This is a genomic window from Geobacillus thermodenitrificans subsp. thermodenitrificans DSM 465 (genome assembly GCF_000496575.1).
In the GTDB taxonomy this organism is placed as follows: Bacteria; Bacillota; Bacilli; order Bacillales; family Anoxybacillaceae; genus Geobacillus; species Geobacillus thermodenitrificans.
In genome coordinates this window covers 1-57,671 of record NZ_AYKT01000015.1, presented here as the reverse complement: position 1 = coordinate 57,671, position 57,671 = coordinate 1, and the positions used below count along the sequence as shown (strand labels likewise).

At 47.7% G+C, this 57,671-nt stretch carries 49 protein-coding genes, 1 CRISPR repeat array and 1 riboswitch (1 of these 51 running past the window's edge); of the genes, 16 read left to right on the top strand and 33 right to left on the bottom strand.

All coding sequences use genetic code 11. The features are described from left to right. The 4 genes from DSM465_RS0114115 to DSM465_RS0114100 all read left to right on the top strand — a co-directional run. On the top strand, positions 1-514 hold the 3' end of the coding sequence (locus tag DSM465_RS0114115) for a sensor histidine kinase (RefSeq protein WP_029761614.1). The gene continues 860 nt to the left of window position 1, outside the view; the window shows 514 of its 1,374 coding nt (coding positions 861-1,374); the start codon falls outside the window, past its left edge; its stop codon occupies positions 512-514. A 169-nt stretch (positions 515-683) separates the two neighbouring features. Further along, entirely contained in the window at positions 684-1,205 is a 522-nt protein-coding gene (locus DSM465_RS0114110; RefSeq protein ID WP_029761613.1) for a hypothetical protein, read from the top strand. Continuing rightward, entirely contained in the window at positions 1,165-1,818 is a 654-nt protein-coding gene (locus DSM465_RS0114105) for a PspA/IM30 family protein (protein ID WP_029761612.1), read from the top strand. Before DSM465_RS0114110 ends, DSM465_RS0114105 begins: the two co-directional genes overlap by 41 nt. 173 nt (positions 1,819-1,991) lie before the next feature. Continuing rightward, positions 1,992-3,230 carry an MFS transporter gene (locus tag DSM465_RS0114100; protein WP_029761611.1) on the top strand — a complete coding sequence of 413 codons (1,239 nt, stop codon included), beginning with the start codon at positions 1,992-1,994 and terminating at the stop codon, positions 3,228-3,230. Between the two features lie 365 nt (positions 3,231-3,595). Here the strand turns inward: DSM465_RS0114100 and DSM465_RS0114095 are convergent, their stop codons facing one another. The 3 genes from DSM465_RS0114095 to DSM465_RS19320 all read right to left on the bottom strand — a co-directional run bounded on the left by DSM465_RS0114095 (position 3,596) and on the right by DSM465_RS19320 (position 6,284). Further along, positions 3,596-4,039, bottom strand: coding sequence for an ASCH domain-containing protein (locus DSM465_RS0114095; RefSeq protein WP_011886707.1), 444 nt, complete (start codon positions 4,037-4,039; stop codon positions 3,596-3,598). A gap of 148 nt (positions 4,040-4,187) precedes the next feature. Then, positions 4,188-4,616: a CRISPR direct-repeat array (repeat unit 30 nt; unit sequence GTTTCAATCCCTCATAGGTACGATACAAAC). A 181-nt stretch (positions 4,617-4,797) separates the two neighbouring features. Next, entirely contained in the window at positions 4,798-5,544 is a 747-nt protein-coding gene (gene cas6 / locus DSM465_RS0114090; protein ID WP_011886706.1) for a CRISPR-associated endoribonuclease Cas6, read from the bottom strand. 560 nt (positions 5,545-6,104) lie between these two features. After that, positions 6,105-6,284 carry a hypothetical protein gene (locus tag DSM465_RS19320; protein WP_148206523.1) on the bottom strand — a complete coding sequence of 60 codons (180 nt, stop codon included), beginning with the start codon at positions 6,282-6,284 and terminating at the stop codon, positions 6,105-6,107. 252 nt (positions 6,285-6,536) lie between these two features. Here DSM465_RS19320 and DSM465_RS0114080 point away from each other — a divergent pair, with 252 nt between their 5' ends. The 7 genes from DSM465_RS0114080 (at position 6,537) to DSM465_RS0114050 (ending at position 12,994) form a co-directional block, all read left to right on the top strand. Next, a complete protein-coding gene (locus DSM465_RS0114080; protein ID WP_008881427.1) occupies positions 6,537-7,439 on the top strand; it encodes a glycine betaine ABC transporter substrate-binding protein in 903 nt (300 codons plus the stop codon). Positions 7,440-7,455: 16 nt separating this feature from the next. Then, the gene (locus tag DSM465_RS0114075; RefSeq protein WP_011886704.1) at positions 7,456-8,589 is read left to right on the top strand and encodes a betaine/proline/choline family ABC transporter ATP-binding protein; all 1,134 of its coding nucleotides are present in this window, start codon (positions 7,456-7,458) and stop codon (positions 8,587-8,589) included. Between the two features lie 389 nt (positions 8,590-8,978). After that, a complete protein-coding gene (locus tag DSM465_RS0114070) occupies positions 8,979-9,608 on the top strand; it encodes an ABC transporter permease (protein WP_011886703.1) in 630 nt (209 codons plus the stop codon). A 652-nt stretch (positions 9,609-10,260) separates the two neighbouring features. Continuing rightward, positions 10,261-10,950, top strand: coding sequence for a lantibiotic protection ABC transporter ATP-binding protein (locus DSM465_RS0114065; RefSeq protein WP_011886702.1), 690 nt, complete (start codon positions 10,261-10,263; stop codon positions 10,948-10,950). A gap of 18 nt (positions 10,951-10,968) precedes the next feature. Continuing rightward, positions 10,969-11,715, top strand: a complete 747-nt coding sequence (locus tag DSM465_RS0114060) for a lantibiotic immunity ABC transporter MutE/EpiE family permease subunit (protein WP_011886701.1) — start codon at positions 10,969-10,971, stop codon at positions 11,713-11,715. A gap of 1 nt (position 11,716) precedes the next feature. After that, positions 11,717-12,505: a lantibiotic immunity ABC transporter MutG family permease subunit gene (locus tag DSM465_RS0114055; RefSeq protein WP_029761610.1), complete on the top strand. Its 789-nt coding sequence runs from the start codon at positions 11,717-11,719 to the stop codon at positions 12,503-12,505. 54 nt (positions 12,506-12,559) lie between these two features. Then, complete coding sequence (locus DSM465_RS0114050) at positions 12,560-12,994, top strand: NisI/SpaI family lantibiotic immunity lipoprotein (RefSeq protein ID WP_011886699.1); 435 nt, start codon at positions 12,560-12,562, stop codon at positions 12,992-12,994. 93 nt (positions 12,995-13,087) lie between these two features. Here DSM465_RS0114050 and DSM465_RS0114045 read toward each other — a convergent pair whose 3' ends face one another. From DSM465_RS0114045 to gatC, 10 genes are all read right to left on the bottom strand, one after another. After that, a complete protein-coding gene (locus tag DSM465_RS0114045) occupies positions 13,088-14,506 on the bottom strand; it encodes a HAMP domain-containing sensor histidine kinase (protein ID WP_011886698.1) in 1,419 nt (472 codons plus the stop codon). Next, the gene (locus DSM465_RS0114040; protein WP_008881436.1) at positions 14,493-15,191 is read right to left on the bottom strand and encodes a response regulator transcription factor; all 699 of its coding nucleotides are present in this window, start codon (positions 15,189-15,191) and stop codon (positions 14,493-14,495) included. Before DSM465_RS0114040 ends, DSM465_RS0114045 begins: the two co-directional genes overlap by 14 nt. Before the next feature lie 341 nt (positions 15,192-15,532). Further along, entirely contained in the window at positions 15,533-16,840 is a 1,308-nt protein-coding gene (locus tag DSM465_RS0114030) for a lanthionine synthetase C family protein (protein ID WP_011886697.1), read from the bottom strand. Beyond that, entirely contained in the window at positions 16,809-18,638 is a 1,830-nt protein-coding gene (locus DSM465_RS0114025) for an ABC transporter ATP-binding protein (protein ID WP_008881438.1), read from the bottom strand. Before DSM465_RS0114025 ends, DSM465_RS0114030 begins: the two co-directional genes overlap by 32 nt. A 166-nt stretch (positions 18,639-18,804) precedes the next feature. Further along, positions 18,805-21,945, bottom strand: coding sequence for a lantibiotic dehydratase (locus DSM465_RS0114020; protein ID WP_029761609.1), 3,141 nt, complete (start codon positions 21,943-21,945; stop codon positions 18,805-18,807). 774 nt (positions 21,946-22,719) lie between these two features. Next, positions 22,720-22,890, bottom strand: a complete 171-nt coding sequence (locus DSM465_RS19055; RefSeq protein WP_008881441.1) for a gallidermin/nisin family lantibiotic — start codon at positions 22,888-22,890, stop codon at positions 22,720-22,722. Positions 22,891-23,561: 671 nt separating this feature from the next. After that, positions 23,562-24,866 carry a homocysteine synthase gene (locus tag DSM465_RS0114015; RefSeq protein ID WP_008881442.1) on the bottom strand — a complete coding sequence of 435 codons (1,305 nt, stop codon included), beginning with the start codon at positions 24,864-24,866 and terminating at the stop codon, positions 23,562-23,564. Positions 24,867-25,052: 186 nt separating this feature from the next. Continuing rightward, positions 25,053-26,483, bottom strand: a complete 1,431-nt coding sequence (gene gatB / locus DSM465_RS0114010; RefSeq protein WP_008881443.1) for an Asp-tRNA(Asn)/Glu-tRNA(Gln) amidotransferase subunit GatB — start codon at positions 26,481-26,483, stop codon at positions 25,053-25,055. 13 nt (positions 26,484-26,496) lie between these two features. After that, a complete protein-coding gene (gatA, locus tag DSM465_RS0114005; protein ID WP_008881444.1) occupies positions 26,497-27,954 on the bottom strand; it encodes an Asp-tRNA(Asn)/Glu-tRNA(Gln) amidotransferase subunit GatA in 1,458 nt (485 codons plus the stop codon). Positions 27,955-27,966: 12 nt separating this feature from the next. Further along, positions 27,967-28,257, bottom strand: a complete 291-nt coding sequence (gatC, locus tag DSM465_RS0114000) for an Asp-tRNA(Asn)/Glu-tRNA(Gln) amidotransferase subunit GatC (RefSeq protein ID WP_008881445.1) — start codon at positions 28,255-28,257, stop codon at positions 27,967-27,969. Positions 28,258-29,060: 803 nt separating this feature from the next. Here gatC and DSM465_RS0113995 point away from each other — a divergent pair. Further along, a complete protein-coding gene (locus tag DSM465_RS0113995; RefSeq protein ID WP_029761608.1) occupies positions 29,061-29,834 on the top strand; it encodes a VOC family protein in 774 nt (257 codons plus the stop codon). A 96-nt stretch (positions 29,835-29,930) separates the two neighbouring features. Continuing rightward, a complete protein-coding gene (locus tag DSM465_RS0113990) occupies positions 29,931-31,406 on the top strand; it encodes a flavin monoamine oxidase family protein (protein WP_080320019.1) in 1,476 nt (491 codons plus the stop codon). Positions 31,407-31,432: 26 nt separating this feature from the next. Here DSM465_RS0113990 and DSM465_RS0113985 read toward each other — a convergent pair whose 3' ends face one another. From DSM465_RS0113985 to DSM465_RS0113945, 8 genes are all read right to left on the bottom strand, one after another. Beyond that, positions 31,433-31,993, bottom strand: a complete 561-nt coding sequence (locus DSM465_RS0113985; RefSeq protein WP_029761606.1) for an LOG family protein — start codon at positions 31,991-31,993, stop codon at positions 31,433-31,435. Between the two features lie 399 nt (positions 31,994-32,392). Next, complete coding sequence (locus DSM465_RS0113980) at positions 32,393-33,616, bottom strand: CamS family sex pheromone protein (RefSeq protein ID WP_029761605.1); 1,224 nt, start codon at positions 33,614-33,616, stop codon at positions 32,393-32,395. After that, complete coding sequence (gene ligA / locus DSM465_RS0113975; RefSeq protein ID WP_029761604.1) at positions 33,613-35,625, bottom strand: NAD-dependent DNA ligase LigA; 2,013 nt, start codon at positions 35,623-35,625, stop codon at positions 33,613-33,615. Before ligA ends, DSM465_RS0113980 begins: the two co-directional genes overlap by 4 nt. Before the next feature lie 21 nt (positions 35,626-35,646). Next, the gene (gene pcrA, locus DSM465_RS0113970; RefSeq protein ID WP_029761603.1) at positions 35,647-37,821 is read right to left on the bottom strand and encodes a DNA helicase PcrA; all 2,175 of its coding nucleotides are present in this window, start codon (positions 37,819-37,821) and stop codon (positions 35,647-35,649) included. Positions 37,822-37,849: 28 nt separating this feature from the next. After that, positions 37,850-38,569 carry a heptaprenylglyceryl phosphate synthase gene (locus tag DSM465_RS0113965; protein WP_029761601.1) on the bottom strand — a complete coding sequence of 240 codons (720 nt, stop codon included), beginning with the start codon at positions 38,567-38,569 and terminating at the stop codon, positions 37,850-37,852. 105 nt (positions 38,570-38,674) lie between these two features. Next, complete coding sequence (locus DSM465_RS0113960) at positions 38,675-38,992, bottom strand: YerC/YecD family TrpR-related protein (protein WP_008881453.1); 318 nt, start codon at positions 38,990-38,992, stop codon at positions 38,675-38,677. A 1,410-nt stretch (positions 38,993-40,402) separates the two neighbouring features. Next, positions 40,403-41,413 (bottom strand): DUF3048 domain-containing protein, encoded by a 1,011-nt coding sequence (locus DSM465_RS0113950; protein ID WP_029761600.1) that lies wholly within the window; start codon positions 41,411-41,413, stop codon positions 40,403-40,405. A 28-nt stretch (positions 41,414-41,441) separates the two neighbouring features. Further along, entirely contained in the window at positions 41,442-43,187 is a 1,746-nt protein-coding gene (locus tag DSM465_RS0113945; protein WP_029761599.1) for an adenine deaminase C-terminal domain-containing protein, read from the bottom strand. A gap of 94 nt (positions 43,188-43,281) precedes the next feature. Between DSM465_RS0113945 and DSM465_RS0113940 the strand changes: the two genes are divergently transcribed. Continuing rightward, a complete protein-coding gene (locus DSM465_RS0113940) occupies positions 43,282-43,527 on the top strand; it encodes a YgaP family membrane protein (protein WP_008881456.1) in 246 nt (81 codons plus the stop codon). A 152-nt stretch (positions 43,528-43,679) separates the two neighbouring features. Continuing rightward, the gene (locus tag DSM465_RS20300; RefSeq protein ID WP_327997266.1) at positions 43,680-43,790 is read left to right on the top strand and encodes an EYxxD motif small membrane protein; all 111 of its coding nucleotides are present in this window, start codon (positions 43,680-43,682) and stop codon (positions 43,788-43,790) included. Here the strand turns inward: DSM465_RS20300 and purD are convergent. The 12 genes from purD to purE all read right to left on the bottom strand — a co-directional run bounded on the left by purD (position 43,744) and on the right by purE (position 56,575). Next, positions 43,744-45,036: a phosphoribosylamine--glycine ligase gene (purD, locus tag DSM465_RS0113935; protein ID WP_029761598.1), complete on the bottom strand. Its 1,293-nt coding sequence runs from the start codon at positions 45,034-45,036 to the stop codon at positions 43,744-43,746. The genes DSM465_RS20300 and purD overlap by 47 nt on opposite strands. A gap of 26 nt (positions 45,037-45,062) precedes the next feature. Then, positions 45,063-46,601: a bifunctional phosphoribosylaminoimidazolecarboxamide formyltransferase/IMP cyclohydrolase gene (gene purH, locus DSM465_RS0113930; RefSeq protein WP_029761597.1), complete on the bottom strand. Its 1,539-nt coding sequence runs from the start codon at positions 46,599-46,601 to the stop codon at positions 45,063-45,065. Continuing rightward, positions 46,567-47,196 (bottom strand): phosphoribosylglycinamide formyltransferase, encoded by a 630-nt coding sequence (gene purN / locus DSM465_RS0113925; protein ID WP_029761596.1) that lies wholly within the window; start codon positions 47,194-47,196, stop codon positions 46,567-46,569. The genes purH and purN overlap by 35 nt, the downstream gene beginning before the upstream one ends. Beyond that, the gene (purM, locus tag DSM465_RS0113920) at positions 47,193-48,233 is read right to left on the bottom strand and encodes a phosphoribosylformylglycinamidine cyclo-ligase (RefSeq protein ID WP_029761595.1); all 1,041 of its coding nucleotides are present in this window, start codon (positions 48,231-48,233) and stop codon (positions 47,193-47,195) included. Before purM ends, purN begins: the two co-directional genes overlap by 4 nt. Before the next feature lie 90 nt (positions 48,234-48,323). Further along, positions 48,324-49,736 carry an amidophosphoribosyltransferase gene (gene purF / locus DSM465_RS0113915; RefSeq protein ID WP_008881462.1) on the bottom strand — a complete coding sequence of 471 codons (1,413 nt, stop codon included), beginning with the start codon at positions 49,734-49,736 and terminating at the stop codon, positions 48,324-48,326. After that, on the bottom strand, positions 49,712-51,940 hold the full coding sequence (gene purL / locus DSM465_RS0113910; RefSeq protein WP_008881463.1) for a phosphoribosylformylglycinamidine synthase subunit PurL: 2,229 nt from the start codon (positions 51,938-51,940) through the stop codon (positions 49,712-49,714). The genes purF and purL overlap by 25 nt, the downstream gene beginning before the upstream one ends. Continuing rightward, positions 51,924-52,610 carry a phosphoribosylformylglycinamidine synthase subunit PurQ gene (purQ, locus tag DSM465_RS0113905; RefSeq protein ID WP_008881464.1) on the bottom strand — a complete coding sequence of 229 codons (687 nt, stop codon included), beginning with the start codon at positions 52,608-52,610 and terminating at the stop codon, positions 51,924-51,926. Before purQ ends, purL begins: the two co-directional genes overlap by 17 nt. Then, positions 52,607-52,861, bottom strand: coding sequence for a phosphoribosylformylglycinamidine synthase subunit PurS (gene purS / locus DSM465_RS0113900; RefSeq protein WP_008881465.1), 255 nt, complete (start codon positions 52,859-52,861; stop codon positions 52,607-52,609). The genes purQ and purS overlap by 4 nt, the downstream gene beginning before the upstream one ends. Further along, positions 52,849-53,577 (bottom strand): phosphoribosylaminoimidazolesuccinocarboxamide synthase, encoded by a 729-nt coding sequence (gene purC, locus DSM465_RS0113895; RefSeq protein ID WP_029761594.1) that lies wholly within the window; start codon positions 53,575-53,577, stop codon positions 52,849-52,851. Before purC ends, purS begins: the two co-directional genes overlap by 13 nt. 76 nt (positions 53,578-53,653) lie before the next feature. Continuing rightward, positions 53,654-54,949 carry an adenylosuccinate lyase gene (gene purB / locus DSM465_RS0113890; protein WP_008881467.1) on the bottom strand — a complete coding sequence of 432 codons (1,296 nt, stop codon included), beginning with the start codon at positions 54,947-54,949 and terminating at the stop codon, positions 53,654-53,656. Further along, entirely contained in the window at positions 54,946-56,094 is a 1,149-nt protein-coding gene (purK, locus tag DSM465_RS0113885) for a 5-(carboxyamino)imidazole ribonucleotide synthase (RefSeq protein ID WP_035498550.1), read from the bottom strand. Before purK ends, purB begins: the two co-directional genes overlap by 4 nt. Then, on the bottom strand, positions 56,087-56,575 hold the full coding sequence (gene purE / locus DSM465_RS0113880) for a 5-(carboxyamino)imidazole ribonucleotide mutase (protein ID WP_008881469.1): 489 nt from the start codon (positions 56,573-56,575) through the stop codon (positions 56,087-56,089). Before purE ends, purK begins: the two co-directional genes overlap by 8 nt. A 116-nt stretch (positions 56,576-56,691) precedes the next feature. Beyond that, a riboswitch (purine riboswitch) is annotated at positions 56,692-56,793 on the bottom strand. Positions 56,794-56,940: 147 nt separating this feature from the next. On the opposite strand from purE, the gene DSM465_RS0113875 reads away from it, so the two are divergent. Then, positions 56,941-57,384 (top strand): Hsp20/alpha crystallin family protein, encoded by a 444-nt coding sequence (locus tag DSM465_RS0113875; RefSeq protein ID WP_008881470.1) that lies wholly within the window; start codon positions 56,941-56,943, stop codon positions 57,382-57,384. The last annotated feature ends 287 nt before the right edge of the window (positions 57,385-57,671 follow it).

Sequence of the window (57,671 nt, the reverse complement as noted above, 5' to 3'; positions counted from 1 at the left end):
GATGAACGACCTCTTGACGCTCGCCCGCGCGGATGCAAAACATGCCGCGTTGGAGCTGGCGAAACAAACGTTTGACTTCCGCCCGCACGCTGAGCGAACATTCCAGCTCATCTCGGAGCTGGCAGCGAAAAAACAGATCACAATGAATTTTCACGCCCCGGAGCAGGCGATGGTGACAGCCGATCCGGACAAGTTGACGCAACTGCTATACATTTTGCTTGATAACGCCATCAAATACACCCCAGAAGGCGGGAATGTGACGCTGTCGATCCGCACCGAACCGAAACAATTCGTCCTTTCTGTCAAAGACACCGGCATCGGCATTCCGCCGGAAGATATGGGCCGGATTTTCGACCGCTTCTACCGTGTCGACAAAGCGCGCTCCCGCCAACAAGGTGGCCACGGTCTGGGACTATCGATCGCCAAATGGATCGTCGACGCCCATGGTGGTACGATCCACGTTCAAAGCCAACTCGGCCAAGGGACAGAATTTCTTGTCCTCCTGCCCGCTTAACCCACAGCTTTTTTTATCACAACGAAAGGTGTCCCCTATAGAACGGGACACCTTTCATTCTCTATCCACAATCAGTTTAAAAAGATTTCGCTTTTCACCTAATTTTCTCCTTCGCCTACTACAATGCAAACTGTAAGCTAGTCCACCACCGAAAAAGGAGGTGTCGATATTGAAGAAACTTCGAGCGCTCGCTCTGCTCGCCCTTATTGTGCTCGCCGGGGTCAGCCTATTTCATGTGCTCACGCCACATGAAGTGATCGTGTACAGGCGCCTAAGTGTTCTGTTTGACGGCATGCACGGCGGCTTTGGGCATCACCACCTGATCTTTCGTGTAGAGCCGCGCGCAGGCTGGTTGATTCCCGGCTTGCTCATGTGGTTCATCCCACTGCTGCTTGTCGGCGTTGGCGCGATATGGCTTGTGGCGAAGCGATCGAAGCGCTGGATTGGCTGGGCGCTTATCACCTTAGGGATCGCCGCCCTGTTGCCGAAATGGGTGTTACTCGGATTGGCGCTGGCCGCCGTATATGCCTTCGGACGCCATCAAACGCGAAAATCAGTAGCCGCGGAAACATGGAAACCAACAACCGCACCCATTTCCACCGACTGGCTCGATGAATGGGAAAAAATTGTACAAAAGGAGGGCAAAACAAATGGGTGTGTTCCGCCGGATCAAAACAATCGTTCTCGCTGAAGTGAACGAACAAATCGATCAATGGGAAGATCCGATCGCCATGACGAAACAATATTTACGCGAACTCGAACAACAACTCGAACAAGGGCGCCAAGCGCTCGCCCAACAATGGGTCACCGAACAGCGTTATGCAACGCTCATCGCGCAAGCGGAAGAAACGGTGGAAAAGCGGAATCGTCAAGCCAAGTTGGCGCTCGAACGCAACGAAGAAGCCGTCGCCAAGTTGGCATTGGGCGACAAACTGCTGTATGAGAAGAAACTAGAAACCTACAAGCAACAATATGAAACGATCAAAGCAAAAACAGCCGAAATCGTCCGCCGCCTCAATCAGCTGCGCGAACGATATGACGAGCTTGCCGCCAAACAGCTAGAGCTCACCGCACGCGTCAATGCTGCCAAAGCGTTAAAACAAATCGACACGACACTCGCTTCGTTTTCTGCCGATGAGGCGCTGCGCGGCTTCGCCCGCATGGAAGAACGCGTCATCGCGTTAGAAGCCGAAGCGTCCGCTGCTCGATTCGGAACGAACGCTGTGTTGTCCCCTGTGCCGTTTGAGGAAGAAGTGGAACGTGAATTAGCGAAATGGAAGGAAGCCCAATCGACGAACGCCTAATCTCCCCCTCCCCCCCTTTTCACATAGATGACCCCCTTGCCCCACCTGGCAAGGGGGATTGGTTTGTTCCGCTCTAGTTGATTTCCCGCCATGGATGAGCAAAATCATTTCCTCTATTTTTCCATTGTAGTAGAATGATTAGAGAAACGAAATAATTCAGGAGATGACCTCCCATGGACTGGAAGCGAAGCGTCCGCATTTTATGGCTGTGCAATTTTATGGTTTCGGCTGGAATGACCATGGTCATTCCCTTTTTATCGCTCTTCCTATGGCAAATGGGTGTCACTGAACATCATGCCTTAAGCATGTGGACAGGGCTCGTCTTTTCCGCCACCTTTTTATCGGCTGCGATTATGGCACCGATTTGGGGCATGTTTGCCGATAAATACGGCCAGCGCGCCAATTTGATTCGCGCTGGAATCGGCATGGGCCTCCTCACCGCCTGCATGGCGTTTGCCGCATCGCCGATGGTACTGCTTGTGCTCCGATTTCTTGTTGGCTTTTTCTCGGGATTCATCACCGTCTCGTTTTCCTATTTGGCCCGCATCGTTCCAAAAGACCATAGCGGCGAGGCACTCGGAACACTGCAAACCGGAAGTATCGCCGGCAACATTATCGGACCGCTCATCGGCGGCGCTTTATCCGACCTATTTGGCTTCCGTCCGGTGTTTTTGGTGACCGGGCTTTGCATCTTGCTTACGCTCTTGCCTGTAATGTTTTGGCTCGAAAAAGATCCGGTCGTGCCGCAGACGAAAAAGAACAAAGCGAGCTTCAAGGAAGTGTTCGAACATCGGCCGCTCATCATCTTGTTTATCGCTACGTTTCTTGTACAAATCGCCGTTCTTGGCGTCAATTCGATGATGACCATTTTTGTCCAATCGTTAGTCGGCAACACAAGCAATCTTGCATTTCTGTCCGGCCTCGCCTCATCCATCACCGGCATTGCGACGATCATCGGCGCGCCGTACTTAGGAAAACTCGGCGACCGGATCGGGCAGGAGAAAACATTACCGATACTGCTTGTGCTGTCCGGTTTGTTCGCCTTGCCGCAAGTATGGACAGACAATATTTACGCCCTGTACGTGTGGCGCTTCTTGCAAGGGCTGGTAGTCGGCGGCGTATGGCCAGCCATTCAGGCACTCATCAATGTGCAAAGCCCAAGCCGCATTCAAGGGCGGGTGTTCGGCGTCACCGCCAGCAGCCGTTTTCTCGGCAACTTGACCGGTCCTACCGCTGCAGGTGCCATCGCCAGTCTATTTTCCATCGCCTACATTTTTGCCTTCTCCAGCCTCTTGCTCATTGTCACCGGCGCCTTAGTCGGCTATGCCCATCGTCGTTCATCAAGCGTGTGGCGCAAAGAGATGAAAGAAAAACTCACCACTTGGACACATCGCCTTCATAGTCGGCACTAAGCGTCTTGTCGGAATCGAACGCAAAGAAGGTGTCCGTAAAGAAATGAGATGATCCCCTTATAGTAGACAGAAAAAGAAAGCCCGCGGATCTGTTTACTATGGAGGGGATTTTTCTATGAAAAAATAAAAAAACCCATGAGCAAGGTTTGCTCCTTACCTAGGCATGGAAATGAGGAACTAAGGGGCACACACTTTCACAGAAAACACATGGTGCAGAGTTTAAAAAGTTTGCAAAAAGCGAAACAACCTGAGTCCTTATGAATACAGAACCCAGGCTGTTTACATCCGCTTTTTTATTCCTGACTCCTTGACAGGGGTCACCTCATTATTCAGATGCTCTAAATCATTTCTTTAAATTAACCGCCTTATTTCGGATATACTTTTTTAAATCGTTCACATACAACTAACATATCTGGTGAAAATTCCATGTCGTATTCTTTTAATGATTCGGTAAAAAATTTTTCGTGTGCATCCCACCAAGAACGATAATCTCCTTCGCCTTCCGCTAAAGCAAATTCCTCTGTCACCTCATTCATCGGAACAATTTCAACGGATTGAATTTGAATGACTGCGACTGGCTCTCCCTGACCATCCAAAACAATATAATATTCACCAGCTTTAGGGATAGGTTCTTTTTCTAACTCATAAAACACGTAGCCTGAAGTTGTCGCTGTTTTCTTTCCTTTAACAACTAAATCAGCCAACCGATCAGGAAAAGCTCCAAACTGAAAGGCATCTTTATATTCAATCCCCTCCTGACCAGTTGCCTTACAAAAATCATTCCAGAATTGTTGTATTCTATTATTCATACATCATCATCCTTTAACATAAAATTCTTTCTTTCATTCCACTCTCCACGAAAGTTTCATTTGATGTTTTCGCAAAATAAAAAACCACAACAAGAGTGTTTTATAAATTGATGATGACATGATATGCTCCATCTCCAAAATCGATAAAGTTTCCATTCCTCATAGGTACGATACAAACGGGGTTTAGGAGAAAAAATGCGCGGACTCGGTGAGGGGTTTCCATTCCTCATAGGTACGATACAAACCCCCGGCGTTCGGGTCATATGTGTACTCGTCGTAAGTTTCAATCCCTCATAGGTACGATACAAACTCTGCTAACCGCTTCGTTCTTCCAGTTAATAAATTTTGTTTCAATCCCTCATAGGTACGATACAAACGACAATGAAGAGAAAAAAGCATGGTTTGTTTGGTAGTTTCAATCCCTCATAGGTACGATACAAACCCTAGCTCCATCAAGTGGTTTCGCAATTCCTCGAAATCCAGTTTCAATCCCTCATAGGTACGATACAAACTTTTGTTCTGTTCAACGAATATGCAAGATAGCTGAGTTTCAATCCCTCATAGGTACGATACAAACCCAAAAAGTACTGTTATATCAAGCTTTTTCATCCCATGTTACCTTCAGAATAACACGGTCAAAAAATTCTGTCAATCACACTCACCCGTGATAGCTGTAGGAGCCAAGTGACAAAAACAAATGTCGTCGACCCCCTGGGGTTTTTGCACGATTGGAGGTCGACGACAATAGAGGAATCGAATTATTTACCCGTTAGGCAGAACATGCCGAACCCTTGGGAATTTCGGCTGCCCAGGCCAACGTGGTATAAAAACGTCAACTGCTCGGGAGAAGAGGAGAGACGGTAATGCCCCAACCACCCTGTAATATACATATCTTTGAATAGTGTCACAACGCGATGGCGTTGGTGGACATGAACGGGTTGAATTGACAATCTCTCCACCGGCGGGACACCATAGTACGCTTGATATTTATGGCGAAAATTCAGCTCAATGAGATGGGGAAATACCTCATCATCCGGCCCGAAAAAATGAGTTTTCTTTCTTCTATCGATCGTCTCATATGTGCTGTATACAGTTAGCGGAGAAAGCATAGCCACCTCGATTGTGCTTTGACGGATCTCAACCTTGTCCATTTTCACACTTTTGACTTCAACCGGCTGATCGTAAAGCCAAATCTCCCGCCGCAGCAACAACTGCTGCCCGAGTTGCTCGGTCAACTCTGGAAGGATCGTATCGATATGCCATTGGAATTCGTCCAAAAACCGTATCGTTTTCTTCACCCGGTCCACTTCATGTCGTCCAAAAAGGCGGCTAAACGTAAACAGTTTGAAAGACCGCTTCTCATGGCGGAATCCAATCTCATGTAAAAACGTCGCGAGTTGTTTACTTTCTAGTGATCGATACAATAGCCCTTGCAACAAATGCTGATAATGAAGCGGCAGCGACACAGGACCCTGCCGCCCATTCATGGTAATGGTCAGTCTCATGAGAATACCCTGCTTTCTATAATTCCTTCTTTCTTTATTTATAAGCAGAGGCGTTTCGATCCCTCATAGGTACGATAAAAACCGCAGGCGAAATAAAAATTCAGTTCATCGACAGAGTTTCAATCCCTCATAGGTACGATACAAACCCAAAAAGTGCTGTTATATCAAGTTTTTTCATCCCTTGTTGCCTTCAGAATAACACAGTAAAAAAATTCCGTCAATAACGCTCGCCTGCGATAGCTGTAGGAACCCAGTGACAAACACAAATGTCGTCGACCCCCTGGGGTTTTTGCACGATTGGAGGTCGACGACAAACGAATCTTGCTTCTTAGTGTCCTCACATGGATCTTCTACTTTTTCAGTTTTCCCACCACTGCCACCGACAATCGGGTCAGTTCACTAATCGCCTTCACGTTATATCTCTTGCGTCAGCATTCGCTTCGCAATATGTATCTTTTCTTTCACGATTCCCCACTGTTCGTACGAGGCCATCCATTCTATTCATTATTTCGCTCACCTCATTTCGCAATTGGAGCTCCTCTTCTTCACACAATCGCAAACTATGTCTCGAAACATCCGAACAACAGCCGCCCGAGGGCCACCTCTTGGCCGCCTGCTGTTTGGCGCTGCTTCATCTTCTTGGCCATGGGCTGCAAGCTTTCGGCGATGACGAAGGCGAGCTTGGCGAGCCCGCTCGGGAGACCGGTAAACTGACGGGGCGGCGGTAACATTGGGGTCAACCAGAATATCTTGAGTTCGGAGTATTCGAGAGGATCTGAGAGCATTCCCGAGCATTTATAAGCATCAAGGAGGAGAGAACACTGATCACTACAAGAGCAAGCGACAGACGGACAGATCGGCCGATACCAAATTTGCCAGCTACCCCCATATTACGTTACCCTTTTATTATGACGCTTTTCACCCCTCCGCGTCATTTTGCCGCTTTTTTTATTCTCTTCTCCCCTATGATACTAGCAGAAAAAGGAGGAATTATGTTGCGAAAATGGTTCATGTCTTTGCTCGCTGTCGGGCTTGTTTTAGGATTGGCCGCCTGCAGCGGAAAAAGTGATGCGAAAGGGAAAATCGTGATTACCGGAAAGAAGTTTACCGAACAGATGATTTTGACGCATGTACTAGCTGAATATGTGAAAGCCAACACCGATTTGGATGTCGAGGTGAAGGAAAGTTTAGGCGGTGCCTTTATGTTGCAGCAAGCCATTGAAAACGGGGACATCGACATGTATGTTGAATATACAGGGACAGGGTATTTAAACATTTTAAAACAGCCGTACGATCCAACGAAAACGCCCGAACAAATCTACAATGAAACGAAGAAATTATATAAGGAAAAATACAACATCGCTTGGCTCAAATCACTCGGATTTAACAATACGTATGCATTAGCGATGCGGAGAGACCTTGCTGAAAAGCTCGGAGTTAAAACGTACTCCGATTTAGTGAACCATTCATCTTCCCTCACATTTGGGTCAGACGCCGAGTTTTTTGAGCGAAGCGACGGCTATGATGGGCTTGTCGATACGTACGGATTCCACTTCAAGAAAACGGTCAACATCGATCCAGACTTGCAATACGAAGCAGCGAAAAATGGAAAGATTGATGTCATCACGGCCTACACGACGGATGCCCGTATTAAGAAATATGACCTCGTTGTGCTCAAAGACGATAAACAGTACTTCCCGCCATACTACGCCGTACCGATCATCCGCCAAGAAGTGTTGGATGCCAACCCGGGATTGGAAGAAAAACTCAATCAACTAGCGAATATTTTAACTGACGAAAAAATGATGGAACTCAACGGCGAAGTGAACTTAGAAGGGAAACAGCCGCGCAAGGTGGCGATTGACTTCTTGAAATCGGAAGGACTGATCGACTAGAAAGTGAGGAATGTGGATGATTCGGTTTGAAAACGTAACAAAACAGTATGAAGATGGGTTCGTTGCCTTAAAAAATATCAATCTTGAAATCCGTAAAGGAGAGCTGGTTGCCCTCATCGGGCCGAGCGGCTGCGGGAAAACGACAACGATGCGGATGATCAACCGCTTAATCGAGCCGACATCGGGAAAAGTGTATATCGATGGACAAGACATTTCTGAGCTTGATCCGGTCGAACTGCGGCGTAACATCGGCTATGTCATCCAGCAAATCGGCTTGTTTCCACATATGACGATCGCGGAAAACATCGCGCTCGTGCCGAAGCTGAAAAAATGGGAAAAACACGCCTATGAAAAGCGGGTCGATGAGTTGCTTGAGCTCGTCGGCTTAGATCCAGCGACGTTCAAGCATCGCTATCCGTCGGAGCTCAGCGGCGGCCAACAGCAACGCGTCGGTGTCGTCCGCGCCTTGGCTGCTGAACCGGACATCATTTTGATGGACGAGCCATTTAGCGCTCTCGACCCGATCAGCCGTGAACAGCTGCAAGATGACATCATCCGTTTGCAAGAGGAGATTCACAAAACGATTGTCTTTGTCACCCATGATATGGACGAAGCGATTAAAATTGCCGATCGGATTGCGCTGATGAAAGACGGTGAAATCGTCCAGTTTGCGACGCCAGACCAAATGCTTCGGCGACCAGCGAACTCGTTTGTCCGCGAATTTATTGGTGAAGACCGGCTGCAAATGCGAACTCGCCAAACAGCCGTGCCAACAGCGGAAGATTTAATGTCCGATGACGTCGCAACGATTTCGCCACGGCGTGGCTTAGCTGAAGCGTTCCGGCTAATGAAAGCGAGAAAAGTAGACAGTTTGGTTGTCGTCGATAAAAAGCGCTCGTTTCTCGGCATCGTGACACTCAAACAAATCGAACAACGATACAATGAGGAACATTTGCTTGTTGCGGATATCGCTGATTACGATGTGACGACATTACAAAAAGAAGCGGGTGTCACCGACGTCGCTGCTTTGTTCCAAGACTCGGATGTGCGCATCATTCCGGTGCTCGACGGCGACCGTCTTGTCGGCGGTATTACGCGCTCAAGCATGATGCGCGCGCTTGCTGAGTGGACATTTCAACAACATGCATAAAAAAATGAATGAGATATAGGTGGAGAGGAATGTCCCGTTTCTGTCCATCTTGTTGGCAAACCGCTTGAAACGATGGCTCGATTAAAATAAGGGTTGAACTGCTGATAAGTGGTTTATGGACAAGGGGATGCGACTGCTTGTTTGAAAAGTAGCCGCTGAAATCACTCATCCGGTTGGCGGCCGGTTTCAGCCGAGAACGAAGTGGCGGCTGACCCGCCGCCTTTCTGCCGAATGGCATACCATGATGAAGTCGCGGCTCATTTCCCGTCGCTTTTCCCCAAAGGGGGAAAACTAGTCCATCTGCCAACGATTGTTTCACCAAGGAAGGAATAACACGATGACCAAGCGGCTATCCATCTGCCGCTGTTTTTCCACCAAGGAGGGGTACAATGGAATTATTGCAAACGTTTATCGAACGACAAGAAGAGATTTGGATCGCTTTTCAAGAGCACGTACTGTTATCTGCTATTGCCATGGGCATCGCCATTGCGGTTGCCGTGCCGCTCGGTGTGGTGTTGACGCGGTATCGCAAACTCGCTGAGCCGATTATCGGCATTGCCGCCATCATCCAAACGATTCCAAGCTTAGCATTGCTTGGGTTTATGTTGCCGATTTTCGGCATTGGCAAACTGCCGGCGATCATCGCCTTGACGCTTTATGCCCTATTGCCGATTTTGCGTAACACGTACACGGGCATTCTCGGCGTTGACCCGGCGCTCGTTGATGCCGGACGAGGGATGGGGATGACATCGCGACAAATTTTATGGATGGTCGAGCTTCCTCTCTCTCTTCCGGTCATTATGGCCGGCGTGCGCACAGCAACGGTGTTGACGATCGGTGTCGCCGCCTTAGCGACGTTTATCGGCGCTGGCGGGCTTGGTGACTTGATCGACCGCGGTTTGCGTATCGCCGATAAAAACTTGATTTTAGCCGGCGCCATCCCAGCTGCCATTTTGGCGATTGTGTTTGACTGGTTGCTGCGCAAAGTGGAAAAGAAAGTGACGCCAAAAGGGCTGTAGCTGTAATCAGCCCTTTGACGCCACCCCAACAAGAATTCGAACACCACTCTCCCCTGCTTACTCGCCCCGAAGCGGGCGAGAATATTTATATAGATATAACCCCTGACGTTCGTACTAATCAAAATGAATGCTTGTCAATGATTATTTGAGTAAGGATACAAAACGGAGGAAGTTCGATCCAGTTTTTGCTGCCATAAATAAGATTTGAAAATCATTGTGGGGTGGGTGATTCCCCCCCCACAAATGATATGTTTTGTTCATTAGTCAACCACCTCACCATGAAAATGGACACTACCCCTTATGATGATTCATCCGCCTCCCACTCCCTATGTATGAACCACAACAGCCCCGTTGACCATTTTGTTTCCTCACCACATGTGACATCAACTTAATCGCTCAAATCCATCGATACTTCCAATCATTTTCATTCACTGGTCAGTGAAGAGCGCTGATCACGGCAACAGCAAACGATAAACCAAGGTACGAAGCCCAATCTATAAAAAACATCATCCATGTGCTCATTTTCTTATAAAAACATTACATTGAGCCATTAATATGAAACACAGCACGGATATCGCCATCGCTCCTTTCACTAATGCCAGCTAAAAACAACATCACCACCCAATTTTCTATATATAGGAGGAGAATGAACATGGGAGAGTATATGTTAGAGACCCATCATGTAAGCAAAGCGTTTGGGAAACAACTCGTCGTAGATGATGTATCCATTAAAGTCAAGAAACAGACGGTTTATGGATTGCTCGGACCAAATGGAGCCGGAAAGTCAACCCTTTTAAAAATGCTGACAGGGCTTTTGCGTCCTACGAAAGGGGAAATCATGATCAACGGCCATCCTTGGAGCAGAAAAGACTTAAAAGATATCGGTGTGCTGATCGAATCCCCTGCTCTTTACGGCAATCTAACGGCTCATGAAAACTTGCTTGTTCACGCTAAATTGCTTCATTTGCCTGAGTCGCGGATCCAAGAAGTTTTGAACATCGTCGGCTTAGAAAATACAGGGAAAAAGAAAGCATCTCAATTTTCCCTCGGAATGAAACAGCGATTAGGAATTGCCAAAGCGCTTTTAAACCATCCAAAGCTGATCATTCTCGACGAACCAACAAACGGCTTGGACCCATTAGGCATACAGGACTTGCGAAAACTCATTCAATCGTTTACCGAAAACGGGATCACCGTCATTCTATCGAGCCATATTTTGTCCGAAGTTAAGCAATTAGCCGATTATATTGGCATTATCCAAAACGGAAAACTCAGGTACGAAGGGAAAATAGACGAAAGTCAAGATCTCGAAAAACTCTTTGTCGATGTAGTGAACGAGTAATGAAGGAGGATGGAAATCATGCTCAATATGTTCGAGTCAGAACGTTTAAAATATAAGCGGACGTTTGCGAAAAAACTTGTATTCATCGCTCCGCTTTTCTTTGTCCTGTACGCCATCATCACCATGCCAACTGTAAATTCCACACACAATTATTTCGAATATGCCGTATTTAATTGGTGGCCATTGATTTTTGTTCCGATTGGAACAGCCTTGATCGCTTCCTTGTCAACGGTAAGGGAGAAAAAGTCAGGAAACGATAAAGTATTGCGTTGTCACGACATTAGCATCGTGCGTCTATGGTGGAGCAAAATCACCGTCATCGCCTATTACATGTTGCTCTCAACAATAGAGCTGATCATCTTGCTTGTTTTATTGAAATGGCTTTTTCCCAACAGCCTCTCATCAGCTACGGTCGCCGTATTCGCCAGCTTGGTCATTTGGTTGACCTCTTTAGCCTATATCCCGATCGGATTATTTGTGGCCGAGCGGTTCGGGATGGTAGTCTCGATCATTGTCAGTGTCATCGGCCTCGCCTTAGGGGTAGTCATGGCCGCACAACCGTATTGGCTGTTCATCCCATGGAGCTGGGGAATGAGGATGATGTGCCCGATCGTCGGGGTTCATCCGAACGGTGTTCCTTTGGAAAAAGGGAGTCCGCTATTGGATCCTTCTGTCATTCCAATAGGCCTGGCGATTGCCCTTGTCATGTTTCTATTGTTATCTTTTTTAACCGCCGTTTGGTTTGCGCGAAAGGAAGTGTATTAACATGTGGTTTCTTCGCCTTCTGTCATCCGAATGGATAAAAACAAAACGCACAGCGATTCGGATGATGGTCATCATCACGCCAATCATTTATTCGCTCTTTATGGTATGGTATTTTTCGCACTACCGTACCTCTACGTTTTGGCAGATGAAAATCTATCAAGGATTTTTTGAAGTAATGGCCGTTTCCTTACCGATCATTATCTCCCTACTGACTGGGCTGATGTCCTATCAAGAAGAAAAAGCAGGAAGTTTCATGAACATCTTGACCGGTCCTGTATCCAAAGTTCAATGGTATGTTGGCAAACTCACGCTGCTCATCTTTATTGCATGCGCGGACATCTTGCTAGCGACGATTCTCATGCTCGTTGGAATGAAATACGTACTCAAAGTGGCGCACATTCATTATCAGTTATTTTTGCAAGGAGCCATGCTCTCCATCGTGGGCTCACTCATCCTTTTTTCCTTGCATCTGTTCATCAGCTTTGCCTTTGGAATGGGAGCCTCGATCGCAGTAGGAAGCGGCGGATTTCTCATTTCCGCCCTGATTGGCGCAACTTCCTTAGGCGATCACGTATGGAGCTATATTCCTTGGGCTTGGGCTGTTCGTCTCTCACAATTTCCGATTCTTATGATGCCCGAAGTAAAGCAAGCCTTGGGGGCGCAGTTGTTAAATTCCTTTTCGCTATCATTATGGGAAGGAATAGCCTACGCCCTTCTAAGCTTCATCATCGTCACCATCATCGGTTCGATCTGGTTTCATCGTTGGGAAGGAAATCAACCACATGAATGAAAGTTCACTGCTCCCTCTCAATGGGATGGTAAAAAAGGAGGTTTCAGAGTAACGATGAAAAACTCCATCTTACTCCTCATGTTGATTGGAATCCTCTTTATAGGAGGTTGTTCACTTGTCAGTGACTTAAAAAAGACAGCCACACAAAATATGGAGATCGATCGGAAATTACCAAAATACGAGTTGAACAAAGAAAATTTGCAAGAAATTCACTATCAAGGCCGAACGTACATGATTCAAGCAGCAAAAGTCGATCGGAATCAATTGAACAAACCGATCGGGAAAGTAGCGGAGACGATTACCATCAATGAGCATCATCAAATCTTGAGTAAAAAAGAGCTGCGAAAGATCGAAGTCATTCCCGATCAAACGGATGAAAAACGAACTCACTTGAACTTTGGTTGGGTATACAGCATCAAAGGCGTAAACCCAGATGAAGAAGTGGCTGTTACGGTGAACCACCAATTTTTGATTGCTAAAAGAAAATAAAGGCTTAGAGACTGTCAGCTAGGGAAAGAGAAATTCCTCCCTAGCTGCATTCTCCACTCTCTATAACGGCGGAAAGCCCATAAGATTGGATGATTAATCAGATAGCTCCTTAATATAAAATTCAACCGTCGCTCCGCCTTTTTCATTGTTGTAGGCCCAAATTTCACCGCCATGATGATTCACAATTCGTTTGGCAATATACAGTCCTAATCCAACATGATTTTTATACTGCTTATCCTGGTAAAAAGGCTGGAACAACAAAGACGTATCGTTTTCTTTAAACCCCGTTCCTGTATCTGAACAGCGAAAATAGATTTTACACTCATTCCCCTCTTTTTCATCATAGACTTCCAACTTAATTTCTCCGCTTTTTGTAAACCTCAGGCTGTTGTATAAAATATTGTCCAACACTCTCATTAACATCGCTTCATCAAGTATGTAACGTGATTTTTGCAAATTCACATCAAAGCAAATGTTTATCGATTTTTGATGGTAAACCATTGTTGAGATCTCTAGTTTTTTCTCCTCAAGGATTTGCCTTACATCCACTTCTTTTCCATTCAATGAGAAGTGGTCATTCTCCACTTTATAGAGCAACGACAAATTATCTGTCAACATGGTCATCTTCCCACAGTTTTTGCGAATAATCTCTAAATGGGGAGTGACATCAAAGTGGTCCAACTTTCTCAAATCTTGAATCAAATCAATTTGTCCTTGGATGACCGTTAACGGGGTTCTGATATCATGTGCGATCGATGATACCATCATTTTTCGTTCGTCATCGGTCTTTGCTAAACGTTCCACCATTTCTTTCAGTGCACTGATCATGGTATTAAAGGAATCCTGGATCTTGATAAACTCTTTTCTTTTCAACCCCGAGACTTGAAAATCAAAATTCCCGCTTGCAATGTGATCAGAAGCCTGGAGCAACAGTTTGACATTATGAAACAATGATTTGTACAGCCTAGATGTAAAGAAAATCAAATAGACAATAAAAAAGATCAACGGAGAAATAAACATCACAGCATAAATCAACACGGCTTCGAAGCGATTTTGATTGTTAATGATGAACCCAAAAGGCGCTTTCAACACATATACCGCCTGAATGGCGTTATCATGCTTCAAGGGAATGAACCGATACACATAGCTTCCTTTTACAATCTCACGGTTGATCGATTGACTAATATCCACTTGATCGTCTATAATTTCTCGATCACCATACAGATGCTTACCGCTGATGTCTACAACTTCTCCCTGTATCTTTTCACTGTAACGATGGATGGGAATTAATCTCCCCTTGAAAATCGCCTCTTCGTTTTCTTTCACCTTTTTTTCAATCAAATCCAAATCCTTCACGAAATAATTTGTCGGTTTCACCACATCGTTCGTGGCTAATGTAATAATCAAATAGATTAAGCATAAATAAGTAACGGCCGAAGAGATTGCCGTTGCCAACACGACTTTCACAACTAACAAATAAAAATCTCGTTTAATCGTTTTATTCTTTTTCATCGGTCACATCCCATTTATAACCGAGCCCATATAATGTTTGAATATAAGAGGTTTCTGGATCGACGGCCTTGATTTTCTTTCGAATATTTTTAATGCTTTCTGTAACAGTGTCTAACTGGCTGTCGGAGTCAATCCCCCATACTCGTTCAAAGATTCTTTCTTTGGAGAAAACGACCTTTTTATTGAGCATCAACAACTTAACAATCTCATATTCTTTTTTTGTTAACGGTAATTTCTTTCCTTTACAAAAGACTTCGTTAGCCAAAAGATCAATCGTAATATTTTTAGAACTCAAAAGATATCTCTCGTTTGAACGAATCCGTTCTTCCCTTCTTAAATGAGAATCAATTCTCGCCTTTAACTCCTTTAAGCTGAACGGTTTGGTGATGTAATCATCCCCACCGATCGCCAGAGCTTGAACCTTATCTTCCTCCAGCGTTTTAGCACTAACAAATACAATAGGGTAATCAACCCGATCACGAATGATTGTACACAGCTCCATTCCGTCAATTCCTTCCATCATGATATCCAACACAATCAAATCAAAATCGTCGTTTATCATCTTCAACGCTTCTACGCCGCTGTGGACCGTTTCTACCTGATAATGATGAAGCTCCAAATATTGTTTAATGGTGCAGCAAATATCTTCATCATCATCAACGACCAAAATTTTCTTGTTATTCATCTTTTGATCCCCCATACAGTTGAATCGCATTTTAACCTATTCCATCCCCATATCATGGGGTAATCTCATAACACCGTTGCGTTGTTCATAGGTGCAATGTGAAGCTTTACTCTTTGTTGCTTTTTACTAAAAAATGCGCACGTCTTGAGTGACGCCCGGGTGAAAGACACCTCTTGTCTATGAACCTTTTCCAACATATTTGATCGATGACCGGTCGATCGAACAACCCCCTTTTTAGGGAGTTGTTCGACCGATCGGTACGCCAAGGTATGATGGAGCCCCCTCTGCGGCTTGCCTCCAACCATCGATCAGTCGGCTTTTCCATTGTATATAAACAACATTTAAACTTCAGATAATAAAAATGCACAATCCCAAGGCGTTTTTTTCGAGTTTTGTATAGCTAATATCGTCAATAAAATTCCCGCTGTTCCATCGATTAGTCCCACATAATCATAATATTTCGTGCTTCCTTCGCTCTCCTCAATATTTTTAAAGCCAAAAGGGAATTCCTCATTATAAAATTTTATTATATCATCGACTAATTTGCAGGCGGCTTCCTTAAAATCGCTGATATTCGTTTCTTCATAAAATCTGTTGCATATATACGCAACTCCCGATAAACCATGACAGAAGGAAGGAGAAAAAATGTTGTAAAGCCGTTTGCTTGCCAGTTTCATTCCGCTGACAGCACAATCAATGTATGATTGATTATTTAGAGTTTTACCTGCTATAAGTAACGAATAAGCAACACCAGGCGTGCCATAACACCAGGCATCCCTTGTATCTTTGTTTAGGACAGAGCCATTTTTGTATTCCTCTAGAGAAACATGAGTCCCCCAATAAGAGCCATTTTCATCTTTAATTTGAAACTTCATAAGAAAATCAGCTATTCTTTGAATGCATTCATCTTGCCCATGTACGTAAATATTCAGTTTTTTGGCATTGCACAAGACAATGAGTAAAGCAGGTATACCGTGAGACAACCCAATGTTAAAGAAACCCGATGGCCATTTTCTCCTTTCGGTGTCTGAAAAAGCATTCATTGGAGGAATATACCAGCCAGGAACGTTGATATCCTCCATTTGTTTATCTTGAGATAAATCTATAATGTATTTTAAGATTAACGTAATACTTTTTTTCATCTCTTGCGGAAATAATAGGCAGTAGCTCGCTATACCCGCTACTCCCGAAATAGCATCGTAATCGTCCATATTCGGATACGGTTTCTGTTTCAAATACTCGATCATTTCTCCGATTCTTTCTTCGATGACTTGATTAATCGTTGAGATAAAGTTTTGATACCTTTTTCCTCCCTTGGATAAACATACTGCAGCAAGGCCGATCCCTGCCAATCCGGTAAACATAGATAAAGAAGGGAAACCGTGTTGATTCATTTGTTCACCGATTTTTTTCATGTATTGATGCCCTAATAAATCCCAACCTTCATCCGGATATTGTTCGCTCAATTCGCCGTACAGCGCACATAAGGCTGGTAACCCATGGCTTAAACTTAACTCATTAAACGGATTTATCGTCTTGTTTCCAATTTTAATATAATTACTTGGGTGATTGACGATTCGCTTCATATTCTCATAATCCGACAATTTTTTCGCAAGATTACAAACCAGCGCTTTCATTGAGATGCTCATACTCCTCCTCGTTTTTCAAAGCTTCCAATTCATACATTCTTCTGTATAACTCATTCGTAGCTAACAATTCCCAATGCGTACCTATACCGACAATTTCACCATCATTCATTACTACGATTTTATCGGCAAGTTTAGCTGTTGATAGACGATGTGAGATAAAGATACCAATTTTATCTTTTGTCATATTGATAAACATATCAATGACTTCTTTCTCGGAAATGGGATCCAGTGCCGAGCTAGGTTCATCCAATATATATACGGATGCATCCCGAAATAACGCCCTAGCAATCGCTACTTTTTGCCACTGTCCTCCCGAAAGCTGAACACCGTCGACAAACCATAAACCAAGCTGAGTATCTAAATCCTCGATAAAATTTACTCTCGCCCTCTCCATGGCTTGTTTTAATTCTCCGTCACGATCAATGCGCGTAATATCGCCAAACCCCACGTTTTCCCTTAATTTCAATTCATACTTCACAAAATCTTGGAACAACACGGCAATGTTTTTTCTCAATTGTTCCGTATCCAAATCATTGATGGACACACCATTATAAAAAATGCTATCCTCATCGTGCTCATACAATTTCAATAAAAGTTTTATAAGGGTGCTTTTTCCTGATCCATTTGCACCGACGATGGCTATTCTTTCCCCTTTGTTGATGTCGAGGTTAATATTTTTCAATACTACTTTTGGATTCGTTGGATAACGAAACGTTAAATTTCTTATCTTAATATTTTCGATTTTGTCTATCCCTGATACGAATCGATCTCCTTTGTCCAATACTTCTTCGTCTAACCCCAAAAATTCAAACAGTTGGTTGATATATAAATTGTTTTTATACAAGGAATGGATGATATTCAATATTTTCTTAGAGTTGCTAGAAATTAAGTTCAAGGCCTGAATAAGCCCCACGACGTGACCTATAAGGATTTCACCTGCCAACGCCGAAATGATGATGATAACAAGTACGGTATTGATACATATTTGTTCAACGAGCTCAAAAATAAATGTAAAAACCGTTCTTCTTTTAAAAAGATGGATATCCTGCCCGACGAACGTTTTGTTGATTTCTTTAAATTTGTTCAAAATATAGCCTGCCAAGTTATATATTTTGACTTCTTTGAACGTGTTGTCTCTTGTCATTAGGTAAGACAAATACCATGATTTCCTTTTTTCCGGTGCACGCAACCAACTAACATTAAACTCTCTTTGGCCAATCTTGAAAAAATAAAAAGAAAAAACGAGTGGTATGAAGATTAATATAATCAACACCCACGGTTTCCAATGGATCAGAATCATCATCGATGAAAAAAAGGTTACAATCGCCGATATTGCACCTAATATGGATAAAAACACTTCAAATGGCTTATACGGCGTTTCATTCTGTACTCTTTGCAACATATCATAAACTTCGGCATCCTCAAAATGCCGTAAAGACAATCTTGTACACTTGTCCATGATTTGCAAATTAAGTTTGTAGTTGATGAGAGTTTGAAACTTATTTTGGTAATATTCCATGAAACTGCTGATGATCTCGCTGAGTAAAACAGCAGAAATATAAAAGATCAATGCCGATATAATAATATGAATATTTTGGGACCCGATTGCATTCAACAAGTTTTGCGAACCGAGCAATGTAACAATCGGTGCGCCTCCCATTAATAAGCTTAAGAAAATAATGATAAAAAAACTTTGTTTGTCGACGTTCTTTATAAGAACAAGCGTCTTGGGAACTATCCTTATTGATTTCACAATATCTTTGATAGTAACGTGATCATCATACTCTTTTATATTCATAACATTTTCAATCCCCGCATGCTAAAATGAGATCTTCTTCCCGTCATAAAAGTTTTTTCACCTGAATACACAGAAGAGAGCTTGTCGAGCTTTTGTTGAAAAAAGTCCAAGTCGTGGGTCCATTTATATATCGTCTCCCCAATGCTTGGACAAATGGATAACATCTTTAATTTTTTAACACTAATCCATGAGCTTTAATATACTTTAATGCATATAACGTATGGGCAACTAATGTACGGATTTTCTTTTCAAATTCTCGATCAATGCCGAATAGCCTGTTACAGTGTAAATGAACCACACTGTCTAAAATAGATAATTCAGAAGAAGCTTCGAGACCGTCCTGGATCTTGCTTGCATACTCTTTTATGCTTCTGTTTCTTTGGTTCAAAACGTTTAATAATAACATCCCCTCATCAGTGTCTCTTAACCCTTGCCAATCATTATCCGTATTACAAACTTTCATGTAAACAGATCGATTCTTTTGAAAATCTTCACGATAGTCTTGTTTGTTGACTTGCTGTTGCAAGAAATCCAATTGACTTTCATAATTTAGGCCGAACTGTTCCATATAATGAATGATGGAAACCATTCCGATCACTTCATCGCTAAATTGAATATGTTTCAAACGTTTTAACTTTAATATGTCCTCTACTACTATGCTATCGAAGAAAAATAAGTTTTCTGCAAGATCGATCAATTCTGTTCCACCATAACGCTCAATTTCTCTTTCATAGCAGTCGATGGAAAAACGACTCACCACTCTTTTTTCGATTAACGTTCGCAGCCATTGTTTCATATCCGGATAAATCTGTAGAAGTTTCTCTTCACTGGCATTCAGCCTTAATCTTATATGTTGCTCCGGGTCGGCATACCGTATAAAGAAATATTTTTCAATTTCTCCTTTAGCCAATTTTTCGCGACAATATTCTGAAAGATAAAAGGCGATGAAATCATCCGCTCTAGAATGGACACCGTACAATTTTAAATAAAGCCAATTTTCAAAAGGCAACTTGACTCTTATATCTGAAAAACTTGGGATATGATTTGATTTTTTCGCTTTGGCATACCATTGACGATTTTCTTGTTTCACTTTCACTAACGGAATGACCAATTCACAAACATACTCTTTTTCGTCATCATCTTTAACTAAATGAAGATCAGCCTCTTCATAAGAACTTAGAATAATGTTTCCGTATCTATTGTTAAATTCGTGATGAAGAATTCTTAAACAATTTTCATCCTCTGTATTCAACAAAATCCGATTATCTGCAAAAGTCAAATAAACATATTTCGGCACATCATAATCAGAACAAAATTTTTTAAAGCGTTTTTCAAATTCCGTAAAACTAATTTTGTCGTTTGTTTTAATAATCTTATTGATCACCCATTTTCGCGGTGCTATGACGAAATTTTTGTATTCAATTGCCGGTATGTAAGCATAGTCTTGAAAGATTGTATCCCAAGGGAAATTACACCAAATTTTTTTGCCATCTAAGCTTATATCATACAAAAAACGAATCGCATTCGGGGCATTTTGTGTATTCAACATATTATTCATAGTAATAATCAACTTTTTATTTAGTGTTTTGCTTTTGGCATAAAACATATCGTTCTCTATGCCGATCAAAATATCATTTAAGCTCAATCGATGATATTCATCTTTGCTGTTGTTAGTAAACAACGCAAGTTCGTATTCGCTGTTATGAATATTTCTTGTCACATTGGCATGTCTCGTTTCATTTGGCAAATAAACAAGCTCACAAGTTACATACTCGCCACTATCATTATTCAAGTTCAACATTTCTTTATTTAACGTTTCGAAGAGTTTCTCTTCCCCTTCCATCATATAAGAAAACCTTCCAAAACTTTTCCCCGCATGGGTCGATCCTAAATTAGGGCCAATATAGTATTTGAAATGATTGTTCTCAAGATCTTGTTCCGAGTCACATTTTACAATGACGTTAATGTCTAATGAATCCGGGATGCTTTGGTAATCATAATCATCTAGACCCAATTCTTTTATCTCGTCTTCTGTTATTGTTATACTTTTTTTGTCTTTAACCGCCTCGATATATTTATGAAGAAAATATTCTCTTAACTGCTCATCAATCAATTGATGGGGCACACCTACAGCGAGTCTTGCGTTTTTCGGGTTTGTATAATCCATAGGTGCTCCTATACCAAGATCATTATCAAGCATTTCTAGTAAAGGAACTTCTCTGTCCACCCCATATTTTTCGATAAATTCTTGCTTGTACCTCGAAAGTGGAGAATCTGTTTGTTGATAGGTCATCGAAAAAGGTAGAAGTATGTGCATTAGTTCATTTACATCTTTTATCACTTGCTTGTTCAGTTTCTTTTCTTGTAAGTTTAACTTCATATCAACTTGTAACACATTTTTGGTATCGGCTAACTTTTTCATTTTTTTATGTAACTCTTTATATATTTGCTCCCCTTCTCCTAACGGGGTCATGGTATATGTGCGAATCTTTTGTTGAATATCAATTAATTCGTTACTCCACTCTTCTATATGGCTTTCTTTCAATCGCTTTATCAGATAATCAAGCTGATCCATTACTGTTAATGGTGGGCGGAGATTGGAAATTAAAAATTCGTTTTCTATTAGTTGCTTGAGAAAACGTTCAATTTTTTCCTCACTCGTATTTGGAAATTGTTTTATTAATTCTTTTTTTAATGTTTGGTAATGGATCAAGTGACGAGCTAATTCACACGTGATTTTAAAAGGAAGGGTGACTCTGACGCTGATTTCATTGACTCGCTTGTCATCGTCTTTTCGTGTCGAATGTAGTAAATATGCCCGTTCTCCTTTTAAAAATATACTGTCATTCACCGTGAACCATAATTGCTCATATTGTTCTTGTTCCAATTTCTTTACAATCTTCATCAGCCATTCTAAATCTGGCCTAGCAAATTTCTTATATTTATTCGTTCCATATCTTATTGATGTATTTTCATCCGTGTATTCACCAAAGTCTACTCCTGCAAAAAGACCAAATGGCGTTGGTCTCGTGCTAATTCTTATCAAATACTTATAAATGGCTTTGATAAAATAATCGTATTTTTTTATTTCCTTGCCGTTGCAAAAATCAATCATTTTATTATATAAACTTTTACTCGCTACTAAGATACTCTCTCTAAATACAGGGTTATGACAAATTTCCAACAGACGCTCTTTCATTTCTCCCTCAGTCAATTTTTGATCAAAAAATCTTAAATAGTTGTCTACTGATAAAACCGGTGTTCGAATCATAAACGTATCGATGTTTTTAAAGACAAGATCGTTCATAATAAAGCCTCCTACTCAATCATTCACCATCTCCATAAGTTAAAAGGGGATTCTATACGGAACTATACATACATTCCATACTAAAGCAGCTGACACCTTCTGCCTCGTACGAAGCAGAAAGCTGGCGGCCCAATCTTGTGTTGCTTTCGAAACGACATTTGGTTTTTGCGGGGTGTTTCAAAAATTGTTGTGATACTTCATGTTTGAGCAGTTTGCCCTTCCTTCAAACTTATCGACTTTGTTTTTGAAACAACAGACTGAGGAATAATGACACCTGTCTGTGGGTTCACAACATTCTGATGGGGTAGGGCCGCAAATCAGTCGTGCCTAACGCAACTACATGTAGCAAACGTTATCACTCCAATCCCTTTTATCGCCCAGTTTTTTCTTTCATAAAATAATCCGGTCTGTTTCATTCTGAGCGGGCGAGATGTATATGCAAGTCAAAAGATATTAGCATTGCTTGTTTTTTATGCTTGATGTCATCAAAAACATCGGGTGGCCCTATCATGTCTGTCTCACCCGAGATATAATGAGTCATGGACCATTCCAAGATGATCTAAGGAAAAATCAAGAATGGACAAGGGCTTCTTATCCTCTTTATTTCTGCCCTTGTCCTTACTAATCCTTCTCCTCCTTGACGATTGTCGATCAAGGGTGAATGTAAGTGCCAAATTCCCTTTTTCTTTTTTGTCGGAAGTTAGCCTATGATCGACCTTGTTAGCGTGATTTAACGCTCACATGGTTCAATGAATGTGTGATCAATCGAAACCATTAGCATCGAATGCAAGAGTTACAAGATACACAAGAATTTTGCGTGAGACACATTAACACACCTGTGATACAACCTGGCGTACAAAGAGATTTACTCGTCACGTTCGGTTGTACCACGTCGTCCTGTTTTTTCACCACAATGTCCAAATCAAAATCATCAAACTTCGCCATTCTTTCATTTCCTCCTTTTTATTGTTGATATTTATCATTAACTACTTGATGAAAGATGTACAAAACGATTATGAATTCCTGCCTTTTTCATCAAATAGTTAATGCCAAAACAAAAAACCTTTTTTCGACATTTAGCATAAATGGAAATTCTAATATTTTTCTAATGTATTTGTATATATTTTTTATAATGTTCTTAAATTTATTGTGTATACGAGACTATCTCAAAAGGTTATTGGCAAAATACACAACATCTTCTACATGACGACTTGCTTGTTCAAGATCAGGATGGTGCAGTTGACGTAACGAGGAAGACCGCTACACGAAAGCGCTCCGCATTCTTTTCAAATACAGGGCACTATTCGGTTCGCTCAATCACTTCCATTTGATTATTCAATGAACATTAGATCTGCACTTCGTACAGTTGCACGTTTAAAATGAGCACACCCCTCACGAATTTCTACACCACAAGTGTGTCAATGATCTATCCTCTTTCCATATAAAAAAGGCATCTTTCTTTTGATGGCAGTCGCTATCCGACTAGAATGAGCTCAATTCTTCTTTGGGAGTAAAAAAGCAGGGCTGATCCAAAACGCGCGTGCGTTTTAGTTCAGCCCTCACTTCTCAATCCCTAAATTTCATGGTAGTGTTGTATACGCATCTGTTGATGCCCACTACTTCACCGCCACGGTTTGGCTTTGGCGAATGGCTTGGCGTAAGTCTTCTAAAATGTCGTCGATCGACTCCGTGCCGACAGACAGGCGAACAAGACCTGGGGTGACACCGGCGGACAGCTGTTCTTCCGGGGTCAGCTGCTCGTGCGTCGTGCTGGCTGGGTGGATGATGAGCGATTTCGAATCACCGATGTTGGCCAAATGCGAGAACAGCTTCACCGAGTCGATCAATTTTTTCCCGGCTTCGACGCCACCTTTGATTTCAAACGTAACGATCGCACCTTGCCCGTTTGGCAAATACTTTTTCGCGAGTTCATGTGACGGATGGCTTGGAAGCCCTGGATAGCTGACGGATTCGACGGCTTCTTCCTCTTCCAAAAACTTAGCAACAGCGAGCGCATTTTCGCTATGACGCTGCATCCGTAAATGAAGCGTCTCTAATCCTTGCAAAAGCAAAAACGCATTAAACGGCGACAGCGCTGCCCCTAAGTCGCGCAACAGCTGAATACGCGCTTTCGTGATATACGCTGCTTCCCCAACAGCATCGACATACACCAAACCATGATAACTCGGATCAGGTTCGGTGAACTCCGGAAACTTGCCGCTTCCTTTCCAGTCAAACTTGCCGCTGTCGACAATGACACCGCCGATCGAATTGCCGTGCCCGCCGATAAACTTTGTCGCCGAATGGACAACGATATCAGCGCCAAACTCAATCGGCCGCAGCAGGTACGGGCTGGCAACCGTGTTATCAACGATGAGCGGAATGCCGTGGCGATGAGCGATATCAGCTACCGCTTCAATGTCGAGCACATCGTTTTTCGGGTTGCCGATCGTTTCAGCAAACACTGCTTTCGTTTTGCCAGTAATGGCCTTCTCAAAGTTTTCCGGATCAGACGAGTCAACAAACTTCACCGTAATGCCAAATTTGCGCAGCGTATGGGCGAACAAGTTGTATGTGCCGCCGTAAATGGACGAAGACGATACAATTTCATCACCCGCCGAGGCGATGTTGATGAGCGAATAAAACACTGCCGCCTGCCCCGATGACAGCGCCAGCGCTCCAACGCCGCCTTCTAACGCCGCGATTCGCTTTTCAAGCACATCGTTCGTCGGGTTCATAATACGCGTATAAATGTATCCTTCCTCTTTCAATCCAAACAAATTGGCCGCGTGCTCACTGTCACGGAATACATACGAACTCGTTTGATAAATCGGTACCGCTCGCGAACCTGTTTCTGCATCCGGTTGTTGCCCCGCATGGATGGCGAGCGTCTCTGGGCGGAATGCACGTTCTTCACTCATCGTTCTCATCCCTCTCTGTTTTGATTCTTCCTCTCTCGCTCCTCTTGATGTCTATATCCAACTAATTCAGTTGGTTTTGTCTAAAAATCTATCATTTCCATTGAGGGATGTCAATTGTATTTTTTTAAAAGTCTAAAAAATAAAATGAAAAGACAAGGCTGCCGGTCAGCAGCCTTGTCTTTTGATTTATCGCTTATTGATTTCTTCAACAAGCAGCTTGTTGACAAGCGGCGGGTTCGCTTGCCCTTTCGTTGCTTTCATCACTTGGCCAACGAGGAAGCCGAGCGCACGGTCTTTACCGTTTTTATAGTCTTCCACCGACTGCGGGTTGGCATCTAGCACTTCTAGCACGATTTTGCGCAGCGCTCCTTCGTCGGAAATTTGCACAAGCCCTTTTTCTTTGACGATTTTCTCTGGATCGCCGCCGTGTTCAACGAGCTCTTTAAACACTTTTTTCGCGATTTTCGACGAAATCGTGCCGTTTTGGATGAGCTTGATCATCCCAGCTAGACTTTCCGGCGTCAAGGCGATGTCATGAAGCTCTTTTTGTTCGGAGTTTAAGTAACCGGATACTTCTACCATGAGCCAGTTCGACGCCAGTTTCGGATCAGCGCCGTTCGCAACGGTCGCTTCAAAGAAGTCGGCCATTTCTTTTGTCAGTGTGAGCACTTTGGCGTCATATTCTGGCAAGCCCCACTCTTCGACATACCGCTTCCGGCGGGCGTCCGGCAGCTCCGGAATCGAGGCGCGGACGCGCTCTTTCCATTCGTCGTCAATGTAAAGCATGACCAAATCCGGCTCTGGGAAGTAACGGTAGTCTTCCGAACCTTCTTTGACGCGCATCAAAACGGTCGTTTTCGTCGCTTCGTCAAACCGCCGCGTTTCTTGACGGATGACGCCACCGGAGAGCAAAATTTTCTCTTGCCGTTTCGCCTCGTACTCGAGCCCCATGCGGACGAAGTTGAATGAGTTGAGGTTTTTCAATTCCGTTTTTGTACCGAACTTGTCCGAACCGAGCGGGCGAAGCGAAATATTGGCGTCGCAGCGAAGCGACCCTTCTTCCATTTTGCAGTCGGAAACGCCGGTATATTGGATGATCGCTTTTAATTTTTCCAAGTAGGCGTACGCTTCTTCCGGCGAGCGGATGTCCGGCTCGGAGACGATCTCAATAAGTGGCGTCCCTTGACGGTTAAAGTCAACAAGCGAATAGCCGTCGCCTGTATGCATCAATTTACCGGCATCTTCCTCGAGATGGATGCGGGTGATGCCGATTTTTTTCTTTTTCCCGTTCACTTCAATTTCAATCCAACCGTTTTTGCCAAGCGGTTGGTCGTATTGCGAAATTTGGTACGCCTTCGGGTTGTCCGGATAAAAATAGTTTTTGCGGTCAAATTTTGTCTCGGTCGCGATTTCGCAGTTTAACGCCATCGCCGCCTTCATCGCAAACTCGACCGCTTGCCGGTTCAAGACCGGCAGCACACCCGGATACCCTAAATCGATGACGTTCGTTTGCGTATTCGGGGGCGCACCGAATGCGTTCGGGCTGCTTGAGAAAATTTTCGATTTTGTTTTCAGCTCGACGTGCACCTCAAGTCCGATGACCGTTTCAAAATTCATCGTCTATCCCCCCTTATAACACCGGTTTTTGCTTATGGTAATCGGTCGCTTGTTCAAAGGCGTGAGCGACACGGTAGACCGTGCTTTCATCAAAATGCTTGCCGATAATTTGCAAGCCGACCGGCAAGCCATCAACAAAGCCGCACGGCACAGAAATCGCCGGTACACCCGCAAGGTTGACCGGAATCGTTAAAATATCGTTCATATACATGGTCAGCGGATCGCTCGTTTTCTCGCCGATTTTAAACGCTGGCGTCGGCGTCGTCGGACCGATGATGACATCGTATTGTTCAAAGACATTTTCAAAGTCGCGTTTAATTAACGTCCGCACTTTTTGTGCCTTTTTGTAATACGCATCGTAATAGCCCGAGCTTAAGGCAAACGTCCCAAGCATAATACGGCGTTTGACTTCGCTGCCGAACCCTTCGCTCCGCGTTTGTTTGTACATATCGATCAAGTTTTTCGCATTGTCCGTCCGGTAGCCGTAGCGGACACCGTCAAAGCGGGCAAGGTTGGCAGATGCTTCCGACGAAGCAAGCAAATAGTACGTCGCCAAGGCATATTTCGAATGTGGCAGCGACACTTCTTCCCATGTCGCTCCAAGCTTCTCCAGCACACTGAGTGCCGCAAGCACCGACTGGCGTACTTCTTCGGCGACGCCTTCGCCTAAATATTCTTTTGGCACAGCGATTTTCAGCCCTTTGATATCGCCTGTTAACGCCTCAACGTAGTTTGGCACGTCAATATTCGCCGACGTCGAATCCATCGGGTCAACGCCAGCGATCACTTGCAACAAATATGCATTATCTTCTACCGTGCGCGTAATCGGACCAATTTGGTCAAGCGACGACGCAAACGCGACGAGCCCGAAACGCGAAACGCGACCGTACGTCGGCTTCAATCCGACAACTCCGCAAAACGCTGCTGGCTGGCGGATCGAACCACCCGTATCTGATCCTAGCGAAAACGGCACTTCGCCTGCCGCCACTGCCGCGGCCGAACCGCCGCTTGAACCGCCTGGAACGCGCTCCAAATCCCATGGGTTGCGCGTCAGCTGGAACCCGGAGTTTTCCGTCGACGAACCCATGGCAAACTCGTCCATGTTCAGCTTCCCGATCGTAATCGCGCCCGCAGCATTCAGCCGTTCCATAACGGTCGCATCGTAAATCGGATCAAAGTTATATAAAATTTTGCTGGCACATGTCGTGCGCAGTCCTTTGGTGACAATGTTGTCTTTAATGCCGATCGGCAAGCCAAACAGCGGGTTTGTTTCCTCGCCTTTCGCCAGCTTGTCGTCAAGCTCTTTCGCTTTCGCCCGCGCTTGTTCTTCGTTTAACGTTAAAAACGCTTGTACTTTTTCTTCCACTTCGCCGATGCGGCGGTATGATTCATCAACTAAATCCGAAATGGACACTTCTTTTTTCTGCAATAACGTATGTAATTCGGACACCGTATGGTCAAAGAGCGACATAAATCCCCCTCCTTACTCTAAAATGGCTGGTACACGGAATTGGCCGTCTTGCTGATCCGGCGCGTTTTTCAACACTTCTTCACGCGGCAGTCCAGGCTCCGGCTCATCTTCGCGCATCACGTTTCTCATATCGAGCACGTGCGATGTCGGCGGTACATTTTCCGTATCCAGCTCATTCAACTGCTCGGCAAATGTAATGATGGCGTCAAGCTGTTTCGTAAACAGTTCCGCCTCCTCATCCGTCATCGCTAACCGCGCTAAATCCGCGACATGTTTTACTTGTTCAATCGAAATTCGCGACATCGTATTCACCTCCGACATGGTCGACCTTCCACAATACTATGATGATACCAAAATTTAAGGAAATAAAGCAACATTCCGGACCAATTTGAGTGGTTGTCAATGGACATACACGAACATATACGCCATAACTGATAAAAAGGAACTTGTAACGATGAACGAAACATCGCTTGCCTAAGCGCTCGACAGCCCGAACACGATGGATGTCCCATTGCGTCAGTTTATCAACAAAAACAACTCGAGCGGTAATAAATCACCATTCAGCCGGAACAGTCAGAAATGCGTAAGAAACAACCAGAGATCCGCATGGAATAATAACGGCGTCAACACCAAGGCTTGCTTCACGCTGGGAAAAAGAAAGGCACAGCATCGTTTCCGCCCTTTCTTCACCGCCAAGAGGGAACCGATGCTCTTGCAGCTGATGCACATCACCTTGCGAGAAAGCGCTTCATTAGAATTGAACACTCCCCCCACCTACGTTTACACTTAAAGATGGGAGATGCTTGAGAATGCTCGCCACAGCAGGCTGTCAACCAAGACATCCTTATACGTTCCACGCTTGGTGAAAGACTCCGATTCATCTCCCACTTGTGCTCATGCGTGAAGGTGGGAACCTTCTCGGTTTAGAAACCACCTCGAACAAAACATAGATTCCCGTGCCGAATCATTGACCTCAAATCGAAGACATCCAGTTGGACTTAGATTTCATCGCCCACCGTACGGTCGATAACGAATGCATCATCTGTCAAACGAAAAGAAGTGCTGTCCTACTGATCCATTCTCATATAGGAAAGGAGCCCAACGTCATGAATATCGCGTTTGACCATCTCGTTCATTTAACCGAGCGCCCCGAACAAGCGAAAGCAGCGTTTGAGCAATTAGGGTTTACGGCCTCCCATGGCGGCCGCCATTTGTCATGGGGAACGTATAACGCATTGTGCTATTTCAAGCCGCTCTGCTACATTGAATGGATCGGCATCGCTGACATGCAGACGGCGAACACATGCGGAAATCCGCTCATCACCCAGCTTGTCGCCGACAGCCAAGAGGGAAGTGGCTTTTCTCAATTAGCGTTCCGGACGAACGATATCGAATCATTGGCAAAGCAGCTACGGAACAAAGGATTCACCCCAATCGGGCCGTTCCCTGGCAGTCGCCAGCGCGATGACGGCAAGTTGCTCACGTGGTCAATGCTGTTTCTTGAAGACGACACAGGCGGCGCGTTCCGTTACCCGTTTTTCATCGAATGGGGCGACAGCGACGACATGCGGATGAATGAATTGGCGCCGCTGATGCGCCACCCGATCGGTTCCCCTTCTTTGTCATCGATTAGCCTCTATACGCTCGATCTCGATCGCGCCATCGACGGCTACCGCCGGCTGTTTGGCTTGCCGGTACCCGAGGTTAGGCACGATGAAGAGGGAACATATGCGGAGCTAACCGTTGACGGCATCGCTCTCCGCTTTTACAAAGCCGACGATCGCCCGTCAACAAGGCCATTTTTATGTCGGATCGCCGGCATTCAGCCAAGGCGCCGCTTCGAGCTAGCTGGAGGGACGTATATCGTTTCTGAATCGTGACAGATGCTTTTCACATATCCCCCTTTGCTGCTGAATAGGATGGAATAACCGTAGTTTCATCCAAATGTAGTGAAAATGGCAAAGGGGGATTGACACGTGGCACATCCCTATATTTCTCCGAGACTGCCCATGGAGACGATGATCTCGATTATTCGAAACGGGTTAAAGAAAACATCCATACCGAAAAAGATCGTCATTATCGGTGCTGGCATGGCCGGGCTTGTGGCGGCATCACTGCTGAAACAGGCGGGCCATCGCGTCACCATTCTTGAGGCATCTGAGCGGGTCGGCGGCCGAATCTACACGATCCGATCCGACTTTCGCGATGACCAGTATTTCGAAGCGGGCGCGATGCGCATTCCACACACCCACCGCTTGACGTTGGAATACATCCAAAAGTTCAACTTGCCGATCCACCCTTTTGTCAACAGCACTCCGCGCGACATTTTGTATTTTCGCGGTATCAAAGCGCGCCTTAGCGAATACGAACGGCATCCCGACCTCTTTGGCTTTCCCATCGCTTCCTATGAACGAGGCAAAACGGCTTCCGAACTATTGCAAATGGCGGTTCGCCCAGTCATTCAATTCATTGAACAAAACCCAGAGAAACATTGGCCGATTGTCATCGAACAGCTCGACCACTACTCGTTTGACACCTATTTGCGTTACAACCCGTTCGGCCTAAGGCTATCGGTAGGTGCTATCGATATGATCAAAGCGGTCCTCTCGCTCGAAGGATTCCCGGAATTGTCGTTTCTTGGGCTGTTGCGCGAACTGATGACATTGTTTACACCGAACATGCGCTTTTATAAAATTGTTGGCGGCAACGATCGGCTTCCAAAGGCCTTTTTGCCGCAACTGAAGGATGAGCTGCTCTTTAGCCATAAAGTGCAAAAAATTGTCCAAAACAAAAACAGTGTCACCATTCATGCGATCCATACAAAAATTCTTCAGCCATTTCAAATCACAGCCGATCGAGTGATCGTCACCATCCCGTTTTCGATTTTGCAATTTGTCGACATTGAACCACGCCATTCGTTTTCCGAGAATAAACGAAAAGCCATTCGCGAACTTCATTATGTCGGTTCAACGAAAACCGGCATCCAGTTTAAAACACGTTTTTGGGAAAAAGAAGGCTTGTTCGGGGGACGAACAGTGTCCGATTTGCCAATTCGCTACACCCAATATCCAAGCCAAGGCATCGGCACGACTGGACCAGGCGTCGTATTGGCCAGCTATACGTGGGAAGACGACACGATCCCGTGGGACAGCCTAAGCGCTGAAGAGCGGCTCGAATACACGTTAAAAAACTTAGCCGTCCTCCATGGTGAACAAGTGTACCGCGAATTTGAAACCGGAACAAGTCATAGCTGGGTACGCTATCCATACTCGGGCGGCGCCTTTACACTGATGAAGCCGAATCAAATAACAGAGATTTCCCCCTATATTGCTACCCCCGAAGGAAGGGTTCATTTTGCTGGGGAACATACTTCCACGCACCATGGCTGGATTCAAGGAGCCATTGAATCCGGCATCTGCGCCGCATATGAAGTAAACAATTCGCCGGCTTAAAGACTTAGCGGCAAACCACCCCGCCATCATCGCTGCCCGCGACGATGGCGGAACATGCTCATCTGCTCATATAGCGTCGGAACATCCCCGGCACTCACGATCAGCTCGAGATCTTGTGGGGCGGCAAATCCTTGTTGAACCGTGTGCCGAAGCAAGTCGAGGAGCGGGTCAAAAAAGCCGTCCACATTGAGCAGGCCGATCGGTTTTTGGTGAAGGCCGACACGCGACCACGACAGCACTTCAAACAGCTCTTCGTACGTTCCATATCCTCCAGGCAGGGCGATAAACCCGTCGGCTGCTTCGTTCATTTTCGCCTTGCGCGTATGCATTGTATCGACGACGACCAACTCGCTCAACCGATCATGAGCTACTTCTCGATCTTTCAAAAACTGTGGAATGATCCCGACGACATGCCCTTGATGGCCTAGCACTGCCTCGGCCACCTCTCCCATCAGCCCAGCCTTTCCTCCGCCGTAAATCAGCGTAATGCCGCGGCGAGCTAAAAACATCCCAAGCTCCTGCGCTGCTTCTTTATATTTGCTGTTCTGTCCATAGCTTGATCCACAAAATACACAAATTGCTTTCATCTTGTATCCACACCTTTACCCGCGTATTTTCGGGACAAGCGATCGCCCCTTTTTAATACAAGCATGACAAAGGCAGCTGTTGCCTTCCAATGCCAAAAACCGTCTTCTAACCATCATTTTACCAACCGGTCATCCATCCAACCAAGTGCCAATTCCACTAATTTCTCCCATATTCGTCGCAATCGGTAAGCGACGGGATTGGATCACACCGTGATGGAACAGAACTATTGCATGATACCGCTCAGCCATTCCCACATACCTAAAGCCCCTTAGCCGTTTCGAATCGTTTATCGGCTAAATAAGCCACACCCTGTTCCTGAGCAATCATCCGAAAACTTCACATGAACAAAACATCCTCCCCAGCTGATCTGGAGAGGATGTCGTGCCATGGTTGGTTCGTCATCGATAAATATGCACAAACGGCTCGTTTACTTTCGCTTGACGTACAATAAGACTTTCTGGCTGGCCGGTTGAAGAGATGTAAACGTTGACAGTGATGTAATCCGGGAACTTCTCCATTACTAAGCCGGTGACATATTGCGTAAAACCGATCACTTCCATTTTACCATAAAACGGAATCGTTATGTTGATCGTCAGCTTCTGGAGCTGATCGTTGACATACAGCCCTTTGCCGACGATGCCGGTGTAATTCGGGAAAAAGTCCTCAACGTCTGATTTAAAATTATTGAATTTCAGCCAGTCGTCGCGGTGATTTTTTTCCGCTTCATCGGACGGGAATAAGTAATATTCCTCGTTCACCGCTTCCCACTTGTCAATCGTGTTGCTCCCTTCATCCACATGAGTGACAGCGAAAAAATGTCCTGGAGTAACGGACGAGCGCGGTGCTTGCTTGTATAAGGCAATCGTGATCGGTACACTGCCAAGCCCTTTTATATTTCGCAGCCGTTTTAGCACCTCGGCGGCAATCTGTTTTCCTTCCCGTTCAATGACATCATCTTTGATTTTCACCTCGCGCGGGTAGCCTTGCTCAGTCGAGTAATAGTGAACGGAGTTGAGCGCCAATCCAATGGCAACACCGCCGAGTTTCACCTTATCGTTGTCCACTTTCACCAAATAGTCGTGCTCCAAAATGCTCGCCAAATAAATCGGACTTTGTTTATTTTTTTGCTCGTTCGTTCCGGTATCGCTAATCGGCGGGTTTAAGCCGATGTTGTCTTCCGGTTTCATTTTTTCTTCTTTTAGCTGGTTGCTCGTCCGCTTACGTTCGAGCCACTTGTTCACCGTCTTACCGTCCAAATATTGCCCCTCTTGGAACAAGTAATCGTCCGTGGGGAATTGTTCAGAGGCCAAGCGCATGAGTCCCGTTTCAAATTCATCGACATCCAGTCGCGTATTTAAATCGCCGACGACCTGTCCACGCGCCCCGGACGGTTTAAACGGCAAGACAACACGGTAATACGAGTCAGAAATGTTGTATTTCGGAATGACGGCTTCTTGCTCTTTGCTTCCTTTGTTTTGCACAACTTCTTCGCCTTGGTCAAATTTTGGCGCACACGCAGACAACAAACAGAAGGAGGCGAGCCCGAGGACGGCGAGCCGCTTTCGGGCCCGCTTTGTCCAACGGCAGGCAACCAAGCTGCTAATGATCGAGATTCGTTTCATTGTTCCTCCCTGCTTATCTCTTGCAAAAATCGTGTTTCATCCCAAATCTCAATGCCAAGCTGCTGAGCTTTATCGAGCTTTGAACCGGCATCTTCACCGGCGATGACGATGTCGGTGCTGCGGCTGACGCTGCCGGTGACACGACCGCCGAGCCGCTCGATTTGTTCTTTCGCTTCATTTCGTGACATCGACGCAAGTTTGCCGGTCAGGACGACCGTTTTGCCGGCCAGCACCGATGAGGCTGGCGTTTCAGCCGTCCGTTTCCGTCCTTTGTATGCCATATTGACACCATAGGTGCGCAGCTCATTCAACAACTCAACCGCTTCCGGCTGGGAAAAATAAGTGGTAATCGAGTCAGCCATTTTTTCCCCGATCTCCGGCACGGCCATCAATTCGTCTTTTGTCGCTGCCTCGAGACGCTCCATCGTTTCGAAATGTTCGGCCAACAGCTGGGCTGCCTTCGCCCCGACATAACGGATACCAAGGCCGAATAACAGCCGCTCAAGCGAGTTTTGCTTTGACGCTTCAATCGCTGCAAGCAAATTCGCTGCCGACTTTTCACCCATCCGTTCTAGCCCGACAAGCTGTTCTTTCGTCAGCCGGTACAAATCGGCGACATCATGGACAAGGCCAGCGTTAAACAGTTGGGTAACAACTTTTTCTCCTAACCCTTCTATGTTCATTGCCGACCTTGACGCAAAGTGAATGAGCCGTTCACGCAGCTGAGCCGGGCATTTCGGGTTTAAGCAACGGAGCGCCACTTCCCCGTCAAGACGAACGAGTTCGCTTTCACATTCCGGACAATGCGTCGGCATTGTAAACGGCACTTCGTCCCCGTCGCGCCGATCGACGACGACACCGACGACTTCCGGGATGATATCGCCCGCCTTTTTAATAATGACGGCATCGCCGATGCGAATATCTTTCTCACGAATAAAATCTTCGTTATGAAGAGTGGCGCGCTGCACAGTCGTGCCGGCGACACGAACCGGCTCTAAGATTGCCGTCGGAGTGACAGCGCCGGTGCGACCCACATTCACCTCGATGCCGATGAGCGTGGTGACCACTTCTTCGGCTGGGAATTTGTAGGCGATCGCCCAACGTGGGCTTTTCGCTGTCGCCCCGAGCTGCCGCTGTTGGGCAAACGAATCGACTTTAATGACGATGCCGTCGATCTCATACGGCAGTTGCGGCCGCTTCTCTTTCCACTCGTTGACAAATGCGATCACTTCATCAATCGTGGCACAGCGCCGCCGCTCCGGGTTCACTTTGAACCCGAGCGACTGCAAATAGCTGAGCGCCGCGCTATGTGACTCAATGCCCAGCTCCTCAGCATTGGCTAAGCCGTAGACAAACAGATCAAGCTGGCGCGAAGCTGCCACTTTCGGATCGAGCTGGCGGAGCGAACCGGCCGCGGCGTTGCGCGGATTGGCAAACAGTTCTTCACCACGCGCTTGGCGCTCTTCATTCAAGCGTAAAAATGACGCTTTCGGCATGAACGCCTCGCCGCGCGCCTCCAGCGACACCGGCTCGTTGAGGCGCAGCGGCAGCGAGCGGATCGTCTTCAAATTTTCTGTAATGTCCTCCCCTGTCGTTCCGTCACCACGCGTCGCTCCTTGGACGAAATAGCCGTCTTCATAACGAACTGAGACGGCAAGACCGTCGATTTTCAATTCACACACATACGCCGCCTCTCCCACTTCTTGACGAACGCGGCGGTCAAAATCACGCAAATCGCCTTCGTTAAACGCGTTTGCTAAGCTCATCATCGGGACGCGATGCGTCACCTTGCGAAACGCCTCAAGCGGCGGGCCGCCGATTCGCTGAGTCGGCGAATCGCTCGTTTTTAGCTCCGGATACTGTTTTTCAATAGCGATGAGCTCTTGCATAAGCCGGTCATACTCCGCATCCGGGACGGACGGCCGGTCGAGCACATAATATTCATACCCGTAGCGGTTTAACAGCTCGCGCAGCTCGGCCGCGCGCCGTTCGGCTTGTTGGCGGTCCATACGTTCACTCGTTCTCCTTTCTTACACTTTCTCAATCGGCGCAAATTTAGCGAGCAGCCGCTTAATTCCGATCGGACTCGGAAAAGCGATATCGAGTTCTTGGTCGTCGCCTTCACCGCGGACACTGACGACCGTGCCGATTCCCCATTTCCGGTGATTCGCCCGGTCACCAACTTTCCACACCCCAACAGCACCGTTTACCTGTGGGCGTGAAACGACCGGACGTGAAGCGGTCATTTGACGGCGCGAAACCGTCTCGAGCAAATGCGCCGGAATTTCATTTAAAAAGCGCGACGGCGGGTTCATTTGAATGTTGCCAAACAACGTCCGCATTTGTGCGCTTGTTAACACAAGTTCTTCTTCCGCGCGGGTGATGCCGACGTACGCCAGCCGCCGCTCTTCTTCCATCTCATCTTCGTCATCGAGCGAACGGTTGTGTGGAAAGATGCCTTCCTCCATACCAATCAAAAAGACGACCGGAAACTCGAGCCCTTTGGCGGCGTGAAGCGTCATTAAAACGACCGCATCCCCCTCTTCCGTTTGGTCGTTGCCGTTTAGCTCGTCCAAATCAGAGATAAGCGCCAAGTCAGTTAAAAAGGCGATGAGCGATTTATCATCACTTGCGTTTTCAAAATGCTTTGTCACCGATAGAAACTCATCAAGGTTCTCGAGGCGGCTTTGTGCCTCAATCGTCCGCTCCGCCTTCAGCATGTCGCGATAGCCGGATTTGTCGAGCACTTCTTCAACAAGTTCGGTAACGGAGACGTATTCTTGCAGCTGTGTCCATTGCTCGAGCTGGCCGCGGAACGCCGCGAGCGCCCCGGTCGCCTTAGCGCTCAGGCCGATCATCTCGAGCTCCCCAAGCGCTTCAAACAGCGACAGCTCATGCTCAGCCGCATAGCGGACGAGTTTGTCGATCGTCGAGGCCCCAATGCCGCGCTTCGGCACGTTAATGATACGAAGCAAACTTAAATCGTCATCCGGATTGGCAATGACACGCAAATACGCAAGGATATCTTTAATTTCTTTCCGGTCATAGAACTTTAAGCCACCGACGATTTGGTACGGAATGTTCGCTTTTAACAACATTTCCTCAATGACACGCGACTGGGCGTTCGTGCGGTATAACACCGCAAAATCACTGTAGCAGCGAGCCCCGCTCTCAATCGCCTCTTGAATGCGACCAGCGACAAACTGCGCTTCATCTGCTTCGTTCATCGCTTCGTAATAGGTGATTGGCTTCCCTTCCGGATTTTCTGTCCAAAGCCGTTTCGGCTTCCGGTTGACGTTATGCTCGATCACTTCGTTCGCCGCTTGTAAAATCCGCTTTGTCGAACGGTAGTTTTGTTCGAGTAAAATCACTTTCGCGTTCGGGTAATCGCGCTCAAACGATAAAATGTTTTGGATATCTGCCCCGCGCCACCGATAAATCGACTGGTCAGCGTCTCCGACGGCACAAATGTTTTGGAACCGTTCGGCAAGTTTTTTCACGAGTGTGTATTGAGCACGGTTCGTATCTTGATACTCATCAATGTGAATGTACTGGAATTTATATTGGTAATATTGAAGCACATCCGGCACGCGGTCAAACAGCTGAAGCGTCGTCATGATCAAATCATCAAAGTCAAGCGAATGATTGCGGAGAAGACGTTGCTGGTATTCTTGATACACATCGCTGACGATTTTTTCGTAATACGTCGACGCCCGTTTCGCAAATTGCTCCGGCGTGAGCAAATCGTTTTTTGCCCCGCTAATCGTGCCCAAAATCGTCCGCGGCTCAAATTTTTTCGGATCGATGTTCTTTTCTTTTAAAATTGCTTTGATCACCGAAAGCTGGTCGGTTGGATCGAGGATCGAAAAATTGCGGTTAATGCCGATGCGATCAATGTCGCGGCGTAAAATGCGGACACACATCGAATGGAATGTTGAAATCCAAACGTCTTCCGCCGCTCCACCTAAGAGCGCCTGCACACGCTCTCGCATTTCGCGCGCCGCCTTGTTCGTAAACGTAATAGCTAAAATGTTCCACGGCGCAACATGCTTTTCCGCCATTAAATAGGCGATTCGGTGTGTCAACACACGCGTTTTCCCGCTGCCGGCCCCAGCCATAATGAGCAGCGGACCTTCCGTCGTTTTGACCGCCTCCTGCTGCTCCTTGTTTAAATGAGCGAGCAACTTTTCAGATAAAAAATTCATCGTTTCCACCACCAATAAAACATATGTTCTATTTTACACCACTGATCTCATTTTCGCCATCGATCCGCTTAACCGCCTCCACCGTTGCCAACGCGCTTTCAAACGAATCGTAAACGGCGTTGCCGACGACGACCGTATCGGCATAGCGAGCCATTTCGGCCGCTTGTTCTGGCGTCATGATGCCGCCGCCGTACACGAGCTGTGTTCGGCTGAGCGCCCGTTTCACTTTTTCCACTAACGACGGATTGCCGTACGTACCGCTATATTCAAGATAAAAGATCGGCAGCTTATACAGATGCTCAGCGAGGCGAGCATACGCCACGACATCATCGTCATCGAGCGCTGTATTAGCCTCTGTCAGCTTTGCCGCTTTGCATTCTCCATTTAAAATGCAATAGCCCTCAGCGAAAATCTCATCCCAGTTCATGACATCGCCATACTGTTTCACCGCCTCATGATGACGGCTGATCACCCAATCGACACGGCAACTGTTTAACACCATCGGGATGAGATACGCATCAAATCCCGGCGTCAACGCTTCTATATTGGTCACTTCGAGCGCGCATGGCACCGAGAAGCGACGGATGCGAGCCAATAAATCGAGCACACCATCGAGCGTCACCCCATCCGTTCCACCAACGATGACAGCATCCGTTCCAGACTCACAAAGGCGCTCAAGGCGCTCATCATCGATCGGCTTGTTCGGGTCTAGTTTAAACACATGGCGCCAAGCGCGAATCTCTTCCATGACAATATCCCTCCACTCATTACTCCATTGTTCCATTATAACAAATCCGCAAAAAGAAAAGGAGTTCCTTTTCCGATGGAAGGAATCTCCTTGCAGCACCAAGCGTTATGCTTCGTTAGCCGCCTGGCGTTCTTCTTCTTTAATGCGGTCAAGTGCCATCGCGTACGCGTCATTGCCGTAATTGAGGCATCGCTTAACGCGCGAAATCGTCGCTGTGCTCGCCCCGGTTTCCGTTTCGATTTTATGGTACGTATACCCTTCGCGCAACATGCGCGCCACCTCAAGGCGCTGAGCGAGTGCTTGGATTTCATTCACCGTGCATAAATCATCGAAAAATCGGTAGCACTCCTCTATATCGCGCAGCGACAAAATGGCTTTAAACAGTTGATCGAGCTCTTTGCCGCGCAGTTTATCGATTTGCATGCTTGTTTCCGTTACAGAAAACGTATAACCCTTCTATTCCTTCCTTGTTCATGGCCCCGATGTTGCCGAAACGACTCTCGTGGGTGCGACGCTCCGAAGGCTTCAACTCCTCACTCAATGAATCAACCCACGTTCGGTGCTCAGTGATCGATTCCACTCATTTTTTCAGTTTCTATTTGCGTTGAATCCTTGTCGATTTCGTATCCGCAATCATCGCACCGAAAGACTCTTTCAGACAGAAACTACTTCACTTTGACACCCCTGCAGTGACTGCATGTTCTCGATGACGGATCAAAGCAGCCGACAAGCAGAAAAGGGATACTGTTCCATTCGTACTTGTATCCATTTGGTCGTTTGAACTAATGGAATGCCTGTCCAAATGGATACCGACAACTTCTTGTTTTCCAGCATCCGCTTATGTTCCATTCTTCCATGACCACATGCGCTAGCCTAGCTTTCGCTAACGTGGATGGCATTGTGTCGGATCTGTTTCCGCCTTCTTCGCTCTTTCTGAACAAGGAAGTCAGGTTTTTATGTGTTTCGGTTTTCTGTAACGGATTGCACCTCCTTCTTGTTGAATTTTATCTTTCATATTTCCGCGACAGCTTCCTTTGCTATCGCTTCATTCGTTTTTCACTCTTTGTGGCCTTTGTGGATTGATGGATCTTTGGAAACACCATCCCATTGCTACCTGCAGTGAAATCCATTTCGATTCCATCGCTACATGGTTGGTGTGTTTTATTAGGTTTCTTCCACGCTAATCGTAAAAATCTCTTCAATCTATCAAACACTGTTCGCGGATTCGTATTGCGAAATTCTTTCTCGTTTCGCCAACCGAATCTAAGCGAACTTTTTGTTCGTTCACTTCTTCGGAGACATTTGTTCCTCTCATTTGACGTGGTTGTTTGTGATTATGTCTGTGTCTTGATCAGCCGCTGCTTTGTTTGTTTTTCTTCTTGAATTTGGGATGTTTCGCTCCCCTACCAAAGAAGTGTTTGTAGGCGGTCGCCGCATCTTTGCTGCCCTGCTTCCTCATGTTGCTTGAATATTGACGGAGCCATGCACATTCCTTCGCTTGTTTGAGTCGGGTCATTCGTTTTCAAATGTCCTCATCACCAAGAAACGTTCTACCTTGTTGGTAATGTTTTTGTTCCTCCGATAAAGCAAAAGTTGTATGCCCATCTGGCGACATCTGCGCATTCCAATTGTTTTGTTTAGCAGAAACATGACTTTATACGTTCGAATCATCTTCCTATTGACAGAAAATGATAAACATACAGGAGATATTATTACATTTCCCTTGCATTGGGACGAGGACGTCCCCTCCGTCGGGCGGCCGTGTCTCTTTCACCGAAAGCCGACTCAGGACGTGTTCCTCGCCCATTGTTTTCAGTCTGATCCAACTTTTTGTTATTTTGATTCCACAATCGTCAGTTCGGGAACGATGTTAATCCATGTCTTTCCTGGCACGAATCCGACCGGAACCCCGTCGCGGTACGGCAACAGCCGACCATCGACGTTTTTCCATTCGATCGGCTGCATAACGCCGTTTTGTAACAAGTAGCCCTGACCACCGGAAGTGAAATCAATGTCACGTCGTCCGTAGCTGTCGATCACTTGATGGCGAGCGGCGATGATCATAACGTTTTGCACCACGACGGGTTCATGTGTATCGTAATCCACCGTTTGCTCACCACCGCTGTATCGGTAATACCCTTTTTGTTCCGGTGCATATCGGTATTCCACTTGGGCATACGCACGATGTGAATAGGTAATACGAACCGTCTCGACCTGCTCTCCGCTCGGCTCATCGTCGCGAAACAGCAACGGGTCAATATCATCTGTCCATACGTATCCGTTTTGTTCGGCCCCTTTTTCAATGTTGGCAAATGTAATGTATGAGTTGTGCGGCGCCTTGCGGAATGAGACGCGCTGAAACAGTGTTCCGTCGTAAAACAGCCCGTTCAAATAATCGGTGTTCCCCTGCTCGAGCCGCGTTTTTGCCTCCGGGCTCCAGCCGTGGCAGACGTAAAGCGCATGGTAGCCGTCGCTCAAGTCAATATAATACTCACGTGCACTCCGCACCGGCCCAACCCGTTCAGGCAACTCGCTTTGATACAGCGCTAAAAAGCGGGTGATGTCCCCCTCGGCAAGTACCTCATATACGATATCGGCCTGATGGAGGCCTGACTGCGGACGCGCCTTCGGATGGTTGTTGATCATCACGCTGACGACCCGCTGATCGATATCTCCTTCCGTTGGCAATCCGGTCAGCGGAAACATTTGTTTCTCCTCTGCCGGAGACTCGGATGGCTGCTCCGGACTCGGCTTGGCCGGTTCAGTTGGTTTCGGCTCGCTTTTGGCGGTGCAGCCGCCTAGTAACAGCACTGCGCAACTGATGACAAACAGCCAATGTTTCAATGGACACACAACCTTTTCCTTTTTTATTTTACCGCATTATCGAAGGAAAGAGTACCGTTTTGTGCATGACATCATAAATGCCGCGCTGGGTGATGCGCACGTATGGCAAATGGGTCGACTGTAAAAAGAACAACGAGTATACCGGATCCTCAAAATAATACCCGCGCTCCCGCAAAAGGCGGACAAATGTCTTTTCCTCATTGATTAATGTTTCCATCTCCAAGGTAGACGTCATGCCGCTAAGCGGAAGCGGAAGCTCAAATAAAACGTTTCCGTCCTCCACGAGTACGATGCCGCCGCCGATATCCTTCATCCGTCGGAAGGCAAGCATCATATCTTCTTTATGTTTGCCAATTAAGATGAAATCGCCAGTGTTCGAATACGAACTCGCCAGCCCGCCGAGCGCTGATGAAAATCCTTTGAGCATTGTGTTGACGCGCCAGCAGCCGTTTCGGTCAAGCAGCATTAAAAAGCATTCGTCATGATCATGCCCTAAACGGTCGCGCGACGTATCAATCGACACGGAGTACGGCTTTACAATCACCGCATTTTCCAGTCGCAACCCCATCGGCATCGAAAATTGCAAATCGTCCCATTCAAGCTCCCATGACACTGAAAGCGGACGAATGCCAAACTGTTCCCACTTCAGCGCCGGCCATGAGCCTGACGAATCCCCTTCCCGCTTCACCCATTCGCCCTTGGCGAGCACCTGTACTGGCGTTGGATCATGGGCCGAACGCAAGAAGTTGATGTGCGCGATCCGGCCGGTAGCGATGCTGCCGTGAAGATGCTCAATGCCGTAATGACGGGCGGCATTAATCGTCGCCATGGCGTATGCATCGATAACTGGCACACCATGCTCGATGACGATGCGAAGCAGCTGATCCATTACCCCGTTTTCATAAAAGGCCGGTGGCGAGCCGTCGGTCGTCAATAAGCACTTGTCATAATACCGAATGCCAAGCGCTTTCATTTCCTCAAGCAGCACCGGCAAATCCGGACGGATCGATGAATGGCGAAGCGTGACTGTATAGCCGTGCCAAAGGCGAAGACGCACTTCTTTTCCTGTCATCGCCTCATGATCTCCGTCTACACCAAACAGCGCCATTTTCACCAGCGTTTTCTCTGAAGCACCGGGAAAGTGCCCCTCGATTTTACGGCGCCGCCGTTTCGCCTCTTGCATCCAGTAAAGGACGATATCGTCGCCACTTGCGAGCTTAGGCCATGACGTCAGCTCACCGCCTTGAAGGACCGTTTCTTGATCCAACCACCGTTTGATCCGGGCGTTCGATATCTGCTCATCTTCGCGCTCTAGCTCCGTTTGCCCGTCAAATCGGCACCACCAATACATGGATGTTGGAAGCGCATTCATTTCTTGCAAAAATAAAAGCGCCTCTTCATCGTCAAGCTGCAAAAGGAAAAATAAATTATCGTTGAGCAGCGTCGTCGTCCCGTACGTTGCTGCATAACGTGCAAATGAATGGGGATTATATAATTGAAATGGATGAACATGCGGCTCAATGTAGCCGGGGACGAGCACATACCCACGGCAGTCGATGATTTCGCATGACTCATCGATGCGATCAGGAAGCCGCTCTCCGGCGTACACAATACGGTCGCCATGTATCCATATATTCCCTTTTACCCATTCACGGAAATAAGAATGCAAATACGTTGCGTTCACCAATACTTTTGTCGGCGATCGTTTGCCATCAATCACCGCTGCTTGTTCGCGCAATTCACTGCTCTTCCATCGGTAGCGTTGTTCGCCCATTGACACCCCGTCCCTTGTTTCCTAATCGTTCCATATAATCATTTTAACGCACGAAAGCGATTTTCACAATAAAAATATGAGGAGGGACATGCCAATGGCGAATATCGGCATTGTGAACGCGCTGATCCGCATTACGTTTGGCTTAACTGTCGTTGCATGGGCGACAGCTCGGTTCGCCCGGCGGCCGTGGTGCACATCGTATTTGCTTGCCATCTTGCTTGGAGCCATGAAAGTCGGCGAAGGGATTACCCGGTTTTGTCCGGTAACAGCCTTGTTCGAGAATATGCAGCGCGAGCGGCTGCTTAATGAACAAAAAGAAACCGTCGTCAATCCGACATAACCATAAATCGGCGTCCAGCTCTGTCGGGACATAAAGAACTCCCTTCGAACAACGCTGAACGAATCGTTATGTTCCCGCTCGGCTGAGTCGCTTCGTTTCATCAAAAAAGGTGTCCCACGTTTGGTTGGGACACCTTCGATACAAAGGAGTGAATGATGATGTTGCTTGAATATATGACCGATATGTCGTTTGTATTAGCAACATTGATCGGCGGTATTATCGCCCTTTCATACGTGTATCTACGGCGGAGGCGCGTTCGATAGCGCGCCGGCCAATGTCACGGCGGTAAAACAGGCCATCACATTCGATCGCCGCAAGCTGCTGGTACGCTTTTTCCTTTGCTTCAGCAAGCGTTCCTCCTTTGGCTGCTAACAAAAGGACACGGCCGCCGTTTGTATAGAGCGTTCCGCCTTCCCGCTTCGTACCAGCATGGAACAGCAACGCATCCGGAGCGAGCCGGTCAAGTCCGCGGATGGCCACTCCGCGCTCGTAAGCACCCGGATAACCTTTAGCTGCCAGCACGACGCCAAGCACTGCTTCATTCGTCCACTCCAACTCCAGCTCTTTTCCTTCCATCACCGCCAATATCGCTTCAAGCAAATCGGTTTTTAGGCGCGGCAACACGACTTGCGCCTCTGGGTCACCGAATCGGGCGTTAAATTCGATCACTTTCGGTCCTTCCGCAGTGGCAATCAACCCGGCATACAGCACACCGGTAAACGGCCGGCCTTCGGAAGCTAACGCTTTGGCGGTCGGACGCAAAATCGTCTCCAACGCCCGTTGAACCATATCAGCGGAAATTTGCGGCACTGGCGAATAGGCTCCCATTCCACCAGTGTTTGGCCCTTCGTCCCCGTCATAGGCTCGTTTATGGTCTTGGGCAATAGCAAGAGGATACACCTTCTCACCGTTCACGAACGCCATAAATGAAAATTCTTCGCCTTCCAAATACTCCTCGATCACGACTTGGCTGCCGGCTGTGCCGAATTGCCCGTCCACCAGTGCTGCTTTTGCTGCGGCAAGCGCCTCTTCCACCGTTTGGGCGACAGTGACTCCTTTTCCAGCGGCCAACCCGTCCGCTTTAATGACGATCGGCGCTCCTTTTTCCTCAATATACGCTTTGGCTTCTTCGTACGAAGAAAAGGTAGCATGTTCCGCCGTCGGAATGCCGTATGTTTTCATGAGCTCTTTCGCGAACGCTTTGCTCCCTTCAATGAGTGCCGCTGCTTGGTTCGGTCCAAAAATGCGCAGCCCCTCAGCCATAAAACGGTCGGCAATGCCGGCGGCAAGCGGCGCCTCCGGCCCGACAATCGTCAAATCAATCGCGTTTTGTTTCGCAAACTGCACGAGCGCATCAATATCGAGTTCATCGATGTTTACCAACTCCGCCACTTCCCCGATGCCCGGGTTGCCTGGCGCCGCATACAGCTTGCCAGCAAGCGGGCTTTGCGCCACCTTCCAGGTGATCGCATGCTCACGCCCGCCGCGTCCGACTACGAGAATGTTCATCATCTTCCTCCCCTTTTTGCCGCCGTTTAATGTTTGAAATGGCGAACACCAGTAAACACCATGGCAATGCCGTACTCATCTGCTTTGCGGATCGAATCAGCGTCACGAATCGAGCCGCCCGGCTGGATGATGGCCGTAATGCCGGCTTTCGCTGCCGCTTCAACAGTGTCGTCCATCGGGAAAAAGGCGTCTGATGCAAGCACCGCGCCTGCCGCCTGCTCTCCCGCTTGTTCAATCGCAATCTTCGCTGCGCCAACCCGGTTCATTTGCCCGGCGCCAACGCCAACGGTCATGCCGTTTTTCGCCAGCACGATGGCGTTGGATTTCACATGTTTCACAACGTTCCAAGCAAAGCGAAGCTGTTCGCATTCCGCTTCGGTCGGTTGGCGCTTCGTGACAACATTCCACTCAGCGTCCTCAAGCGTGTACGTATCCGCATCTTGAACGAGCAAGCCACCGCTTACCGAAACAAGCGTTTTTTCCTTGACGTCTGCCGCCGCAAAATCAAGTGTCAACAGACGGATATTTTTCTTTTTCGTCAAAATGGCGAGCGCCTCGTCACTAAATGATGGAGCGATGACGATTTCCAAAAAGATGTCATGCATTCGCTCGGCCGTTTCTTTGTCCACTTCACGGTTCACCGCAATAATTCCACCGAAAATGGACACCGGATCGGCCTCGTACGCTTTTGTAAACGCCTCAAGAAGCGTCGCACCGACACCAACGCCGCACGGATTCATATGTTTGATCGCCGCTACGGCTGGCTCCTGAAACTCACGAACAAGGTTGATGGCCGCATTGGCATCGTTAATGTTGTTATACGATAGCTCTTTTCCGTGCAACTGTTTCGCTTGCGCAATCGAGAAAGCCGCACCGAGCGGTTTGGCATAAAACGACGCTGATTGATGCGGATTTTCGCCATAGCGCAACGATTGCTTTTTCGTGTAGGTGACGGTGAACGTTTCCGGGTACTCCTCTCCGGTGAGATTGGTCAAATACTCGGCAATCATCGCATCATACGCTGCCGTATGGCGGAACGCTTTCGCCGCCAATTTTTGCCGCGTTTCCGCTTGGATCGATCCGTTTGTTTTCAGCTCCTCAATTATCGTCGGGTAATCAGCCGGATCGACAACGATGGCGACATCGGCATAGTTTTTCGCTGCCGCGCGCACCATAGTCGGACCGCCAATATCGATATTCTCAATCGCCTCAGCAAGCGTTACGTCCGGTTTCGCGATCGTTTGCTGGAACGGGTACAAGTTGACGACGACCAAATCGATCGGGCGGATGCCATGCTCCGCTAGCGCTGCTTGATGGCGCTCATCGCTACGAATCGCCAAAATACCGCCATGAATGGCCGGATGCAACGTTTTCACACGCCCGTCTAAAATTTCCGGAAACCCGGTGACATTGGAAATCGAGATCACCGAAATCCCAGCGTCCTCGAGTGCCCGTTTCGTCCCGCCAGTCGAAATGATTTCGATGCCGAGTTCGGTTAGTTGTTTTGCAAACGGAATGATCCCTTCTTTATTAGACACGCTGATTAATGCTCGTTTGACTGCCATTCTTCTCGATCCTTTCTTCTTGTTGTTCCGTTTCCCCTAACAGCATGCGCAACACCGCCGGGTATAACTCATGTTCAACCGCATGGATGCGTGCCTCAAGCGCTTCGATCGGTTCGCCGGGTACAACCGGGACAGCGCGCTGGGCGATGACCGGCCCGGTGTCCATCCCTTCATCAACATAATGGATGGTGACGCCTGTTTCCAAAACGCCATCCCGATACGCTTGGCCAATGGCGTCTTTACCCGGAAACGCCGGCAATAGCGACGGATGAATGTTGACGATTTTCCCTTCATAAGCGGAAAGCAATGTCGGTCCAATTAAGCGCATATAGCCAGCTAACGCGATCCACTCAATTTGACGTTCGCTTAATTCACGCAAAATCCTGCTCTCAAACGCCGCTTTGGACGGATAGTCTTTTGGAGAAAACACGAACGTCGGCACATTTTCGCGTGCTGCTCGTTCGATCACCTTCGCACCTGGACGGTCGCACACAAGAAGGGCAAGATCGGCCGGCAACTCACCGCGCTTCACAGCATCGACGATCGCCTGAAAATTCGTTCCGCTTCCAGAAGCAAACACGGCCAACCGCTTCATGCTTCGTTCCCTCCGGTAAACGACACGCCTGCTCCTTCCACCACTTCTCCAATGATGTAGGCCGGCTCGTCTTGTTCGTCCAACCATTGCACAAGCGGCGCCGCTGTTTCTGGGCTGACAGCGAGCACGAGGCCAATGCCCATATTAAATACCGAAAACATCTCTTCTTCCTCAAGGTTGCCTTTGGCGCGCAGGAAGTCAAAAATCGGCAGCACCGGCCACGAACCGCGCTGAATGCGGACGCCAAGCCCTTGTGGCAACATGCGTGGAATGTTTTCGATAAACCCGCCACCGGTAATATGCGCCATCCCTTTGATCGTAAATCGTCCAAGCACCGAACGCAACAGTTTCGCATAAATGCGTGTCGGCTTTAGTAGCTCCTCGCCAAGCGGAACATCAAGCGGCTCATAAATCTCATCAAGCGACAGCTTTGCTTGTTCGAAAATGATACGGCGTACCAGCGAGTAGCCGTTGCTATGCAGACCGCTTGACGGAAGTCCAATCAACACATCCCCCGCTTGGATCGTTTGTCCCGTCACCAACCGTTCTTTTTCAGCAATGCCGACAACAAACCCGGCTAAATCGTACTCGTCTTCCGCATACATTCCCGGCATTTCCGCCGTTTCTCCGCCAATCAAGGCACAGCCAGCTTCGACGCAGCCGTCAGCCACCCCTTTGACGATAGCAGCGATTTTTTCCGGCACCGCCTTGCCGCAAGCGATATAATCAAGGAAAAAGAGCGGTTCCGCCCCTTGTACAACGATGTCATTCACGCACATCGCCACACAGTCAATGCCGATCGTATCGTGTCGGTCAAGCAAAAATGCCAATTTCAGCTTCGTCCCGACGCCATCCGTACCGGAAACAAGCACCGGCTGGCGGTAGTCAAGCGACGATAAATCAAACAAGCCGCCAAACCCACCGATCCCGCCCAACACTTCCGGACGCATCGTCTTCTGCACATGCTGTTTCATCAGGGCGACCGCCTGATAGCCGGCCTCAATGTCAACCCCTGCTTGTTTGTATGCTTTTGCCACGCTAAATCCCCCTTTTCTTCGCCCGCTGCACCCAAGCATGCGACAAGCACCTTGCTGTCCGTTGTCCCCTTCCAACTTGAAGCGCGCTGATCATTTGACTGTCATGCAAGGCCGAGTAGTTTGGTTGACCCGGGTTGGGTATTGGCCGGTAAAGCAAGCCAAACATTGTCCGCGATGCGGAATGCCTTCAGGGCGACCGATCGCTGACAGCAGCCCTTCCTGGCTAATAAACGCCAACGAATCGGCGCCGATTAAGCGGCAGATGTCTTCAACCGTATGTTTCGCCGCAATCAGTTCTTCCTTTGACGACGTATCAATGCCGTAAAAGCAAGGATGGGTGATCGGCGGCGCACTGATACGCACATGCACTTCCAAAGCTCCCGCTTCGCGAAGCATTGTGACAATGCGGCGGCTCGTCGTCCCGCGCACGATCGAATCGTCGACCATGACAACCCGCTTGCCAGCGACAACACCGCGCACCGGCGACAGCTTCATTTTTACCCCTTGTTCACGCAACGCTTGTGACGGCTGAATAAACGTCCGACCTACATAACGGTTTTTAATGAGCCCCAATTCGTACGGAATGCCACTCGCTTCGGCATAGCCGATAGCGACGGAAATGCTTGAGTCCGGCACCCCAGTGACAATATCGGCTTCAGCTGGCGCCTCAAGTGCCAACTGTTTCCCTAAATTTTTCCGGGCTGTATGGATGTTGATGCCATCAACATGGCTGTCCGGACGAGCAAAATAAATGTATTCCATGCTGCAAATGGATCGCGGCTGCTCCGGGGCAAATCGTTCCGAACGCACCCCTTCGCCGCTGATGATAAGCAGTTCCCCCGGAGCCACTTCGCGCTCGTACGTCGCCCCGATGACATCAAACGCGCACGTTTCCGAGGCGACGACATACGCTGATCCGAGCCGGCCGAGTGACAATGGCCGGAATCCGTGCGGATCGAGCGCCACATAAAGCGCCGTTTCCGTCAGCAATAAAAACGCAAACGCTCCTTCAATCTGGCTGAGCGCCTCTTTCATTTGTCCGACAAACGTTGGCGCTTGGCTGCGACGGATAAGATGGGCGAACACTTCCGTATCCGATGTCGTCTGAAAAATGCTTCCTTGCGCTTCGAGCGAGAGCTTCAGATCGATAGCGTTCGTCAAGTTGCCGTTATGGGCGAGCGCCATCGAGCCAGTCTGTGAGCGGAACAGGAGCGGCTGGACGTTCTCATAGCCGCCCCCGCCTGCCGTCGAATAGCGGACATGGCCGATCGCCGCCGACCCGTGAAGCGCATCAAACGTGTCGCTTTGAAACACCTCTGTCACCAAACCGAGTCCTTTATGACCGAATAAGTTTCCGCCGCTCGCCACCACGATGCCCGCTCCTTCTTGGCCGCGGTGCTGCAAGCTGTGGAGCCCGTAATAGGTAAGCCTAGCGGCGTCCTCATGCCCCCAAATGCCGAAAATGCCGCACTCCTCGTTCAATCCTTTGATTTCAGCAAGCATGGAATAGCCCCTTTCCAGACGTTTCGCATTTCGTCGACCGAAAGGCGAATAACCGTTCCCCCATGTTCCCCGTTTACTGTCAGTATGCTGTCATTGGTCACTTCACCGATTAATTTCGCTTCTACGAGCTGCTCAAATGCTTCCTGATGTTCTTTTTTCACCGAAACCACAAAGCGAGACTGCGTTTCGCTGAATAGTTCACTCACAAGATCGCCGCTGACCGTCACGTTCGCACCTAACCCAGAAGCGCCGATGACACATTCAGCGAGCGCAACCGCCAATCCGCCTTCAGCGACATCATGTGCTGACGCCACGACCCCAGCGCGAATCGCGGTTAGCAACTGACGCTGGCGGCTTGCTTCGACCGCCAAATCGAGTTCTGGCGCTTTTCCAAAAATGCGACCTTCCAGCCATTTTTGCAACTCACTGCCGCCAAACTCCGGCTTCGCCTCACCGATCACATAAATCAAATCGCCCGCTTGCTTAAACGGCTGGGTCGTTACATGAGAAAGGTCATCAACGAGCCCAACCATACCGACGACCGGTGTCGGATATACGGCTTCGCCGTTCGTTTCGTTGTAAAGCGAGACGTTGCCGCTCACAACCGGTGTTCCGAGCGTTCGGCACGCTTCGCTCATTCCGTCAACCGCCTTTTCGAGCTGCCAAAAGATGTCCGGCTTTTCCGGATTGCCGAAGTTGAGGCAATCTGTAATGGCGAGCGGTTTCGCCCCGGAGCAAACGACGTTGCGCGCCGCCTCGGCGACGGCAATTTTCCCGCCCATTTCCGGATCCAAGTACAAATAGCGCGAGTTGCAGTCCGTGGTGAGCGCAAGCGCCTTGTTCGTGCCGCGAATGCGCACGACTGCCGCGTCCGACCCTGGTGCAACGACTGTGTTCGTCCGCACCATGTAGTCATACTGGTCATACACCCATTCCTTGCTAGCGATGGTCGGTTGCGCCAACAGCCCAAGCAACGTCCGGTTGTAATCCTCAATTTGCGGAATATATGTCGGCATCGCTTGAAATTCGCGATAATAATCCGGCTCTGCCGACGGCTTATGATATACCGGTGCGTCTTTTGCCAACGCATCAACCGGAATTTCTGCCACCACTTCACCGTGGAAAAACAGGCGGAGCATTTTATCATCAGTCACTTTACCGATCGCTTTTGCTTCCAAACCGTATTTCGCAAAAATCGCTGCGATCTCCTCTTCCCGTCCTTGCTCGACAACAAGCAGCATCCGTTCCTGTGATTCGGACAACATCATTTCGTATGGCGTCATGCCCGTCTCGCGCTGCGGAACGAGATCTAAATTCATTTCAATGCCGAAGCCGCCTTTGCTTGCCATCTCAGCGGACGAGCTCGTCAATCCAGCGGCGCCCATATCTTGAATGCCGACTAGCGCGTCGGACTTAACCGCTTCTAGACACGCTTCAAGCAGCAGTTTCTCCATAAACGGATCGCCAACTTGCACGGCCGGGCGTTTTGCTTCCGATTGCTCACTTAATTCTTCGGATGCAAACGTCGCCCCGTGGATGCCATCGCGACCCGTTTTCGCCCCGACGTACATAACTGTATTGCCAACACCTGTCGCGACACCACGTTGAATGTCTTCATGGCGGATGATGCCGACACACATGGCGTTAACCAACGGGTTGCCTTCATACGCCGGATCAAACTGCACTTCACCGCCGACGGTCGGAATACCGATGCAGTTGCCGTATCCGGCAATACCAGCAACGACATGCTCAAACAAATATTTGACGCGCGGCGACGTCAACTCGCCAAATCGAAGCGAGTTAAGGAGCGCAATCGGCCGAGCCCCCATCGAAAAGACGTCGCGGATGATGCCACCGACCCCAGTCGCCGCCCCCTGATACGGCTCGATCGCTGACGGATGGTTGTGGCTTTCGATTTTAAACGCCACCGCCAACCCATCGCCGATATCTACAATCCCCGCACCTTCACCTGGTCCTTGCAGCACATGCGGACCATCGGTCGGGAATTTTTTTAACACTGGTTTGGAGTTTTTATAGCTGCAATGCTCTGACCACATAACGGAAAAAATACCCGTTTCCGTATAGTTCGGCAGTCTTCCCAAAATCGCTTCAATGCGCGCAAACTCCTCATCCGTTAATCCCATTTCACGATACAATTTTTGTTCTTTAATCATTGCCGCATTCGGCTCAAGCAGTAACGACATGCGTCTCCCTCCAATAGTTGACGATCGATCGGAATAGTTTCAGTCCGTCCGCGCTGCCGAGCAAGGCGTCGACGGCCCGCTCCGGATGCGGCATCATACCAAGTACATTACCGCGCTCATTGACGATGCCAGCAATATCCGCCAAGCTACCGTTCGGGTTTTCCCCATGATAGCGGAAGACGATTTGCCGGTTTTCGACGAGGCGATTGAGCGTTTGCTCGTCGCAATAATAGTTCCCTTCGCCATGGGCGATCGGAATGGTGATCACTTCGTCTTTTCCGTAGGCAGAGGTAAACATCGTTTCATTGTTTTCCACCACAAGCTGCACCGGCCGGCAAATGAATTTCAGTCCTTGGTTGCGGCGCATCGCCCCAGGAAGCAAGCCGGCTTCAAGCAAAATTTGAAATCCGTTGCACACCCCAAGCACGGGTTTCCCGGCTTCCGCGGCTTGTTTCACGGCGGCCATCACCTTGGAAAAACGGGCGATCGCCCCCGAACGCAAGTAATCTCCATACGAAAAACCGCCTGGAAGCAAAATGGCGTCAAAACGATCGAGATTCTCTTCATCATGCCAAACGTATTCCACTTCTTCACCGAGTTCATCGGCGATCGCATGGTACATATCGACATCACAATTCGATCCAGGAAACACAATGACGGCAAACTTCATCGGGCGACGGCCTCCTCAATTTCATAGCGATAGTCTTCAATGACCGGGTTAGACAACAATTTTTCACACATCTCACGAACAAGCTTATCGATATCGCGACTGGTATCTTCAATGACAAGCTCCATAAACTTGCCGATCCTTACGTCTTTCACCTCCGTATACGACAAGCTGTGCAGCGCCCCTTTCACCGCTGTCCCTTGCGGATCTAACACACTCTCACGCAACGTCACATACACTTTTACTTTATACATGCCGATTCTCCCCCTAACCGTTGTAAAATGACTTCGTACGCCTCTGTTAAACTACCAAGGTCGCGACGGAACACGTCTTTATCCAGTTTCTCATTCGTCTCGGCGTCCCAAAGCCGGCACGTATCCGGCGAAACCTCATCCGCTAAGAGGATGGCACCGTCCGTCGTGCGGCCGAACTCAAGCTTAAAATCAATTAATCTCACTTTTCGCTCGGCAAAATGGGCGCGCAATACGTCGTTCACTTTCAGCGCTTCACTTTTCAGTTGGGCGATCTCCTCGCGGCTGGCAAGCTTCAAAATCGTGATATGGTCTTCTAACAGTAATGGGTCGCCAAGGTCATCGTTTTTGTAGTAAAACTCGACAAGCGGCACTTCGAGAGGCGTCCCTTCCGCCAAGCCAATCCGCTTCGCCAAACTCCCGGCCACGACGTTACGGACGACGACTTCAAGAGGAATAATCGTCACGCTTTTGACAAGCTGCTCGGTGGGCGACAGCTTTTGAATAAAATGGTTGGCAACGCCTGCTTCTTGCAATTTCATAAACAATAAACTAGAAATCTCGTTATTGAGCCGCCCTTTGCCGGTGATCGTCGCCTTTTTCTCTCCGTTAAATGCGGTGGCGCTGTCTTTGTACTCAACCCAAAGTACATCTGCCTCGTCAGTCGCGTAAATTTTTTTCGCTTTCCCTTCATACAGCAGCTGTTGTTTTGTCGGCATCATCCAAGCCTCCGTGGTACAGAATATTGAAAATTTTTTGTGTAACCGGCCGGCATTAGAACCAGCCGGTTGTCACTTACTCTAATCCTAAGCGGGCAAAAATCGTATCAACATGTTTCAAATGGTGGCGGTAATCAAAGCAATCGTCGAGTTCTTCTTTCGTCAACTGGCTTGTAATCCGCTCATCCGCTTCGAGAAGAGAGCGGAACGGAACTTGCTTTTCCCACGCTTCCATCGCCTTCGGCTGCACTAAATCGTACGCTGCTTCACGCGTCATCCCTTTGTCGATCAAAGCGAGCAAGACGCGTTGTGAGTAAATGAGGCCGAATGTGCGCTCCATATTTTTCTTCATATTTTCCGGATACACAAGCAAGTTTTTCACAATGTTAGCGAATCGGTTCAACATATAGTTCAGTGCGATCGTCGCATCCGGTAAAATGATGCGCTCAGCTGACGAGTGGGAAATGTCACGTTCATGCCAAAGCGGCACATTTTCATAAGCCGTCACCATATACCCACGAATGACGCGTGCCATGCCGGTCATGTTTTCCGAGCCGATCGGGTTGCGCTTATGCGGCATCGCTGATGAGCCTTTTTGCCCCTTGGCGAAAAACTCCTCGACTTCGCGCACTTCGCTTTTTTGCAAACCGCGAATCTCAACGGCGAATTTTTCAATCGATGTCGCAATGAGTGCGAGCGTAGCCATGTAGTAAGCGTGGCGGTCGCGCTGGAGCGTTTGCGTCGAAATTGGCGCTGGCGTTAACCCGAGCTTCTCGCACACATATTGTTCGACAAATGGATCAATGTTGGCATACGTTCCAACAGCGCCGGAAATTTTCCCGACTTCGACCATCTTCGCTGCTTGCTCGAACCGCTCCAAATTCCGTTTCATTTCCGCATACCAGAGCGCCAGTTTTAATCCGAACGTCGTCGGTTCCGCATGAACGCCATGCGTGCGCCCCATCATGACCGTATATTTATGTTCAAGCGCTTTTTCTTTCAGCACTTGGATAAAGTTTTCTAAATCGCGCCTCAAAATCGTGTTCGCCTGCTTTAATAAATAGCCGAGCGCCGTGTCGACGACGTCTGTCGATGTAAGCCCGTAGTGTACCCACTTGCGCTCTTCGCCAAGCGTCTCAGAAACAGCGCGGGTGAACGCGACAACATCATGGCGCGTTTCTTCCTCGATTTCTTTAATGCGATGAATGTCAAATGACGCGTTTTCCCGTAGGCGGCGGACATCTTCTTTCGGAATGACACCAAGCTCGGCCCACGCCTCGCACGCAAGCAATTCCACCTCAAGCCACGCCTTAAAGCGGTTTTCCTCTGTCCAAATGGCTCCCATTTCGGGTCTTGTGTAGCGTTCAATCATACTCGTTCTAGCCTCCGATCATGCCAAATTTGCCACGACTCCAATCTCGCCAGCGCCTCATCCACATTGTCCGCCAACACGGTCACATGGCCCATCTTTCGCTTCGGCTTCGCTTCGTGTTTGCCGTAAAGATGGACATAGGTCGCGCCAGCAAACGCATCAATTTGTCGAATAATCGACTCGACGTGCTCGCCTAAAATATTGACCATTACGGCCGGCTTCAACAATTCGGTCGACCCAAGCGGCCAGTTGCAGACAGCACGGATGTGCTGAGCGAATTGAGACGTGGCACATGCATTGATTGTATAATGACCCGAGTTGTGCGGTCTAGGGGCTAGCTCATTAATATAAATTTCCCCATCTTCTGTCAAAAACATTTCCACCGCCAACGTCCCGACGAGTGAAAACGATGTTGCCAATGTCTTTGCGTAACGGATCGCCCGTTCCTCGACATGTTCCGGGATGCGAGCTGGAACGATCGTTTGATGCAAAATGTTCTCGACATGAATGTTTTCTGCCACCGGAAAAACGGCCGTCTCCCCATCGCCATTGCGGGCGACAATGACTGACATTTCCTTCACAAACGACACCCAACCTTCTAAAATACACGGACCAAAGTCAAATAGCTCTGCTGCTTTGGCTAAATCCCTTTCTCCCCGCAGCACATATTGCCCTTTGCCGTCATAACCACCGCGTCGCGTTTTTAACACGCACGGAAAACCGATCGTCCTAACGGCCTGTTCCAACTCATCCCATCCATTCACTTCGGCATACGGTGCCACCGGCAAGCCAGCTTCTACAATCGCCGCCTTCTCGAGCGCCCGATCTTGCGTCACTGCAAGCAATCGGCTTCCTTGCGGGACATAGGCGTTTTCCTCAAGCCACTCAAGCGCCCGTGCATCGATGTTTTCAAACTCGTACGTAATGATATGGCTAACGCGCGCCAGTTCGGCAATAGCATTCAAATCGTGGTACGGTGCGGTGATTTCCACATCAGCCACCTGTCCGCACGGGGAGCCGGGCGTTGGATCGAGAACCGCAATGCGAAACCCCATCTCGCGCGCCGCGAGAGCCATCATCCGTCCCAGTTGTCCACCGCCAATAATGCCGATCGTCTGCCCCGGAACAATCCGTCGCTTAGTCAAGTTGATCACTGCTTTCCACTACTTGTTTTCGAATCGCTTCTCTCCGCGCCTTGAGCGCTTCCATATAGCGCGGCTCAAACAGCCCAACGATCGACACCGCGAGCAAACCTGCGTTGGTCGCTCCTGCTTTGCCAATCGCCACTGTTGCCACCGGCACCCCGCCAGGCATTTGCACGATCGACAGTAACGAATCCAACCCGTTCAATGCTTTTGACTGCACCGGCACTCCGATTACCGGCAGCGTCGTTTTCGCTGCAATCATCCCCGGCAAATGAGCCGCTCCACCGGCTCCGGCAATAATCACTTTTATGCCCCGCTCCTCTGCCGTTTCCGCATAACGAAACATCTCATCCGGTGTCCGATGCGCCGACACAACTTTTTTTTCAAACGGAACGCCCAATTCTTCAAGAATGTCACAAGCGTGCTTCATCGTCTCCCAATCTGAACGGCTTCCCATGACCACCCCAACTAGTGGGTTCATTACGTTCCACTCCTTAACTTTAATAAACACAATAAAACCCAGAACATACATTCCCAATCTTAAGCGAGGGAAAGCATCGTTCTGGGCTTTCACAATTTGTCGATGAGAAAAAAGCCAAAACAGATCCTTTCCCTCATAGTCCAATAATTTACGGTTATTGGGTAGAGACTTTTGGGCCATATTCCCAAAATTATATGAGGGATTTTTTTGTACGCTATGAAGTTAATTTTATATTAGCAGGATTTTTGACAAAATGTCAAGGTAAAATCGAACATTCTATATTATAAAAACAGGAATGTTCGTGTTTTCCGAATCACCAAACGAATGGGAAGGCATATGATGAATGAGCGGAGGAGGGAGACGCTATGGCCAATGAAAACCCGTTCACACCGTTTTCCGATTGGACAAAACATTGGCAGCAATTTTTCCAAAACGACTTTTGGGGAAACATCCAACCGTTTTTGTCATCATCCAATAAATCGTCTTCGGGTATGAACATTTACAAAAAAGACAACGAACTGCTCATTGTCATCAGCCTCCCGGGGCTAGAAAAAATCGAAGATGCCGAAGTGTATGTATCGTACAAAACACTGGAAGTAAAAGCGATGATCAACTTGAATTTTCAAGGATTTGATTTAGTGGAAGAAGGCATTTTTCAAGGTCAATTCGAAAAAATGATCCCCTTGCCATTCCCTGTCAAGGCAGACCGCATTGAAGCAACATACCATAACGGCCTCTTGTTCATCCACCTGCATCGGCTCATCCCAGAAGAGCAGAAAAAGAAAATTATCATTAAAAAAAGCAAGTAACGCCCCTCCCAATCAAAATAGAGCAGTCGTCGCTTTGTTCTTATTACCGTGAGATAAAAAAAGAGGGTGTCCCATGCCGTGCAGGACACCCTTTAGCGAGTTTCCGTTTCCTATCGTTTTATGAAAAAGGGGGTCTAGGAAACGATGATCACGCTTTACATTTTGGGGGAGAGGATTTAAAATGGCGTCATTAGAAATGACTCATTGAGAAATAGGCAAAAAAATGAGAGAACTATATAGCTCCCTCATTTTTGCCTGCCTAGCAGCGACCTACTCTTGCAGGGGCG

Excerpts from the sequence above, each read along its gene's own strand:
- gatA (WP_008881444.1), bottom strand. The coding sequence starts at position 27,954 with ATGTCGCTCTTTGACCATACGGTGTCCGAATTACATACGTTATTGCAG.
- DSM465_RS0114075 (WP_011886704.1), top strand. The coding sequence starts at position 7,456 with ATGATTCGGTTTGAAAACGTAACAAAACAGTATGAAGATGGGTTCGTT.
- DSM465_RS20300 (WP_327997266.1), top strand. The coding sequence starts at position 43,680 with ATGATGATGTTGCTTGAATATATGACCGATATGTCGTTTGTATTAGCA.
- DSM465_RS0114055 (WP_029761610.1), top strand. The coding sequence starts at position 11,717 with ATGTGGTTTCTTCGCCTTCTGTCATCCGAATGGATAAAAACAAAACGC.
- purC (WP_029761594.1), bottom strand. The coding sequence starts at position 53,577 with ATGCCGACAAAACAACAGCTGCTGTATGAAGGGAAAGCGAAAAAAATT.
- DSM465_RS0113980 (WP_029761605.1), bottom strand. The coding sequence starts at position 33,616 with ATGAAACGAATCTCGATCATTAGCAGCTTGGTTGCCTGCCGTTGGACA.
- DSM465_RS0113985 (WP_029761606.1), bottom strand. The coding sequence starts at position 31,993 with ATGAAAGCAATTTGTGTATTTTGTGGATCAAGCTATGGACAGAACAGC.
- pcrA (WP_029761603.1), bottom strand. The coding sequence starts at position 37,821 with ATGAATTTTTTATCTGAAAAGTTGCTCGCTCATTTAAACAAGGAGCAG.
- DSM465_RS0114020 (WP_029761609.1), bottom strand. The coding sequence starts at position 21,945 with ATGAACGATCTTGTCTTTAAAAACATCGATACGTTTATGATTCGAACA.
- purD (WP_029761598.1), bottom strand. The coding sequence starts at position 45,036 with ATGAACATTCTCGTAGTCGGACGCGGCGGGCGTGAGCATGCGATCACC.
- DSM465_RS0114015 (WP_008881442.1), bottom strand. The coding sequence starts at position 24,866 with ATGAGTGAAGAACGTGCATTCCGCCCAGAGACGCTCGCCATCCATGCG.
- ligA (WP_029761604.1), bottom strand. The coding sequence starts at position 35,625 with ATGGACCGCCAACAAGCCGAACGGCGCGCGGCCGAGCTGCGCGAGCTG.
- purS (WP_008881465.1), bottom strand. The coding sequence starts at position 52,861 with ATGTATAAAGTAAAAGTGTATGTGACGTTGCGTGAGAGTGTGTTAGAT.
- DSM465_RS0114065 (WP_011886702.1), top strand. The coding sequence starts at position 10,261 with ATGGGAGAGTATATGTTAGAGACCCATCATGTAAGCAAAGCGTTTGGG.
- DSM465_RS0114030 (WP_011886697.1), bottom strand. The coding sequence starts at position 16,840 with ATGAGCATCTCAATGAAAGCGCTGGTTTGTAATCTTGCGAAAAAATTG.
- cas6 (WP_011886706.1), bottom strand. The coding sequence starts at position 5,544 with ATGAGACTGACCATTACCATGAATGGGCGGCAGGGTCCTGTGTCGCTG.
- DSM465_RS0114045 (WP_011886698.1), bottom strand. The coding sequence starts at position 14,506 with ATGAAAAAGAATAAAACGATTAAACGAGATTTTTATTTGTTAGTTGTG.
- purE (WP_008881469.1), bottom strand. The coding sequence starts at position 56,575 with ATGAACCCACTAGTTGGGGTGGTCATGGGAAGCCGTTCAGATTGGGAG.
- DSM465_RS19055 (WP_008881441.1), bottom strand. The coding sequence starts at position 22,890 with ATGGCGAAGTTTGATGATTTTGATTTGGACATTGTGGTGAAAAAACAG.
- purH (WP_029761597.1), bottom strand. The coding sequence starts at position 46,601 with ATGGCAGTCAAACGAGCATTAATCAGCGTGTCTAATAAAGAAGGGATC.
- DSM465_RS0114100 (WP_029761611.1), top strand. The coding sequence starts at position 1,992 with ATGGACTGGAAGCGAAGCGTCCGCATTTTATGGCTGTGCAATTTTATG.
- DSM465_RS0113960 (WP_008881453.1), bottom strand. The coding sequence starts at position 38,992 with ATGCAAATCGATAAACTGCGCGGCAAAGAGCTCGATCAACTGTTTAAA.
- gatB (WP_008881443.1), bottom strand. The coding sequence starts at position 26,483 with ATGAATTTTGAAACGGTCATCGGACTTGAGGTGCACGTCGAGCTGAAA.
- purL (WP_008881463.1), bottom strand. The coding sequence starts at position 51,940 with ATGTCGTTACTGCTTGAGCCGAATGCGGCAATGATTAAAGAACAAAAA.
- DSM465_RS0114105 (WP_029761612.1), top strand. The coding sequence starts at position 1,165 with ATGGGTGTGTTCCGCCGGATCAAAACAATCGTTCTCGCTGAAGTGAAC.
- DSM465_RS0114070 (WP_011886703.1), top strand. The coding sequence starts at position 8,979 with ATGGAATTATTGCAAACGTTTATCGAACGACAAGAAGAGATTTGGATC.
- DSM465_RS0114080 (WP_008881427.1), top strand. The coding sequence starts at position 6,537 with ATGTTGCGAAAATGGTTCATGTCTTTGCTCGCTGTCGGGCTTGTTTTA.
- DSM465_RS0114040 (WP_008881436.1), bottom strand. The coding sequence starts at position 15,191 with ATGAATAACAAGAAAATTTTGGTCGTTGATGATGATGAAGATATTTGC.
- purB (WP_008881467.1), bottom strand. The coding sequence starts at position 54,949 with ATGATTGAACGCTACACAAGACCCGAAATGGGAGCCATTTGGACAGAG.
- DSM465_RS0113945 (WP_029761599.1), bottom strand. The coding sequence starts at position 43,187 with ATGGGCGAACAACGCTACCGATGGAAGAGCAGTGAATTGCGCGAACAA.
- DSM465_RS0113965 (WP_029761601.1), bottom strand. The coding sequence starts at position 38,569 with ATGGAAGAGATTCGCGCTTGGCGCCATGTGTTTAAACTAGACCCGAAC.
- purN (WP_029761596.1), bottom strand. The coding sequence starts at position 47,196 with ATGAAGCGGTTGGCCGTGTTTGCTTCTGGAAGCGGAACGAATTTTCAG.
- DSM465_RS0114060 (WP_011886701.1), top strand. The coding sequence starts at position 10,969 with ATGCTCAATATGTTCGAGTCAGAACGTTTAAAATATAAGCGGACGTTT.
- DSM465_RS0113940 (WP_008881456.1), top strand. The coding sequence starts at position 43,282 with ATGGCGAATATCGGCATTGTGAACGCGCTGATCCGCATTACGTTTGGC.
- DSM465_RS0114050 (WP_011886699.1), top strand. The coding sequence starts at position 12,560 with ATGAAAAACTCCATCTTACTCCTCATGTTGATTGGAATCCTCTTTATA.
- purQ (WP_008881464.1), bottom strand. The coding sequence starts at position 52,610 with ATGAAGTTTGCCGTCATTGTGTTTCCTGGATCGAATTGTGATGTCGAT.
- gatC (WP_008881445.1), bottom strand. The coding sequence starts at position 28,257 with ATGTCGCGAATTTCGATTGAACAAGTAAAACATGTCGCGGATTTAGCG.
- DSM465_RS0113875 (WP_008881470.1), top strand. The coding sequence starts at position 56,941 with ATGGCCAATGAAAACCCGTTCACACCGTTTTCCGATTGGACAAAACAT.
- purF (WP_008881462.1), bottom strand. The coding sequence starts at position 49,736 with ATGCTTGCTGAAATCAAAGGATTGAACGAGGAGTGCGGCATTTTCGGC.
- DSM465_RS0114095 (WP_011886707.1), bottom strand. The coding sequence starts at position 4,039 with ATGAATAATAGAATACAACAATTCTGGAATGATTTTTGTAAGGCAACT.
- DSM465_RS0113995 (WP_029761608.1), top strand. The coding sequence starts at position 29,061 with ATGAATATCGCGTTTGACCATCTCGTTCATTTAACCGAGCGCCCCGAA.
- DSM465_RS0114025 (WP_008881438.1), bottom strand. The coding sequence starts at position 18,638 with ATGAATATAAAAGAGTATGATGATCACGTTACTATCAAAGATATTGTG.